This is a genomic window from Anabaena sp. EIM26 (assembly GCF_057568715.1).
The window spans coordinates 4,985,071-5,042,741 of record NZ_CM172472.1 but is presented as its reverse complement, the minus strand read 5'-3'; the positions used below and the strand labels follow the sequence as shown (position 1 = coordinate 5,042,741).

Below are 57,671 nucleotides of genomic sequence, written 5' to 3'. Positions count from 1 at the left end.
GTTGTAAAATAAAGTTTATTAAATTAAAAATTTCTTCACTACTCACCTTCTCCAAAATCCAACCATTCTCACCAGCTATAACCACTTCACCACAGCAACGGGAAGCAATAATAGGTAATTTCCATGCTTGTGCTTCCAGTTGGGTTAATCCAAATCCATCAGAAAGAGTCGGGAACAGAAACACATCTGCCATCTGATAATATTGTGCTGTTTCACTTCTATTAACATGGCCTACCCAACGAATTTGTGGGTGGGTTTGCAAATGTGGTGGAATCTCTATTTGTTGAGAACCAACAATCCAAAATTCAACAGGATATCCTTCAAGTAACTGCACTGCATCCAATACAGGCGCAATTCCTTTTCGCAAAATCACCTGTCCTAAAAATAATACCCTTAAAGGGCGCTCTTGAGAAAATGATTCTGGATAAGTGCGGACAAAGTTACTAGCGCCTCCTGGTGGAGTGTGTACCAAGGGAATAATATGAATCTTTTCAGAATCAACACCTGTTTTTTCCAAAAGTTGACGTGACCAATCAGAATTTACAACAATAGCATCAGCGATATTCAATTCTTCTCGCCAATTTTGCCAATATTCTACAGGTGCAGGTTGCCAATTACCACGATATTGGGGATATTGGTCATACTGTTGAGAGACAATAATTTCCTCTTGAATTCCTGGATCAATTTGTCCTAGAACAATGTACCATCCCTGTTGTTTGGCAAATTTAAATAATTCTAATGCTGCATAGCTGTAGGAAAATAGGATAGGAGGATTTGTAAATTTGTCAGTTAGTGAAGTTAAAGTCTTGACTGCTTGCTGTTGAAACCATTGATTTCTAGCAATAACTCTTTCCCACCCTGTCTTTTTTTGCAGACGTTGAGCTAGTTCAAACTGAATTAGAGAACTATTGAAAGCATGAACAGATGCGTGTTCTAAATCTGATTGGTATCTTTCCCGTAAATTAGCTAAGATATTTTTAGGTAAAAAATTCAGTGCAGACTGAGGTGATACCCAAGCATCTGTAATTAAGTGAGCAAGCTGTCCTTCTTGGTGTAAAGCTCTGGGTATAGAGTAGTTTTCTCGCGCTCCGATTTGACAAGATATCCAACGATAAGGTGCTTTAGGCATTGATCAGCAATTTATTTATAAAATTAAATCCCTGACTTCTGCCAGAAGCCAGGGATCTAAGTAAGTGAATATCAACGTTTTGTTTTGAAAGATGATTACCTGTAGATAAGCAGTGACAATTAAACGATAGTAAAGTCTGCTGCTGTTAAAACGGGGTTTCCATTCAAGGTTGCAAAGAAACCACCAGCACCAGCACCAGCAGTACTGCCATTTTCATTGTAATACAACGCACCAGTATCCAAGTTATAAACAATGCGTTCGCTTCTAGCACCCATGCCAGAATTACTTGCACCAAAATTACCTGCGAAGAAATCAGTAGCAATAGTTCCTATTGAGCCGAAAGAATTTGTCTTATCAAGTTGAATCTTATCTGTTCCTGCGGTAAAGTCGGTAATTGTATCTTGTCTAATAGAAGTAGACGTAGATCCTGTTGCACTTAAACCAACGCCACCAAAGGCAAAAGTGTCAGCACCAGCGCCACCTGTGAGACTATCAATGCCAGCACCTCCGTTCAGAGTGTCAGCACCGATGCCACCTACGAGTGAATTGCTAGCAGCATTTCCAGTAACAACAGTACCAACAGTGTTAGTTAGGGTGATGTTGGTAGCATTAGTTCCAGTGATATTAATGAATTCAACTTCTGCACTAGTAGCCCAAGTACCACTAACGTTAACTGTATCACTGCCTTCTCCAGCGAGTTCTACTACTGTGTCATTGGAGTCGATAAAGTAAGTATCATCACCAACGCCACCTGTCAAGGTATCTGTGCCGGTACCAGCAATTAAAGTATCGTTTCCATCTTCACCAAATAAGCTATCATTACCAGTTCCGCCGTCAATAGTATCGTCGCCTATGGAAGCATAAATGGTATCGTCACCAGCCAATCCATTGAGGGTATTATTTTGGCGGTTGCCAATAATGACATTATTAAGACCATTACCTTCACCAAAAATCGGACCAGCTACCAAATTGGAAGCAGCTCCGGGCGCAGCAAGAGTCAAGTTCTCAATCTGAGTGCCACCTGAAAAGGTTACTCCAGCTTGAGTGGTCAAAGAAAAGTCTACTGTAGTGAAAACAGTATCTGTTCCACTAGCACCGTCGCTGAATTCATCAATAAATAAGCTGCCACTGGTAGAACTCACCACATAGGTGTCATCTCCAGCACCACCTATCAACCTGCCATTACCTGAACTACCAGTAATTTCTAAATAGTCATTACCTGCGCCCCCCCTGACTATTGAACCATCTCCGCCTTTCAATACATCAGCGCCATTACCAGCTATTATGATGGTATTATCCGCAGAACTGACTATTACATCGTCTCCTGATGAGCCGGTTCCGGTAATACCATTAGCCTGTAGATTTAGTGTTAAATCTGTTGCTCCTCCACCGACATTAGACAAATTAAAACTAATCGAGGTATTGATGACTGCTTTATCTGGATCAATAACTACGTCACCTGGGTTATCAACAACATAAAAATCGTTACCAGTACCACCACTCATGGTGTCTGCACCAGTACCACCATCAAGTTGTTCGTTACCAGTTGTACCATTGAGAGTATCATTACCAGCTAAACCCCTTAGTATATCGCCAGGATTTAACGCATTTAACGTATCATTACCTGAAGTGCCTGTGATGACTGCCATAGTTACCTACTCCTCGTGTATTTATCATTCGTATATAACTTAACTCAACTTTTGTCATTTGAGATCAGGCTATAAAAAAATCCTTACCCAAGCGTTAAATTTTGAGCTAATATTGCCTGATTATAATTGACATTTTCGCACGGTGAGAAAAAAGATGTAACGGTTTTATCACAAACTTAATACCCATGCAATTTCCTTAACCATAAATTTATTATTTATGCAGACAAACTATTATTTTTATAAAAACTAATTTCATCAGGCAAAATTTAGGTTGCATAATAAATGCCTGATGATAGTTTTAACTATAAATTAACTTAAAACGTAATCTGTAATGGAATTTGTTTGCTATGTCTTAATATATGATGAAAACTCTTTCCAAATCAGAAAAGTCAATTTAGCCAATTTTAAGATTTATTAGTATCTGGATAAATTTTTATATCTTGCCTCAAGGCAAAACAGTTGCATTCATTAAAGGAAAAGCTGTATTTCTACGTAATTTAAGGTAGGATATTAAGGATTTAGCCGAAACTACTTGTCGTTCTTGATGATGATTTTTAATCAATTCAGGAATAATAAATATACCTTCTTTAATTCCATTTGTTCTGCCATGCCTGAATAACCAAAAAATCCGATTGATACACTTTCCAATTCCTAACCACCAAAAGATGATAGGATACCTCAAATAAGCTAGGAGAATCTGATTGGCGATGCTTGCAGCTGTAATGCGTGGGTTGGTATGGTGTTCTAATTTAGTGTTATGAAAGACTCTGAGCCATGAAGTTTCCAGAATACTCCAACCCATGTGATGAAGGCGTAAGGACAAATCAACTTCTTCCATGCCATAGGCTACTGGTAAATTAACATAACCACTGGTTTGTTGAAAAACTTCTTTCCGATAAGCACACCCACAGCCAATAAAATTGGATACCCATGTTGCCGCTAATTGATCAGATTCAATGATTTCATTAATGTGATATATCTTGGCTGCTATAACAGCGGCTTGAGGAAAATTATTGAAGAGTAGTTGTAAGCGTTCAAAGTAGTCTGTATCTATAGGATAGGAATCATCATCGAAACTGGCAACGATGGGGTTTATTGCCTGGTTAATCGCTATATTTCTCCCACCACCTGGGCCTACTTGAAGAGGGTTTTTAATAATTTTAATATCTTGAAAATTGCTGTTTATAAGTCCTTGTTCCGTTGTAGAATCGTTGCCATCAATATGAACAATGATTTCATTTGGTTGGGGATTGCATTGTGATATTTTTTCCAGTGTTTCTAAAAGTTGACTTAATCGGTTATACGTTGGGATAACCGCAGTAATGTTGCAAGTATTCATTTCTTAAAATTTTCTAGTACCACCGTGAAGTCAATAGTCAACAAGTTTATTTTTATGGTTAAATTCGCTCTTTAATTACTTTAGCAGGTACTCCCACAGCGATCGCACCAGAGGGAATATCTTTTGTCACCACACTTCCCGCACCTATAATAGCGCGATCGCCTATTGTGACACCTTTTAAAATTGTAACATTAGCTCCAATCCATACATATTCTCCAATTCTAGTAGGTTTAGAAATCATGGGTTGTCCTAACGGTGGTAAACTCGGATCGCATCCATGATCATGATCCGTAATGTAGCAACCTGGTCCAATAGCGCAATCTTTACCAATAATTATGGATTCGGTTGCATCAATAAAGGTGTGACGATTAATATAAGAATTTGCACCGATAATGATTTTAGCATGAGGAAGAGATTCACCACTGCACACAAGAGTAACTCCCCTGTCAAGCGCACAATTAGCTTCAATTTTTATATCGCTATGGTTGCGTGGAATATCAACTTCCTTCATCCAGACATAACCGTGCAGTTTGACTCCTAAAGTACGATAATAAAAATTACGCCAACGACTTTCTAATCCATCAATTAACCACTTACCTTTGAGGAAACAAAATTGTATGATATTCATTTTTAAACTTTATTTATTAATATTATTAATAATTTGTTAAAAAAAATCGTTCAAAAAGCTTTATGTCTCAATAAAAAGCATTAAAATATATGCGTTGAGAAGAGTGTACTTTTATAAAAATTAGGCTGATACTATTTTGGTAACTGCCCGTATCTTTCCTGTCAATACCTTTGGTAAATCAATCCAACCCTGCAATTTTGTTAGTGAAGCTATCAGTCCAAATAATTGCAGTACAGCTAACTTTATATAATACTGCCATTGCTTTCGACCAAGGATTTGAGTCATCACATAATGACGGTTCACTAAATCCATTTCTGCTAAAACACCAGGATCATTTTTATGATCACCCGGTTGGCTATCATGAAAAATGCGAGATGTACGAGCATTGACTAACTTCCAAAGCTTACCAACCGTCAAGGATAAGGTAACATCTTCCATCAGAGAATAGCCTGTAAAAATCTCTGGAAATAAGGGATGTGGTAATGCTTCTCGACGATAAAGGACACAAGTTGTATTCAACCATTCTACAGAAACTATTTCTGGTAAATCCTCCCGATCTTCTGGTAAGAGATTCATTGCAGGCCCAATACATTTACCTGCATAACTACTTTCATAACGACCGTGTAGGAATTGAAACAGCAATCTGCTAATAAGTCCAGGAGGTAAATATTTTTGATTGGTAATCATTGAATTAACCCCCCCAATGTGCGGATCACTTTGTAAAGCAGTCCACAATCTAGCTACACATTCCGGTTCAAATAAAATATCATCATCTAGTAGCCAAATAGTGTTTTGAGTTGCATAATCCATCGCTTGATTGCGTTGAATAGCAGCGCCTAATTTTATTGCTCGATAATAGTGAATTTTGGCGATTAATCCTGGAATAAAACTTGTACAAATTTCTTTGGTGCTATCATCATCTGAACCATCCACGACAATTATTTCTACAGGTTGTGCCGATTGTTGAGCTAGACTTGCAAGTGTCCTGCTTAAAGGCTCTGAACGATTTCGTGTTGGAATTAAAGCACTAACAGGCAGTTCTATTTTCATCTATCATGTATATAGTATTGAACCATTATTAATTTTGCATGAATTATGGAATTAGTTTTGTTATAAGCCACCTAATTATAACCATGCTAAAATTTTTTTAATTGTTTCAACATAAAATGTCTAGCTAAATTGTAGGTACGTCCAAAAGGTTGATACAACTGATTTATGAGTTTTTGCCTTTCTAAATTTTGGTAAAAATCATTTTTTGATTCAGCAATTTTGTGTTCAAACTGTTGTTGAGCATAGTCATATAATGCCAAATCTAAAGAATTTTTATCTTTAATTATGTCTATGATATTGTTATCAATATTATTTTGAATATGTTGATGTTGAGGAGTTATATTTTGTTGTATATACAGCGGAATTCGCCAGTTAAACGTTTTTTTGAGCAGAACCAGGGTTTCATCAAATCGCTCAACTAACCCGACTACAGAAAAGTGAGTTTCCAAGTTTTGCTTAACGGTTGTGAGTGTTTCTTCATCACTATATGTAGGAACATTGCTAAGACCAAATAACATTTTTGTTTGGAGGTTATTATTACTCAAGTCACTGAGTATATAATCCTTAAGACTCATTTTTTTAACTTTTTCATGATTAGGTAAACTGGAACTACGACAAAGATAGTTATAGTGAGAAATTGTTCGACTCACTGGATTTCTGAGGAGAGTAAAATACTTAGCTGAACAAGATAAAAACTCATGTAAACCAAAAGCAAAATGTCCACGAATTAGTTTTAATTTACTACGTTGATATTGTTCTAATTCAGCCAATTTATAGCGATTTTCAATCCCGTCAAATCGAAAAGTACAATCGTTTCTGTATTGCTGGTTTATAATTCCATTAATTGTTGTGCCTCCAGCCTTAGGAATATGGAGAAATATTATTATTTGTTCATCATGACTACGTTGTCCTAGATCGATAATTTCTGAGTTACTCAAGGAGAAAGAAGCAGGTGTTTCCATTATTTTCAGTAGCCTATAATTTTCATAATTAATCTGACAATTGTTTTAGGTCAAGCCAATCCCAAGGATTTATAAATACCAATCTGAGAATTTCAACCCAGTCAATGCTCGTAATTGAGTAATATCCTCAGATAATACTGATTTAAGATACATTAAAATCTGCTCATCAACAACTGGGTATTGAACCTTTTCTTCAAAGAAAGAAGGAAAAAGATTACACAAACGTAGTCCAGATGGTAACTTAGAAATGGTATGACCTAAGTTTGTTAATCTTCGCTTTTCTGAAGAAAGATGATAATTTTGTAAAAATGCTGGATGTTCAAAGGAGGAGTCAACACCCAAAAAATCAAATACTTTTTGGAGTGTTTGATTACGATTTTTTTCTAACTCTTCCAGAGTTAAAATAAGGATTTGATCAAGTTTGTAAATAGATAAAAAATCTTTTAATTGCCAGTAATATCTACTACTATTAATATAGTTGTTGTTATTAGCTTGCACAGCATCAATCAGTGAACGCATTTCTTGACGATCTACAAATTGATGAAAATAGTGAGATAAAATTCTTTTAATTGGATCTCGAAGAATATAAATTAGTTTAGCATCTGGTAGCACAGAAGCCATGCGTTGCGGAACATCAGCAAAAATATGACTTTTTGTATAGTTAGGTGAGGATTCACCAAATATTTTAGCTTCTTTATTCATAGGAAATTGATTACTATACCAATCTAAACCTTGATTCCAGTTTTTTTCTAGAATAAAGAAATCCAATTCCTTCAAACTTGACATTTGAATCTCTGGATGCAAATTAAGATAGTTATGTAAACTGCTTGTACCACTTTTCATGGCACCAATAATAATTAAATTCGGTAAAATGTTATTCATACTTCTTATTGGTTTATTTATTTAAAGTAAGTAATTGTCTTTTGAATTTTGCCGTGATTTCAGCAGCTTCAAATCCTAAAGAATGATATATTATTTGATAAAATAAAGGCGCTGTAGAGATTGGTGGTTTAAAACCATGATCTGAATCATATATTTTTCTGATGATACTTTTAGCCCAACTCGTATTAAACAACCAAATCATCCTAGCACAATCAAACCTGGATTTATTGATAGCATAAAGACGCTCATTGTTGAGTTCATTAATTAACTTCAGATGTGATTCTAGTTTGTCTAGAATTTCCAAACGATGTTGATAGGTTAATGTTTTATCTTTTTTGCAAACTGTTGATTCACTCCATTGTCTATAAACTGAACCAGAGTCATGACAATACTCAAATCTTTTCCCGGCTTTCAGAAGTCGTAAATATAATTCATGTTCTTGACAGCAAGGTTGATCAGCTTTCCAACCTCCTACATCTAAAAGAGCCTGTTTTTTCCAAAGCGGACTTCCTGTTTGTGGTAAGTACCAAAGAGCTAATAAAATCCAGGGATCATGAGGTTCAGTAATAGCCAAAATTTCTTGTTTCACATTTTCTGCTTGCCAATACTCAAATATGCTAGGACTGTAGATTATATCAGCACTAGAAGTCTGAGCTAGAAAATTGATTTGGTTTTCAATTTTGGTAGGTAGTAAATAATCATCTGCATCTAAGTATTGTAACCAATTACCTGTACTTATTTCTAGTAACCGATTCCGTGCAACATTACCACCACGATTTTTACCTGTTTCCCAACGAATAGAATCACCAAAACTTTTAATTACTTCTAAACTTCCATCTGTAGAACCATCATCGACAACAATGACTTCTTTGTTAGGGTAGGTTTGATTTAAGGCACTTTCTATAGATTTTGCAATCCATTGTTCTGAGTTATAGCAGGGTATAAGAATGCTGACTTTTGGATCCATACTTAAGTTTATAAAAAGGAAATTTTGACCTATCTTTTTTTGCTATCAATAGTCTACATTCTTTACACCGTCTCATTCTCAGCTTTGTTTTTCGCCCCGTGTCAGAATTACAACGTCATTAATTCTTACTATGGCGATAGTAGATTAGATGTAGTGTTACAAAAATGGAAATATTACAGGACTTACGCATTGACAGGATAAACCAGATATGGTGTATGGGTTTCGGGGATTTAAATGTGATTTTTTGCTTAGTTTTGAGCGATCGCTATGTATCGAAACTTAATCGCCAAAAGCATGAAACAACGGAATTTCGTCCCTACACTATAGTGGAAAATTTGTACAGTGTGTGAGTCCTATATTATATTTTCCTCAAAAAATCTTGCGTATAAGAATAACAACAGAGTATATGGTTTTCAGTAGATTAAACTACCTTTAATATACCAAACTTGGACAAATAAATGCTTTTATATCTTGCCCAACATCATAATTTCAGCAAGCATATCAAAACTAATTTTTGGCCGCCATGCAAGTGACATAATAGTTTTGGGATCTGAAACTAATCGTGAATAGTCAGAACTCAAACTAGGATCAAACTTAACATAAGGATTCCAATCTTTACCAATTAACCTGAAGCATAAATCTAACCAGTCACGGATTGAATAAGCAAGCCCAGAGCCAATTACAGCTTCATATACAACATCTTGATTAACTAAGGTTAAGATTGCTTCGCTTACATCTTTAGCAAATAACCACTCCTTTTGAATATCAATATTGCCCAACTCTATGATTCTTTCCTCACCTGCTCCAATCGCTTTAGCTGCTTGAACAATTTTTTGACTCACATAGTAAGGCTTACGAAGAGAGCTTTCATGATGAAATAAGTAACCAACGTAAGCTTTCAATCCAATCGAGCGAAAATATCGAGCGGCATATACAGACTGAATACGTGCCATACTGTACGCAGTATTACACCTAAAATTTGCTGTTTCTGATATGGGGATATTTTCATTCTCAAATTGAAGTCCACTACCTGCAATGAATACTCTACAATCGTTATTCAACTTATATGCTGCTTCTAAAATAGCGACTGAACCACCAGAAATCGTTAAATAATTTTCAATCAAGTGGTCATGTATTGTGCTGGAATTTGCTGCAAGGTGGAAAATATAATTTGGACAATATGCACTAATGAGTTCTGAAGTCTTTGAACTGTCACGCACATCACCTTTAACCCAGTTTTCGGTTATTCCTTGGGAACGAGAAACTGAAATAAAATCAATACCATCCTTCGCTAAAAGTTGAGAAAGATAATAACCATCCTGACCAGAAGCTCCAAAAATTATCGCCTTCATACCAATCATCTAAATAATATTTATTATCTAATTAATGGGTATTTGAGAGTTTGATCCTACTATCTCAATATTTGGCAAAGGAAAGATAAATTTAACTCCTTGTTCCAGGATTTTCTTCTCACGAGTCATAAATTCGGACTTGAAGTGCCACGGCAACACAAGATAGAAGTCTGGATTCATTGCTCTAGACTCTTCTTCACTTATGATTGGAATTTCCGTACCTAGCGTATATGCCCCATACTTATCAGGATTTCTTTCCGCTGCATAATCAATAATCCGATTGTCTATCCCACACCACTGTAAAATTGTGTTACCTTTGGTTGAAGCCCCATAAATATGGATCTTTTTGTTTTCCTTTTTTAATCTTTTTAATAATGAAATAAGATTATTTTTATGGACATTAATCCTGTCTTGAAAATCTTTGTATGGTCTGTCAGTATCAAGTCCCATCTCAAACTCTTTCATTCTAAGTTGTCTTATATTTTTGCTGTAAGTTTCAGACTTATAGTCAAAATTGTTATTGTGTGTAGCGTAACATCTGATGCTCCCCCCATTAATATCATTGAGTACTACATTGAATATTTTCATATCAGCAGTTCTGAGAATGTATTCAATTACTGAAAGACTATAATACTCTAAGTGTTCATGGCAAATCGTATCGTAGGAATTCATTTCCAACATACTAGGCATATATGACATTTCAAATACCCATATTCCATGAGGAGCAAGAATTTTTTTAACTTCTTGCACGAATTTGACTGGGTCTTCCAGATCATAAAACATAGCTATCGAGGTTATAGCATCACATTTTTTTCCTCCCAGTCTAGATGCTAATTCGGCAGAGGGAAAAATATCTTGGACAATACAAATATTTTCTTCTAGTTCATCTTTCTGTATGTGTGTTGCAACATCAGAAGGATCAACACCATATTTATAGAAAGAATCAGGATACGACCTTAACAAGGTGCCATCATTACAACCAATATCAAGAACTGTACAGTCTTGAGTATTAGGTAGAATGCAGGATATTTCTTCAGCAATTTCTTTTAAATGATTTAACATAGTATTATTCGTACCAGAACGATACCAGTACACTGAATACAATATTTCTGGTGGTACACTATGTTCCATTTGCAATAACCCACAAGCTTTTTCATCCTTTGTGGGGTTGCATCTAACTAATGATGTAGGAATTTTACGTAAAGGAGGATCGTCTCTATCAGACTTTATAAACGAACCTTGTAAATATTGCTCTCCCAAATTAATTACAGGTGTGAGTGATGAAGATCCACAGACTCTGCAAGTCTTTCTATGAATTAAGTGCATACTAGTACCTTCCTTTTAGCTTAAAATGGTAGATAAATATAATTCTTTTGTGCTTCTAGCGGTTTGAAGCCACGACAGTTTAGCACAACTTTTATCAATTTGCAAACTTAGATCAACCAAGTCCACTGTTGCAGATAGATTTAGAGAATTCATAAGTCCATTAGGGTCAGTATGATCATACAGTAGTGATGATGCTGTTTCTCCAAGTAACTCCTGAATGGCTCCTATTTTAGGAGCTATTACAGGTACTGAAAATGACATAGCTAGAATCAGACTACTTGGAGATGTTATTTGAGTAAAGGGCAAGACAACAACATCAGCAGCACTATAGTAATATGCGATAAGATGATCCGGAATAAACTCAGGAATGAAAATTATGCTTGTTGTTAGATCAATATCTTTTTTCAGTTTCTCGGCATAGTCATCATTTAAAGGCTTTCCAACAATAATAAGAATACTATCCTCAGCACTTTTTTCCCATTGCCTCCAAGTAGTAATAAGTTGCTCTGTACCCTTATAGGGTCTTAAGTTCCCTTGGTGGAGAAATACCCGTTTAAATTTGTCAATTTGTAGATAATTACGTGACACATCTTTGCTGATTTTAGAATCATAGATTTCTTGAAAATTTCCATAGCCAATGATTGAAAATTTTTCCTCTGACATCTTTAAATCGGCAGCAATTTCGGAAAGGTAAGACTTATTATGGATAATCATCCTGTGAACTATTCTTGATAGTGCTTGTCTCACCCATACTTCAATCTTGATAAACTTGGATTCATGAGACACTCTATTATGAATTGTCCAAATAATTTTCACTCCCAACATTCTTGCAATTAGTATATCAAGCAAAAACTTTAATGAATAAACACTAAATACAAAAAGATTTTCCCCCTTTAGGTAAGGGTTGATCCAATGTATGTGCAGAATATTTATTTTTATGCTTTGACTTAATATTGAGCGAGAAATTGGCAGTACGCGTCTATATCCTTTGGGGAAATGAACCATCACTTGTTCATCTTCCAACGCTCGCTTTAAAAGAGCCTGATAAGGATTATCCTTTGAATAATCCGGCATCATTAATACATGAATTTCAGTAGGTTCATTAGACATCATTTTATTAACCCGCTCTGTTTTACCAACTGTCTAATTCCTTCTAAGTACATTAAGTGACGAATTTTTCCTACATAGTGTCTACTAGGACATTCTTTTATTCCCCTATCTAAACGAACATCATATTCTAGTGGTAATAGCTCCACACCAAATCTTGAACTACATAATGCAAAGAGAGTTTGCTCAATTCGCCAAAAATGACCAATAATATTGGGCAAACCCAAGAACTCTTCCATCCAATCTAGATTGAGAGAGTCTTTGTGAATTAGCCCCAACCCGGAATTAAAGCGTTCAATGGGAGTAAAACCACAATGTTTTTCTACAACCGCTGTATCAACTGTGTAGGCACTAGCAACATCTCTATTAACCGTATTCAGAGTATAGGCGGGGTCTTCAATCCTTTGGAGCAAAACACTGGGTTCTTGAAAGAAAAGCACATCGCTGTCGAGCAACAACATGCGATCGCTCTCTAAATATAAAGCAAAGTCAAATACTTTCGGTGACAAGTGATTTGTCTTACGAAACTCCAAACAACGAGGATAGGATGACAGCAATGATAAAACCTTTTCATCAGCTTGTGTTCTGTCAATAATCCGTGCGTCTGGAAAATGATATTGTAAAGTTGCGATATTTTCTTGAGTTAGAGTTCCATCATCATGAATACATAAAGCATATTGACGCTGAGAAAAATGATAAAAAGATTTTAACGTCCAAACTAAATTTAGCCAGTCATTTGCAGAAGTCAGTACGTGAATTTCACAATCTTTGCTATTCGTATCTTTGATAGGTAAGGAACTAAGAATTTTATTTCTAACCACATCACGATAATAAGCAGTTCTCAGACCATGCTGATAATTTTGTCTGAGTTTGAGGATTAAAGAACCAATAGACATAATTAGTTAATGTTTTGTATTTTTTAAAGTTTCTGTTAAATTTTGGAATAAAGAATCTTTGTCAAACATATAATAGATTAGGATCTACACAAAAAAAATGTCTAATTGAGTTAAAAAATAGATTCCGGTATTTTAAATTACTGAAAAATTTGATTTCATTCAATTAAATTATCTAAAACCCATGAATAAAGGTCATTTTCATTAAGTAACCTGGTTTTTAATTCAGTTTCTATAAGTTCATCCTGAAAAAGTAATTTAAGCAACTTAGCTTCATCTTGATAAGATCTATTATCAATTTTATTCATGTGTTCAACATGAAATTGCCTTTGCAAATGAGCAGATAGTTTATTAGTAAATAGATTTATGTGTTTAACTACACCCACAACATCAAAACTCTCTAAAGTGGATTTAGCTTCTTGATAACTACCTCTACCAAACATATTGGCATAAAGACTTAGTTGAAAACGACCTTCTTTGGAATCATAAAATTTAAGAAGTTCCTTTCTTTGATGAATAATAAACTTTTCTTCTCCCTGATTCTCCAAATTTGGAGCAGTTTCATATTTCAACATCCAAAGCCGAACTTTACGATAGATGTAATTGCTTTGAAGACGAGAATATGGTTCTCGCAGAAGGGTAATACAAAAGAATGGATTGAGGCTCTTGAGATATTTAAGAGCATTCTCATTTATAGGAAAATGTCCACTTAAGTAAGTTGAACCTTGTTGAGCAGCGTAAAGTAATAAAAGAGTTGCAGATTCTCCAAAATCCGCAATACTACCTTGACCTGTAAGGGCTATATTAGCGCGACGCAACATTTCAAAATCAGGTCGAGTCCCTCGAATACGAAAATTATCACGAAAAGCTTTATCAATTGATGTACCTGCACATTTAGGTACGTGCGTAAAAAGAATTGGAACAGGAAGAGTTGGCTTTAGATACTCTACTTGTTTTCTGTAAAAAGTCTGTATAGTGCGTTGAATCATATTGCATGAACGTAATTAAATTAAAATCATAAATTAGGACTGACTGAATCAAACGATAAACATATTTTTTATGTTTAAATTTGGATTGCTATAGCTTTGAAATAATTTATGAATTTAATCGGTTGAACCAGTTCTTGAATCTTGCTTGGAAGGATGAAACTAGCAATATTTTGGGATATTGTGCAATTAATGTGAAAGTTTTAACCCAACGTATTAATTTCCCTTCGCTATTGCTAACAGACTTTTCAATCATATCTAAAAATTTGACTTGATATAACCATTTCCCCTGAAGAATTAGCCGCTGCTTGAAAGAAATATTTAAATTTTTATCCCAAAGAATAGGACGTACTAAATCTAGTAACTCATGAGCTACTTTTTGACTTTGATTCGACTTTTGATCAGCAGTCAATCGAAAGCAAGATAATTCAGAATCAATTCTTTTGACAATACCACCTGCTCGGATTATTCTACACCAATAATCATAATCCATTACAAAGTAAAGCTCTTCTTTGAAAAGACCAATTTTTTCTGTAATACGTCTTGTCCAAAACACTTCTGGCTGAACAAATTGACGTTTTTTCCACCATATATCCCATAAATCTAAAATTTCTTCTAACTTTTGGATATTGCCAAATTGCTCACCAATTTTTTCACCTTCTTGATTTATATAACGACACCTTCCATGCAACAAGTCAGTATCAGGAAATTGGCGAAAATGATCAGCGACTTTAAATAGTGTTCCTGGTAAATAATAGTCATCACTATTGAGATAAGCGATAATATCACCTGTCGCTTTAGCTAGACCCTTATTAATAGCATGAGTTTGACCACGATCTGCTTCACTTACCCAATATGAGATCCAAGGTTCATATCGCTTGATAATTTCAACAGTATTATCAGTGCTACCACCATCAATAATTATATATTCTAGATTCGGATAGCCTTGGAGTAATATTGAACGGATAGTTTCTTCAATAAAATGCCCTTGATTGTAGCTGGGTGTAATAATACTAATTTTAGGAAATTCTGATCCATCCTGAGTAGATTCTGCAAATTGAATTTCTTTGTTCCCTAAGCTATTATTTAGCTCTGTTTCTGGTTGATGCAAAGATGTTAAAGGATAAACCGATTGATCATTTTTCATCATTATTTAACTTTTGCAGGAATTTCCCAATAATGTTCTACAGCTATAGGCGTTCTATTCTGATCAGGAGATACAAGAGAATTATAGACATCTTTTTCTTTCACCTCTAACGTGGCTATACCTTCTTCCCAACACAACCACTTACTCCTGGGGATAGATAACCCTACACTCAGTCTATAATTACCAGATGCTAGTGGAAGACAAGGTATGATGCAATCAGTGTATGAATCTCCTTCTGGGAGCGACATATCTAACCCGCTTAATGGTTTAGTTGAATAATGAATTAGCTTATTTCCAGAAAATGTATGAATACATAAATCTACGCCACCTTGAGGGATATGTTCAGGACAAAAAAAACGAATTCTGATCCGCAAGTAATCCCATGTTCTGACGACTGCTTTACTACATTCTTTTTCATCTAAAAGAGTAATTTTTAGGATAGAAAATTTATTTGAATTCTCTCTATTTTCTAATTTAAAAATTGTGCCAGGTTGGTAAACAGCACTATTCTCTAAGCTTTGCCAATAGGAGTTTAAACAATTTTCTATTTTTCCGTTGCAGTTAATCTGCCCTGATTTTAGATAAATTCCTCTATTACATAGTTTTTCAATCGTTCCCATATTATGACTTACAAACAAAACGGTTCTTCCTTCTTGTCCTACTTCTTCCATTTTTCCTAAACATTTTTGCTGGAAAGCGGAATCCCCTACAGCTAGAACTTCATCTACAATTAAAATCTCTGGTTCTAAATGTGCGGCTACGGCAAAGGCAAGCCTTACATACATTCCAGATGAATAACGCTTTACTGGTGTATCTAAAAATTTCTCTACTTCTGAAAAGTCCACAATTTCATCAAACTTGCGTTTAATTTCTGCCTTGCTCATCCCTAAAATTGCACCATTCAGAAATATATTTTCTCTCCCAGTTAATTCACCATGAAAGCCAGTCCCAACCTCCAATAAACTAGCAACTCTTCCTTTAATTTTAATGCACCCCTTGGTTGGTTCAGTAATTCTACTTAAAATCTTCAATAGGGTTGATTTTCCCGCACCATTACGGCCAATAATCCCAACCCTATCCCCCTGCTTAATTTCAAAAGATATATCCTTTAAAGCCCAAAATTCTTCAAAGGCAGGATTTTCAGTTTTAGCTTTGGGATTGATTAAACTACCAAGAGATTTAATTTGATTAGTTATTACATCGCGCAGCGCAGTATACCGTTCCTGTTTTTGGTGTCCAATAATATATTTCTTACTGAGGTTTTCAATGCGAATAACTGTGTCTGACATAGGTACAAATTTTGTAGAGACAAACATTAACTATGAGCAAAGTTAATGGTTCTCATATTATTACAGATAATTTAAATGAGAGAATTATAAACAAGCAGAAGAAGTAGAGATATTACTACATAAGATATCGTATTTCTCTATTACTTTGGCCACGCTTTGTCCAATATCTTCTTGTTCTGTCAAACACTCAACTTCTGGGTTTAAAGGTGGTTCATAGGGGTCATCAATACCGGTGAAAAACTTTATTTCCCCTTGACGGGCTCGTTTATACAAACCTTTAACGTCACGATCTTCGCAAGTTTTCAAGGATGCATTGACATAAACTTCAATAAAGTTATTGCCAATTTTCTGGCGTACCTCTTGCCGCACATCACGATATGGTGAAATAGCAGAAATCAATACTACTACACCATTTCTAGTTAATAAATCAGCAACAAAACCAATTCGTCTAATATTTTCGTCTCGATCTGCTCTGCTAAATCCTAAATCTTTGGTGAGATTTTGTCGAACTATATCACCATCTAAAACTTCAACTTTGATTCCACGATTTCTTAATTGCTTTGCAACTTCACTGCTAATAGTGGTTTTGCCAGCACCACTCAATCCTGTAAACCAAATTGTGGCTCCAATATCTTTCATTTCTAACTCCTTGGTATCATTGGTATATCGAAGTTTATATTTGCAACTTTTCTGCGGGTTTAACTTCAATTGTTAGTTAGTTTTGGATGCAGAAATGCTGAATGGCGTAACAAGACTTTATATGGTGACATATAAGTGTCATTTTTATCATAGTTTATATGTCGCTGAGTCCCAATAATATGATTAATATTGTTTCTGAAAGTGAGTGTATCTAAATCACGTCTGCAAATTTCCTTTCCATCTTGCGAAAATACCAAATCCCACTAAACAATAGTGAAAATACGAGGAGCAAAGACAGAATAAAACCTGGTAAATATAAATTTGATTCACCACCTAAAATTGCCCAACGAAAACCATCAATTACTCCTACCATTGGGTTTAATGAGTATATAAACCGCCACTGCTCAGGAACAATGCTGCTACTGAATCCTACTGGTGATATGTACAGACCAAACTGCACAATAAAAGGTACTATATAACGGAAATCCCGATATTGAACATTTAATGAAGCAAACCATAATCCTGCTCCCATTGAAGCAGCAAAGGCTATACTAATGAATAAGGGTAGGGTCAAAATCCTCCAACTGGGTACAAAGTTGTACCATGCCATTAATGCTAATAAAATCATTCCCGAAATCATGAAATCTACAAAGCTCACTACTACAGCACTTGTAGGTACTACTAATCTGGGAAAATAGACTTTGGAAATTAGGTTAGAATTGGTAGTTAGACTGGTGCTGCATTCTGAGAGTGAATTGGCGAAAAACTGCCAAGGCAACATTGCAGAAAAAACAAGGATGGGATAAGGCACACCCTGAGATGGCAATTTTGCTAATCGCCCAAACACGACTGTAAACACTACCATTGTTAAAAAAGGACGAATTAAAGCCCAAGCGATACCAATGCTTGTTTGCTTGTATCGAACTAAAATATCTCGCCATGCCAGGAAATAAAATAATTCCCGATAGCGCCAGAGGTCTTTCCAGTATTGTCCTTCGCTTCTTCCGGCTTCAATTATTAATTCTGGCTGGGAAATTGTGTCTTTCATATCAGAAATTTTCTTGCTGCCAAGCTCAATACAATGGTGTAAATTATCATAATTTTTAGTTAATCACCCAAAAATCTTTTATGGTGTTACCACCAATAATCTGTGATTGCCTGAAGGTAAATTCGCCTACGGAGGGATTTCTATGGGGATTAATAACTCCTGTTGCTTGCTGCCAAAGTTCGGCTGGTGCTAATGACAAGTGATATACAGATTCACGTTTACGGATGTGATACCATTTAGTTGCTTGGCAATGTTCACACCAAAATGCTTCTAACCACTCCCCTTCTAGAGAAACTGTAGTTTTTGCAGCTACTAACATTAGAGCCTCTTTTCGTCTCATTCCTCTCTGCTGTAGTTGTCCTGCGTGTTCAGCAAACAAGCCGTATTTTTGACTTACACTATCCATGTAACAGCTATGCACCGGACAATAAATGGCTCGACGTTTTGAACGATTCCGATTTCGGTCACACCTTCTCTGCACTTCGGCCTCCTCTTGATAAAGATAGATCACAAGAAGGTTGCGTTGGCAGGACTGAGATCAAAAAGACCATCAAAGCCCAACTCCTAATTTTAAAGTTTAGTTATTCGGTTTTTGAACCTAAGTTTTGTAAACCCGTTGGATATGTTAGCAGGTTTGTGATCATTGGTATAGTGCAACCAATATACTACAAATGGGACTTTTGCAGAACTCTAAGATATTGTTCAGCTATGATTTGCGGCGTAAAATTTGACTGCAAATACTGGCGAGAGGCTTTGCCCATAAGTTCTGCTAATTTGCGATCGCTATTCAGCAGACGAATAAATTCAGCTAAAGCAGTACTGTCTCCATTCTCCACACTCACTCCACACTTGCCATCAGTGATTAACTGTCGTAAATAAGAATACTTTGAGCAAATCACTGCTACTGGTCGTCCGGTGGCTAAGGCTGGGTAAAGCTTACTAGGAGCAACAAGACTTTCCATACCAGCTTCTACACTTACTAGAGACAGATCACAAGCTGTCAATGAGTAAGGAAGTACTTGCTTATCTTGGTAAGGGAGAAATAGAAAATTGGTTAATCCTAGTTTATTCACTGCCTCAATAAAACGCTCTCTTTTTGCTCCACTGCCAATGCAAACAAACTGAATAGGCTCATCTTGTAGTTGTTTGGCAGTTTCTAAAATAGTTTCTATATCATGGCACCTGCCCATATTACCAGAATAGAGGACAGTGAATTTATTAACTAAATTATGTTTTTTTGCAAACCAATTATTTTCTTTGGTAATTGGCACAATCAAGTTAGGGTCTCCCCAACTATGAATTACTGATACCTTATCGGCTATCTCTGGACAGATGGCGATGATTCTCTTTTTCATATCAGGACTAAGCACTACTAGTCCTTGAGACCTCCGCCAAATCATTTTGTTCAGTTCTCGCCACAACCCTGACAGCCAATGATTTTTGGAGACTACTCCTAGTGCGATCGCAATATCTGGATAAAGGTCATAGATTAAGCAAACGTAAGAGACTCGAAAACACAGATGCGCTAAATATGCTGCTATGGGCAAAAAAGGAGGAGCAGAAGTTACCAAAAATACATTGTGACGACGGAAATTTCTGATAATATGTAGAAAGGCACGCAATGTAAATAGGACACCATTTACGGCTTTACCTCGAATCCGTCCTGACCAAGCTTGAGTAGAGCGCGATCGCTGAATACGAATACCACCTAATTGTTCAACGGCTGGTGCATTTGCGGTTGAGTATGCGTATGCTGGCTGTCCTGTAAATACTTCAATATTTACTCCTTGTTTCTCCAAGTGTTTTACCAGTTCTTCAATCAACTGTCCTGTAGCAGCATAGTCTGGTGGGAAAAATTCCGTGAGTATAGATACTTTTAATAAGTTCTCATACAAATTATCATTGGCTTGAAAAGTATCCGCTAAGTCTATGGAAGATAGTGCTGGTGTGGTAAAATTTGTATTTTTATAAAATGGCTTACTCTCCGTACTTGATTGATTCGATATATTCAGTACGTCTGTATTTTTTTTAAAATCCTGATTCTGAAATGCTGTTGGATTAGAAGTGGTTGACTTTTTCGGCCAGAATGCCATGAGTATAGTTCCCTGTAGAAAAATTTGAGGATTACAGGCAAGATACATAGCGATTATGCGGTAAATATTTTTCTTAATCGCTAGTTGTTCTTGATTTAGTTGGTAGTAAGTGTTGTCAGATGTTCATACTTTACAAGACAACAGAGTTAATACCAGTTCCGGAAAAAAAAAATTGGCTATTAAAAACTAAGCAAAATCACTATCTTAAATTAAAGCGCAAATTTTTAAGCACAATGGAATAGGATACCTTAAAAGTGGTTATTTGGTGCATTTATTTTAGTAGGCAAGATAAAAAACATGATCAAAAAATATCCTGTGTAATCGAAATAACATAGTAAACCACCTCATTCAATTTTCATGATTTCATAAATTTGTTATCCATATATAACAGAACTAATGCTGTTTGTGAAAGTTCCCGTGTGATTTTTGTAGAGTATTGGATGTTAATGCGAAATAACTCGTAATTTTCTTGCTACTTGTCAGTACAAATAGATAAAGTAACCCTTTAAACAAATAGCATTGCCATAAATCACAATTAATTCAAAACTAACGCATTAATAAACTGCGCCGCAAATTATCTAAAGCCGTGCATATACTCAGATGACGAATAAAAGATCGATCCCGTATCGTCCCAAATTTACACTCATAACTTTTTACCTCATCTCCTGGTCCGGCTAATCCAATATATACTAACCCTACTGGTTTTGTATCAGTTCCTCCAGAGGGACCGGCAATCCCTGTCACGCTTAATCCCCAAGTAGTTGCCAGACGAGTTTTCACACCAAAAGCCATTTGTTCGGCTACAGTAGCACTCACAGCCCCACATTGATTTAAATCTTCTGGGTTAACCCCTAACAATCCGATTTTTACCGAATTGTCATAAGAAATTATTCCGCCCCAAAAATAACTAGAACTGCCAGCAATTTCTGTCAACATTTGCCCCAGTCCACCACCTGTACAAGATTCGGCAACTGAAAGCGTTTCTCCTGAAAACTGCAATAACTTACCAACAACAGAAGCTAAAGTATCATCATTAGCACCGTAATAATCTAAACCAGCAATTTCCCTCAGTTGTTTTTCAATAGGTGCAATTAAATCCTCTGCTGCTGTTGCATTAAATGCTTTAGCAGAAATTCGTAGCCGGACTTCTCCCTTGCCAGCGTATGGTGCTACTGTCGGGTTAGGTAAATTCAAATAAGCAGATATTTTTTCTGCTAAAGCAGATTCACCAATACCCCAAAATTTTAAACTCCGACTGTAAATAATTTCCTTGCCCCAACCTTGACTTTTGAGAAAAGGTACTGCTGTTTCTGACCACATTCGGTGCATTTCGCTAGGAACACCTGGAAAAGTAAAAATTGTTAACCCAGGACGGGGTTGCCAAATAATACCTGGTGCTGTTCCTGTAGGGTTAGGTAAAATTTCGGCCCCTTGGGGAATCAAGGCTTGTTTGCGGTTGCTGGGAGACATCACCCGACCGCGTTGGGCCAACTTCTGAGTGATGTCTTCAATAATATCGGCACTTTCTACCAAGGGAACGTCAAAAAAATCAGCAATGGTTTCACAGGTGAGGTCATCTGGTGTGGGACCAAGCCCACCAGTGAAAATGAGAATTTGCACTCTGGAAGCAGCAATTTCTATAACTTGCTTCAGTCTTTCTGGATTATCTCCCACGACAGTTTGATAGTAATGGGGAATGCCTAGCTGCGCTAACTGCTGGGCTAAAAATTGAGCGTTGCTATTGAGGATATCTCCTAGTAGCAATTCAGTACCAACACAAATAATTTCTGCACTCATGAAGTTTTAGATTTTAGATTTGAGATTGCATCCAGAATCCTTAAGATTGCCGAGAAAGTTTCCAAACTCGCCAAATAGCATAACTCAATAAAGATGTAGATGCACAGGCATAAGTCATCCCACTAGGAATACCAACAATAGCTAAGGCTAAACTACCCACCCATAGAGTTAAAGAATAAATGAACAAAACTGTTAATCTGTGGGATAAACCAGCATTTAATAGACGGTGATGTAAATGGCGTTTATCGGCTAAAAAAGGTGATTTACCGTGTCGTAGTCGCGCTAAAATTACTGCTGACATATCAACTATTGGTACTGCCAAAATCAAATAAGGCAATAATACAGCGGTAAAAACGGGAATTTTTACTAACCCGATGACACCAACGGCTGCTATGGTGAATCCCATAAAATAAGATCCACCATCACCCATAAATATTTGCGCTGGGTTGAAGTTATAACGAAGAAATCCCAATGCGGCACCAGCTAAGGCTGCGGCTATTAAGGCTGCTGCTGGTTGGTGCATAAATAGAGATACTAACAGCATGACTACGGCAGCAATTCCTGTGACACCAGCAGCTAGTCCGTCTAAACCATCAATCCAGTTAATTGCATTTACCATTCCTACCAACCAAATAACTGTAATTGGAAAACTTAACCAATCTAGATTAACTATGCCAATTGTGGGAATGGTAATGAAATCTATACTGACACCAACTTTCCATGCAGCAGCAGCGACTATTATTTGTATTAACAGGCGTACTAAAGGGGATAGGTTGAATAAATCGTCTGCTAAACCGATGAGAAAAAAGCCTAGACCGCCTAAAGTGACACCCCAAATTTGCCATTCTTTTTCCGGTGGTAGATTTGCAAATCCGCCTAACCACCAGACAATTAATAGGGAGATAATAGTACCTGCGAAGATAGAAACTCCTCCCAGGCGTACCATAGGATGTTGATGAATTTTTCGACTACCTGGTTTATCTAAGCGTCCACTTTTGATGCCAATATTTTTGACATCTGGTGTAGTCCAGAGAACGACTACTGCGGCGATTAGAAAGGCAATCAGATGATAAATCTGAGCAGGCATCAGTATTTTTTAAGAAGTGGTTGGGATGACCAAAATTGTGTGAGGGTTTTGTCCGCAATTTTCACTATGCTTGGGGGATTGATTAAATATGAGATTTTAGATTTGAGTAGGTGATCCCAAATCTAAAATCTAGAATCCCTTAGGCTAGAACTGGCAAGGGAATTTCTAGGTGAGGATATAAGGGGAAGCGATCGCACAATGCTGCTACTCGTCGCAGACAATCTGCGGCTACTGTCTCAGAATCTGGAGAAAGTAAGCGATCGCTAATAATATCAGCAATTTCCGTAAATTCTGCCACACCCAAGCCCCTTGTGGTCATTGCTGGCGAACCCAATCTCAAACCACTAGTAACAAAAGGTGATTCTGGATCAAATGGTACTGTATTCTTATTAGCAGTAATATTTACGCCACTAACAAGCTGATCGCCTTTCTTCCCTGTCATGCCAATGGAACGTAAATCTACTAGCATTAAATGATTATCTGTACCATTTGAGACTAATTTCAATCCCCGTTTTTGCAATTGGGTAGCTAAAGCACGAGCATTTTCAATCACTTGAGCAGAATAAGTAGCAAATTCTGGCTTCAGTGCTTCACCAAAAGCCACAGCCTTACCAGCAATTACGTGTTCTAGAGGGCCACCTTGAGTCCCAGGGAACACTGATTTATCTAGCTTTTTACCAAGTTCAGCATTGCGGGTTAAAATCAAGCCACCTCTTGGTCCGCGTAAGGTTTTATGCGTTGTTGTCGTCACCACATCACAATAAGGAAGCGGATTGGGATGATGGCCAGTAGCGACTAACCCAGCGATGTGAGCAATATCCGCCAATAAGTAAGCACCAATTTCATCAGCAATGCTGCGGAACTTTTCAAAATCAATTATCCGGGGATAAGCGGAATAACCACAAATCAGCAGTTTAGGACGTTCTTTCAAAGCCAACTCGCGGATTTGGTCATAGTCAAGTTGTTCTGTTTCTTTACTTACACCATAGTGACGCACTTGGAACCACTTACCCGACACATTCACTGGTGAACCGTGGGTGAGGTGTCCTCCGTGAGACAAATCCATCCCCATAATTGTGTCCCCTGGTTCTAATAGGGTCAGGAACACTGCAAAATTAGCTTGTGCGCCTGAATGGGGTTGAACGTTCGCATGGGCAGCACCAAATAACTGTTTGGCGCGGTCAATCGCTATTTGCTCGATTTTGTCAACAAACTCACAACCGCCATAGTAGCGTTTACCTGGTAATCCTTCCGCATATTTATTAGTCAGTACGGAACCTTGAGCCGCCAATACAGACGCAGAAGTAAAGTTTTCACTCGCAATTAACTCTAAGTGATCACGTTGACGCTGTAATTCTTGGTTAATTAACTCGCTAATAGCAGGATCGGCAGATTTAAGCAAGTCTGAGTTAGTCTTATTCACGTTTACTATCCTTTTGAAAATTGGTAGAATCTAAGCTTTTGTTTTCAGTACAGCACAGTATTAATAGTGTTATAGCTGTTCATTTAATATGTTTTGAGTGTTGACTTCTTTATTATTCAATGTCCAGACAATAAATGCTTTCGCATATTAGCTTTGATCTACTGCCTGTAATTCACTAACCATGAAAATATATGTATTATTTTTTACTTATAAAAATAAATCTCTAAAATATATAACATACAATGAATTAAGGCGCAGTTACCAAAAATTTGTTATTTTCTGAATTTATGCCTTGATGCCAAAAGGAGCGATGGAGGTATTTGTGATGTTAGTCATTTTAACGGATGATCAAATCTTTGCCCCTGAACAGGTTTGCCAATCTTGTTGGCTTGCTAATAGTAGCGGACAACCACGCTGGGGTGGGGGTAAACTTGGCTGTGGTCAAGCACTTCGCGCATTTACTGAGCAGCAGCCTGAACAGTATGAGTGCGTGATGGGCTTTCGCATTGTCCATATAAAATAATCTAATTTTCTAGCAATATCAAGCAACTGCGTTATCCTAAGCTCAAATAGCTCTTAAAATTTCATTCACAGGAGAACGCAATATGTCTTTGCGCGGGTCTACGACGGTTCCCGACCGAATTTTCGCTTCTTTACCTTATTTGCTGCCTTTGATTGAGGTATTTGCCTTTGGTCAGTTTTTGCTGAATGATTTTCCATTTTTAGGAATTATCTTTTTACCTCTACTGCCGTTATTAAGGATTTACTATGGTGTCCGCTATGCCGGGCTGATTATTTTCTTTGCTTTATGGTTGTTAGTAGTGAGAAATGACAAAATTAGCCATTTTATTCGTTTCAACACTATGCAAGCAATCATTTTGGATATTGTTATATTTTTATGCAGCATCTTGACTGATATTGTGAAATTAGTTCCTGGTAGTGGATTTGCTATGCAAACACTGTATACAACTATTTTTATGGGAATAGTTGCCACAGTTGTTTATTCTGTTGTCCAGTCTTTGATGGGTCGCTATGCAGAAATACCAGCAATTTCGGATGCTGTTTATATGCAAGTGCGCTAGGCATAATAGCGACTTGGGTTTTTTGCTCAACAGTTTTGACAATAAGCGATCGCTCAAGATTTAAAAGATAGTAACTATTCCCATCTGGTGCTAACGGGCGATAACGGTATTTTCAAGGCGACCAATACCTTCAATTTCTATGCGGATGCGATCGCCTAAATTTAAGCTACCTACCCCCATAGGTGTACCTGTTAGCACTATATCCCCAGGTAAAAGTGTCATCACTTGACTAATGTAAGACACCAAAAAATCCGGGGGAAAGACCATCTGATCAATACAAGCAGATTGGACTGGGTGGGGATCATCATTCAAAAAGGTCTGCAATCTCGCCCCTGGATTCAATTCTCGGACAATCCAAGGGCCTAAAGGGCAGAATGTATCAAAGCCTTTGGCTCGTGTCCATTGAGCATCTTTTTTTTGTAAATCCCTAGCAGTGACATCATTGGCAATGGTATAACCCCAAATTTTGCTTTGGGCTTGTTCTGGGGTACAGTCACAGGTGCGATCGCCTATCACTAATGCCAATTCGCCTTCATAGTCTACCCGCTTTGACTGTGGAGGATACTTAATTTGTCTTTCCGAAGCGATTACAGATGTAGACGGTTTAAAGAAAATCAGCGGTTCATCTGGTACGGGAGTTCCCATTTCTGCGGCATGATCCGCATAATTTTTACCTACAGCTACAATTTTAGAAGGAGAACAAGGAGCCAAAATTTCGTATTTGTCTGATTCCAAAATTAAATCGGTGGGTTGTCCATCTAACCAAGGTGGAGCATCCAAAACCTCTACATTGAGGGATAGTTGCAGCAACCCATAGTAAATTTGTCCTTCTTGACTTTTAACTCGCACATAGCGTTGCGCCATAACCTTGATTAATATCCTTAGAGATCCAAATTTCGGCAGATTTGGCTAATGATTTATAGCAGTCAGCAGCCATCTGGTGAGAACGCTTGTATTATCAGGAGTCGAGAATTTGGGCTTTTCCTCATTACCCTGATCAATGCTATAAATTGAAAACTGGTAAGATTATAGGATAAATGCTGAAAATGCCGTGACTTTGCTCCGGAAATTACCACCAGCATCAAAGCTGATCTTGCTCTATGTTGTGTTATTATTGGGATTCCTTGTTGCTTCAGATGTTGATTTGTATCAGCAACGTTGAAATTTACTAGTATAAATTAACAGCAGCAGCCGATTTGTCCATAAGGTAACTAAAGATAAATGACCACAGTTTACGAGACAATGTACATCCTGCGTCCTGACTTGGGAGATGAGCAGGTAGAGCAAGCCGTTGCCAAATATCAGAATTTGTTCATTGAACAAGGTGCTGAGAATATCGAAATTCAAAATCGTGGTAAGCGCCGTCTTGCTTATGAAATCAATAGGCATCGTGATGGCATCTACATTCAATTAAACTACACAGCACCTCCAACTGCGATCGCACCAGTAGAACGCGCCATGAGATTGAGTGAAGAAGTGATTCGCTACATGACCATTAAGCAGCAGATCCGTAAAGAAAAACCAGAACCAGAGGCTGTAACTGCCTAAAAACATGACTCATTGAGGAATTTTCCAGGAATTCCTCCAAAAGATTCCTAGTAATATTTTCTGTAAGGCAAGCTATATGCTTAACCTACAGAAAATTTTTTTATTGAATTACTTATGAAATCAGAACTTTTAGATAAAATTGCGTATTTTAACAGTTGCAAAATTCTCTTAAATGCGATATGTTTTTCATGAAATCATGCCACACCTTTTTTCCATAACATAATTAAGGTATAGGAAAAACATAATAGGCAAGAATGCCGTCTTTTTTTAAACATGACTTCAAGGATGGTGAAAAATAAAATTTTATCCAAAAAAGCTTAAACACCTAGTTTTATCGTATTAAAATCGCACTTCCCATCAAACAAGGCTATAAAAAGAGGCATACAAACTCTCAAATATATCCTTTGTGATTTGTATTTTTCCTCGACATAAGATAACAACATTCAGTATGTGATTACTTCCCCAAGTACTTACCAAAGGTAGTATCATCGCAGTTATACCTAAGAGATGTAAGCCACTGTGAGCCAATCAGACACCCCCGACATCCAAACTCTTTCTACTGAAGTATCGCAGTTGCATCAAGAATTGCAACTTCGAGATCAATTAGTGCAACAGCTATCACAAGAACTGTTCCGGCTTGTCAAGGGTAATACTAGTTTTATCCCTCAACGGTCTGAACCTGAGTGCGATTTAAGTCAATTAGAGGCTTTAAGAGAACAACTTCAAGCTGTCGAACAGCAAGTAACGTTCTACCAAGAGCAAATTACATCTCGTGATCAAGAAATCCACCAATTGCGACAATCAGTCCAAGAACTTACTGATCGTAGTCGGATGTTAGAGCAGGTAGTACAAGAATTGCCCCAAATTTATCGTCGTAAATTTGAGGAAAGAATGACTCCTGTCAGAGATAAGGTCGCAATGCTACAACGAGAAAATCGCCAATTACAAGCAGAGCTACAAAGTGTAAGTTATCGGTTAGCACTAAAAACTCGCCACGCAAGTCATAGCGGTATTGATTTACCAAATTTTTCTAGTCCCATATCTGGACAAAGTAATATATCCACTCCTCAAAATGCCTAATATTTATTATTAAGCTATGACTTGGAAGGGATCTATGAAAGAGGGGCAATAACACTTAGAAAAAGATATTGACAGTTTGTAATTTTATAGACAAATTTGCAAAGGTGTCAACCTGAATGAGATGGCTACTAACCCCTCTATCCCCTCATTTTGCTATTTTTCCCCTGAGCAAAATCGAGATTTAGGCTGCTGTCGCTAGATTTTTTTCATTGACACTAGAAAATATATCTTCGTAATTATTAACTATTTCAAACACTGAATCCAACTTAGTAAGTTCCAAAATTAACCTTACAGGCGCTTTTACGTTGCAAAGAACCAAGCGACAACCACTCTGACGTACAGCTTTCAGACCTTGTACTAGAGGGACTAAACCAGAACTATCCATAAAGTCAACTTCTGCTAGATCGATAACCCAGAGTTGTTCAGGTAAGGGAGTTACTCCAGCCATCTGTTCGCTCAAGTCAGTACCAACCTCTAAGTCTATGCTTCCTTGGGGTTTGAACAAAATTACTTGGCGTTCTTGTGTAAGAGTCATGAATTTAACCGGGTAGTTGAACTGGGCATTTGAAACTTTGATAATGCGGTTTTTATATCAAAAGGGATTAATTCTCAACAGTGGAATTACTGTTTTTAACCGATTTTTCGAGACTTATATACAATTATAGCTCATAAGAGTTGGTACAGTAACAAGATAGTATAATTTTTGATACGTGAATCTAGTATAAGCATAAATGCTTGAGATTTCCGTAGCGAACTTAACAGTTACAAAATTCTTATAAGCTGTATGTACTTTTATAACTTTTTGATAATTAAATATAAATTTAAGTAAATATTAATCATTTATACAGAAAGCGATTGATTTCTGGTCGCGTCTTGATTGACACCCTCACTAAAAACAAGCCAAGATATATTAAAGGTAAAAATTTGTAAAGTCGGCGGTGCTGGATGTCTCTTGAGCTAATTTCACTAGAAAACATCCAAGAATTTGCTCAATCTTACGGTTATTGGGCAATTTTTTTAGGAATTTTGCTAGAGAATTTGGGTCTTCCTCTTCCCGGTGAAACCGTAACTCTAGTAGGTGGTTTCTTAGCTGGCAGTGATGAGCTAAATTACTGGCTAGTTCTGGGTGATGCAGTTGCAGGTGCTGTCATTGGCGGTAATTGTGGCTATTGGATTGGTAGGGTTGGTGGTTGGCCGTTCCTGCTACAAGTGGGCAAGATATTCCGCATATCTGAAGTGCGATTGCTAAGTATTAAAGAGCAATTTAGTGAAAATGCGGCTAAAGCTGTGTTTTTTGGTCGCTTTTTCGCCTTATTGAGAATTTTTGCTGCGCCACTTGCTGGTATTGCCGAAATGCCTTTTGGTAAATTCTTGGTATACAACTTGGCTGGGGCAACTGCCTGGGCTAGTGCAATGGTGACTTTAGCTTTTTTTGCAGGCAAAATTGTTTCCCTAGAGCAATTAGTCGCTTGGGTAAGTCAGTTTGCAATTTTGGCATTACTGATTTTAGTGGCTGTGATTGTTGTGCCTATTTGGTGGGAATCTCGTCAAGTTAAACATCAGACTGGGGATTAGGTAATGGGTAATGGGTAATTACGTTTTATTACCTATTACCTATCACCCATAACCTGCGTTATCTGTTGTTCTGCGCCCAAATGCGAGTTGGGAGTCCCCAGACATAGATAAACCCTTCTGCTGCTTTATGATCAAACTTGTCATCAGCACCGTAGGTTGCTAAGTCTGGAGTGTAGAGAGAGTTATCACTCCAACGACCAACTATAGTGGCATTACCTTTGAACAGTTTTAACCGCACAACACCAGAAACTCGTTCTTGTGTTTGTTGAATAAAAGCATCTAATGCGGCTTTAAGTGGGCTGTACCACAAGCCGTTGTATACCAATTTGGTGTAGGTTTCTTCAATACCCCGTTTGTATTGACTAACATCGGCTGTTAAAGTGAGGCTTTCTAAATCACGATGGGCGTTAATTAAAACTATCATCGCTGGTGATTCATATATTTCCCGCGATTTGATGCCTACTAAGCGGTTTTCGATCATATCAATCCGCCCAATACCGTGATTTCCTACTATCTGATTGAGTTGTTCGATTAACTCAACTGGGTTTTTAGATGTGCCGTTGATTGTGGTAGGAAGCCCTTTTTGGAAACCAATTTCTAGATATTCTGGCTCGTTAGGAGTGTCTACTATGGCTTTGGTCATTTCATAGATTTCTTCTGGTGGTTCAACGGTTGGATCTTCCAACGTACCAGCTTCAATACTGCGACCCAGCAAATTTTTGTCAATACTGTAGGGAGAAGATTTTTTTACTGGTGTAGGAATGCCAAATTGCTCACCATAGGCGATGGTTTGCTCACGGCTCATTCCCCATTCTCTCGCTGGTGCGAGTATCTTTAAATTGGGATTTAGGGCTGTACAGGAGACATCAAAACGTACTTGGTCGTTACCTTTGCCAGTACAACCATGAGCGATCGCATCAGCACCATATTTTGCAGCCGCTTCTACTAAGATTTTAGCAATCAGTGGACGAGCGAGGGCTGTTCCCAGAGGATAGCGATTTTCATAGAGGGCGTTGGCTTGAATAGCGGGAAATGCGTACTCTTTCACGAAGCTATCTTTGACATCCGCTACAAGGGATTCACTTGCACCCGATTTCAGCGCTTTTTCTCGAACTGGCTCTAATTCATCTCCCTGGCCTAAATCTGCTGCTAGGGTAATTACCTCTTCCACTCCCCACTCTTGCTTCAGGTAGGGAATGCAAACAGAAGTATCTACTCCACCAGAATATGCCAGAACAACCTTTTTAGCGCGACCCATTAGTTTCTCCATTTAGGAAAACAAACAATGAGTCATTATTATAAGATATGTAGGTTAAAAACCCTCTTTAAAAATTACTCCTCAAAAACACGGTAAATATATTCTCATTTATTTTCAATTCATTACCAGTCAGATCTCTGCCATAGTCATACTCATTATTTCTCCAGGATAGGTTGAGTGTAGGACTATTCTGATTTGTACCAAGTCTCAATCGCGCTCCAGCACCATAGACAGAACGAGCAGCATTTTCATTTACAGGATTATAATATGCAGATAATGAAAAATTATTACTAAATTGAATACCAGCACTTGTTACCAAAGTATTTTTAAGTGAATCGGGCAAAACATCCCCAAAATAGTTAGTTAAACCAAACCAAACATTACCTAAATTCACCCTAGCTCTAACTGTAATTGAATTTACAAAGTCATTGGGGCGAGTTTCTCTATCAAAAGCATAATTAACTCCAGTGGATAGAACTAAATTACTATTCCGACTGAAGGCTATACGTTTACCAACACTACTTGTTACTTGACTGTAGTAATCAACATCCGGATTAATATAACCAATCACACCCCCAGAAAAATTCCATCCATTTGCAGTATTTTTAGTAAAATCCACTCCACCATAAGCCTTAATTTCGTCTTCTGCACCTATTACACCTGTATAATATCTCAACGCTTCCTGTGACCCTGTGATATTTCCTGTGAAACTCAGATGTGGAGCATATTTTGTTTCTTCTCTATATCTGTTAGATGTGACATTATTAACTTCTTGATTGAGAACTGTGACATAAACTTGAGTATGGAAATCTTGTAAGTCGAGTGTAGAAAAAACTTGATTGTTAATATTAGAAACAAAACTCGCATTAGAACCATATCCCCCTTCTCCACCACCAGAAGCTAAAACTGTCTGAGTTCCAGTTTGTTCAAGACGAGTAAAAATATCAGATCTGCGTTTGATAATAGGTGATGCACCTAACCAAATACCATTGAAGGTAGCAGCAGGTACTTGCCTCAAATTTGCCGCTTTTGGCGGTACACTCTGCGCTCTAGCCATTCCTCCGTGATAAGCAGTCAAACTATTAGCAGGAATCCTGACATTATTAGCAGCTAAAAACAAATTATTATTGACATTGGAATTGACTCGATTTTCTGAACCGTCAATATCAGGAACAATATCAGGCAACAAACTATATCCCAATTGCAAAGCTGTATTCAATAACGTATTATCATCATTTAAAATGAAGCTAAAACCTCTTACTGTCCGACCCATTACAGCTTCACGGTCATTAACTTTCACAATCTGTCTAACTCTAGAATAAATTGCTACAGGTGTATTATCTATTTCTTCTTTTCTAGTGATAGAAAGCTGATTTCCAGTGCTATTACCAATCAATGAACCTGTATTTGGTAAAAATAAATCTATGCCAATTTCTTGACCATTAGCACCAGATTGAAAACCTGGTTGGCGAATAGCCGCTATTGTTTCTGCTTTGACGATATCACCTACTTTTGAAGTTTGAAAAATTCTCCTGGGTGTCAGGCTTTCAGGATTAATATCAGCAGATTTCAATCCAGGAATATATGTGCATATTTGATTTGGATTACCACCAGGTAATATGCATGAACCTATCATACTGAATTGAAGATGTGTACCCAATACTGTCTGAGGTTCTCGGAAATTAACAGTAACTTCTCTGGTTTTTCTTACAGTTTGCAGTTGTAAATATTCTCCTATTTGGTCTACAGTCAAAATATTATTTTTTGTCACATTTTCTTGTATTTGTCCGTTAATTTTAACAAGTCCATTGACATCAAAAGTAGTATTTTGATTATTGCCAAAGCTAGAACCTAGATTTAGTTGGCTATCAGTTAAATGATTAATCAATTCCCCATTTAGTGGAATAGTAGTTGTCCGGGGATGAATTTTTTGCTCATTTGCAACTCTGGGGTAAATAATATATTCTTGTTCAGTTTGGGGTATTTTTTCTGTTGGTAATTTTTGTTCAATATCCAATTCATCAACTGTAGGTTGTGGATCTACCGGAGGATCTAGTAGATCTAATTGCTTGTTTCTAGATTCTACTTGACTAATTTTATTAGAAGTACAGGAATTAACTTGATAATTATTTTTGGCTAAATCCGTAACTGCGGTAAATTTTGTTGGTTCAGTATTATTAGACAAACAAAATGGAACTTGGGAATTAGTGCTTATTAAATCTGTTACTTTTGTCTGCTGACTAAAATTAGATAAAGATGCTTGTAATTGATTTTCTGAATTTGACACAATTGTCAAAGCTTCCAAATTAGCAATTAAGGCGGAAGTATTTTCAGATTCAGAGATTTCTGATAATTCTAATTTGTTATTATTATTGATACTTTCTATTTCTAGTGTATTTGTGGATATATCAGCACGAACTGTTTTAGGAAAGGATATTGTTATTGTACTAAATAATAATGCCAGGACAAGATTTAAGTTTACGCGCCACAAATTTATCATATACATGGTTAATATACCTGCAATAAACACCCGGTGTTATTAGATTTTTTTAACGGTTACGCCAAAAATTACTATTTGATAATCTATGGTTTTATCAGACTTACAATGATGGCGATTTTATTTATTGACAGGGTAAGCTAGAGACACGGATAAATCATGTCTCTAACAGATTAAGGAAGTGGTTAAATTCTAGATGAACGCACTAAACATTACTTAAATTAAGTGAGAGATCATATTCTCTATTAAGTAAATGATTTAGGAGTTGAAAAAACTAAAAACCAGTTTCAACAGATCCGATGGGAGTTTCGGTGAAGGTAGCAATAGAGTTAGCTTGGCTAGTTTCTAAAGCAGTATCTGCGCTACCTTTAAGAGTGACGTTGTTGTAAACTTCTTGTTCAGCATTTACACCATCGTCAAAGGAATAAAATCCACTATCGCTAATTAATTCGATTACGCCAGCACTTCCCAAAGCAGCCGCTGAGACAACACCAAAGTTACTGGTGGCTGTAGCAGCTGCATCATTTTTACCAACAGATCCAGCAGCAGCCATTCCAGTTACTAAACCATTAGCGTCAAGTGTAGCTGCTACCGCTCCAGCAGCACCACCTTCACCAGCAGAAGCTACAGAACCAAAGCCAAATAAACTAGTGGAAACTGTAACTAATGCGATCGCTACTTTTTTGTTCAATTTCATCGGCTTCTATTCCTTTTATTGAAAGTTTAATTTAGTCGCAATCTACGCATCTTACATCTGTGCTGTGGGAAATTTCACTATTTAAATTACTGTTAAAGCAAGCGATTTTATCAACATAAACTGTTGAATTTAAGGTGTGATTACTGTTCAGCATCTAAGGTGAAAAACATTATATTTCAACACAATTTAAGTTAAATTTTGATTAACCTTTGCAGTGCGTAGATCTTGCAACAGAGTTATATTACTTTTAAGTAATTATTTAGTCAAGCCGTAAAAAAATATTTTAATTAATTATTGATAGCAATAAAATAACCGAACAAAACTTTATTTATTTTTTCAAAACATTAGATTAAATCAAGGCTAAGAAAAGATAAAACTTGAGTTTTATTTTCATAACATTCCTATTTTCGATGCAGCAAATTTCACGAATAAATAAATCAGGGTACATTTTTATAAATGCACCCTCATCAAGTAACTTATTTTACGGTGATTTTCGGGTAAATGAACCACATTTTTATATCTCACTCAAAGGCGCAAAAATGCAAAGAAAGAAATAGAAAAATTAGTGTGTGGTACAAATACATGAAACCCGCTGTAAGCTCTGTTCTTTAATTGAGTCTCAATTACTAATTAGTCAATCAAAACATCTAGGTGAAGCTCGTAATAGGTAATTCATATAGCGTTTCCCACTAAGCGTGATATACAAAATTACCCCTCCCCAACCCTCGCCTTACCAAGGGGAGGGTGCGCGATAGCGCGGCTGGGGTGTATTTCATGAGCTTGGGAATTGCTATAGTACAGTTCCTATTTTTATCCTGTTCATCCTTTAATCGGTGGATATCCTGATTCTGACCAAGAATTAAGTACCAATGATGCCACCGTCATTTTTTGTGATTACCACTGTCGCAGAACGGGGACGACCTTGTGGTCCATAACCTTGACTGTTTGGCCAATTGCTATGAGTTGTAGGATTAGCAACAGTTCCGCTATCGCCTGGGTGCTGAATATTAATGAACATAGTTCTGTGATCAGGTGTAGTAGTTATACCAGTCACTTCACAATCTGTAGGAGCAGTTAAGAATCGTTTAATCTCTCTTGGGTTATTAGGGTTGGCACAAACCATCGAGTTACCACCGATGTTAGTATAAGCACCTGTCCCATCACCTGCTTGATCAGTTTGAATCCACAGACGACCGTAGGAATCGAACCAAAGACCATCTGGTGAGCCAAAGTCGTCACCATTAATGTTACCTTGACGAATTGGATCGGGGTCTTTTTTGTCGCCAGCCAAAACGTAAATATCCCAATTGAACGTGGTAGCGGTAACACTACGTCCAGATTCGCGCCAACGGATAACATGACCGTAAGAGTTATTAGGACGCGGGTTAGCGGTATCAACAGGGGGGCGTGCAGTACCTCCTGGGGTTGTGCCGTCTGGGTTGTTTACGGAGACAGGTTCTGTTCCGCGACGAGAGTTGTTGGTCAAAGTACAGTAAATTTCAACTTCATTGAATCCACGAATGCGGGGGCGGACACCAACCCACTCTGGACGATCCATCATGGTCGCGCCAACTCTATCCGCAGCCTGTCTGGTTTTAACCAATACTTCAGCTTGGCTGTCAAATCCATTTGCTGGTGTCAAACCACCTTGACCCCATACCAAAGGTAACCATTGACCGGTACCGTTGTCATTGAACTTAGCAACGTAAAGAGTACCGTAGTCAAGTAAATCACGGTTAGCAGTCCGAACCTTGGGATTGTATGGTCTAGAGCAAACGAACTTGTAGATATACTCATTAACGTTGTCATCACCCATGTAGAAAGCCAGAATATTGTTGTCATCAACAACATATTGGGCGCTCTCATGTCTAAAACGACCCATAGATGTGCGTTTAACTGGTTTGCTTTCGGGATCGTAAGGATCAATTTCGACCATCCAACCAAACAAATGAGGTTCGAGGGGATTGTTGTAAGCATCAAAACGTGGATCAACCACAGGCCAACGATAACTAGACGCGGAAGGAATACCGTGCCTTCTTTGTCCGTTGAGAATATCAGCCTTTTTACTGGTTAGACCGACAGTTGCTAGTGCATCGTTATTGACATCGGCAGTTTGTCCAGAAGCAAATGTCTGGTTAGCAAAATAGCCTTGGAAGTTTTCTTCCGCAGTCAGGTAAGTACCCCAGGGAGTTACACCGTTAGCGCAGTTGTTGACTGTACCATAAGCGGTGTAGCCATCGTTGATGCCAATTTCAAATGATCCATTAGGTTGAATGGAAAATTTCTTGGATTTCATCAAGGCATCACCCGCAGCAGGCCCAGAAACTCGCATCTCTGTGTTACCTGTAATGCGGCGACCATAACGGGAATTGCGGTCAACACTCCAGTTATTACCAAATCTGTTTTTGGATATTTCTACAACAGATACACCATGAGCAGCTTGAGACTTTCTTGCTTTCTCAATGGTCATGGTTTCGTTGCTTGCATTACCACCGACATGAAGGAATTGCTCTTGGGTATATTCGTGGTTAACGCACAGTAACCCGCTGTTATTGTAAGCATTACCTTCAACAGCTACTGGCAAACCTGCTGTCCGGTTGAGAAAGCTTCGTCCGGGTAAGGGGAAAAAGTGCATACCATCATGGTTTTCCCCCATTTGCTTTTCCTGTGCCGCAGCATTTTGGGAAGCATCTGGTAACCAGTTTGGCGCACCGGGCATAATGGGATCACCCCATGCAACTAAAACTTTGGCTGTGTAACCTTTAGGAACAGTGACGAGATCCTTTTCTAATAGTCCTGTTGCTGGGTTGCGGAGATTTGGCTTGATGCTCTCGAAGCCAATACCAGCAAATCCAAGTCCCGCAGGAATTGTGGCTGCTTCTACGGTTTGGAGAAAACCACCAAGGGTCATATCACCTAGTACAGTCATTACTGAAGCACCTACAGCCGTTGTGATAAATCGTCTGCGTTTTATGCTGACACGATCAATTACGTCCAGGATTGACTCGTTACCGGATGGGTTGATGGTTATATCGTTCTTAGGATGAAATTGACCTTTCATTCTTGGTTCTCTACTTTAATGTTTACAAGGTTGCGATCGCAATCCAAATCGAAACGTGAGAAAATACGGTGATAAAAAGTGTGTATTTACAAGACTTTCAGCCATTTTCTTGCTCACAAATGATTGAGGATTGCTATGATTTAGCTCATTTCTCACTAGCAGGATTCAGTCTAGTAAAGAAAAACCTACAGATTTACAGAAAATTTGCTGATATTTTTTTGACTTTTAACAGCCATGAACCTTTAGTTAATAACAGGTTAAAACTGAGAGTGAGCTTTAGTTAATAACAGGTTAAAATTGATTTTTGCTGCTCATACACGCAAGACTTATCAAGTCCATCTCAAATTTAAGTAGCAAGCATTAATATCAGGTTATATATTGATTAATTCTAATTTATCAATCAGTATTTTTTCAGTTAAAATACCGTTTATCGTTCAACATATTATTTCTACTACACTTATATTTTGCTATATAACGATTAGACAAAATCTCTCTAACACAACTTTAGAGAATGTTTGAACACTTTGTTGTGTGGGTTCTCAATCAATTCTGATACTTTTCAAACATCCTCCTATTAATATTCTCAGTCTGAATCTTTCTACTTAAGACTTATTAGCAATAAAAATAATTTTCAATAATAAGGTTGTTCAATAATTCTTAAATTCTTAGAAGATTGTATATAGGAGTCCTATTTGATTTTTGAACACACTCAGTACACCTTGTTGTAGCAACTGACGCGATAGGTATAAATAGGTATTTGAGCAGTTTTTCACGTAAGTCCTAATTCCAGTTACATTTCAAACCAGAGTATTTCATACTATTTTGTTACAAATCCCCCTGCTCCCTATCACCAAATTTAGATCAGGAACAGTGAAAAGTACTCTGTTGTCCTATCCTGGAAATGGATAATTTTGTTGTGGGTGAAACTGTGTTTTTCAGCGTTATTATACCGACTTACAATCGTCTCCCTATTTTAGAAAAGTGCCTCCGCGCTTTGGAGGTGCAAGATTTGAGTACATCAAGTTCTGTTACGGATTATGAAATTGTCTTAGTAGATGATGGTTCTACTGACGGCACTTTAGAATGGTTAGCAGCACACGAAGAAGAATTTCCTCATGTACAATGTTTTCAACAAAACCACGCTGGGCCTGCTGCTGCTCGTAATTTGGGGGTAGAGAAAGCGCTGGGAGATACAATTATCTTTATTGATAGTGATTTGGTAGTGCTGAAGAATTTCCTACCAGCTCATGCAGATGCCTTAGTGCAGGGAAGGGAGAAATTAGGAAACGACAGCTTTTTTACTTACGGTGCTGTAATTAACACTTGCAACTTTGAGAACCCTACCGCAGAACCTTATAAAATTACAGATTTTTCTGCTGCTTTTTTCGCTACGGGTAATGTCGCTATTCCTAAACATTGGTTAGAAAAAGCTGGTTTATTTGATACTGGCTTTCAACTTTATGGGTGGGAAGATTTAGAGTTAGGGGTAAGGTTGAAAAATTTAGGTTTACAATTAATTAAATGTCCTGAAGCCGTTGGTTATCATTGGCATCCACCTTTTAGTTTAAAGCAAATTCCTAAATTAATTGATCAGGAAATTCAACGCGGACGCATGGGAGTTTTATTTTATCAAAAACATCCTACATGGGAAGTAAAAATGATGATTCAAATGACTTGGTTTCATCGTTTGTTGTGGGGAATACTTTCTTTAAATGGGGCATTAAATGAAAGAACGATGGCTCCATTTTTGCAATGGTTGATTGATTTGGGTAAACCGCAGTTGGCTTTGGAAATTGCGCGGATTTTCTTGAATTGGTATAATGTGAAGGGGGTTTATGCTGCTTACAAGGAGAGTAAAAAAGCAGGATAAAGATTTATTTCACGCAGAGACGCTGAGGCGCGGAGAGAGAAATGCAAGAGAATATAATGAGAATGTTGAGATGATCAACTAAAATTATGAGGGTGAAATTATGAATCAGTCTAATTCTAAGAATGGTAATGAAAAGGAAAGTTTAAAAGGAATTACCAGAATTTCTGTCAATGGCTATAAGTCGCTTTATGATGAGTGCAGTATTGAAGTACGTCCGTTAACAATTTTGGCTGGTGCTAATAGTTCGGGAAAGTCAAGCATCATGCAGCCTTTATTGTTGATGAAACAAACTCTAGAAGCAACTTATGATCCTGGTGCTTTATTACTTAATGGATCTCATGTTCAGTTTACTTTGGCGGCACAGTTATTTTCTACTGTGCCTACTAGAAAAGTTAATAATCAATTTTCAATTAAGGTTGAAATAGAAAATAATCAATCTATTACTAATCTATTTAAAAAACATCCAAGTAAAGCAATAGAATTAATTAAAATGATATATGATGACGGTATAAATGAATTTATTCTTTCCCATGATATGTCGTCAGAAGATATCGTAAAAATTTTACCTCAAGCATATATAGATATATCTAAAGCACTTCAAAAAAGAGTAAATAAAATTAATAATGAGAATAATTTCATATGGAGCGTTAGCCGTCAACGTTGTTTTTTTGGAGTTGGTTTTAAAGGGGCAAAAAAAATAATGTTCCCATTTCTGGATGTTTTTACTCCGGGTCTTTCTAATTTATGGGAAAAACATATTAGCCAAATAATACACTTACCTGGACTACGAGGCAATCCTGAACGTAACTACAAAACCACAGCTATAGGTAGTGAATTTACTGGTACATTTGATAATTATGTTGCTAGTGTTATTAATCACTGGCAGAACACTAGAAATAATAAACGTCTTCAAGACTTAGGTAATGCACTGGAAACTCTTGGTCTAACTTGTAAAGTTCAGGCTAAACAAGTTAATGATACACAAGTCGAGCTTCGAGTTGGTCGTCTACCACGAAACTCTGATGCTAAAGATGATATGGTCAATATTGCTGATGTTGGTTTTGGTGTTTCCCAAACTTTACCAGTTTTAGTTGCTTTGCTAGTCGCTGAACCAGGACAATTAGTTTACATTGAACAACCGGAAATTCACCTTCACCCCCGCGCTCAAGTTGCTATGGCGGAAATATTAGCAAATGCTGCAAAAAGGGGTGTAAAAGTAGTTGTCGAAACTCATAGTGATAGATTAATTTTAGCAATTCAGTCTTTAGTTGCTGAAGGTAATTTATCGCCAGATTTAGTGAAACTTCATTGGTTCACACGCCAAGAAGATGGTACAACAAGAGTCAATAGTGCTGATTTAGATGAAACTGGGGCTTTTGGAGATTGGCCAGAGGATTTTGGTGATATATCTCTACAACTAGAAAACCGTTATTTAAGTGCTGCGGAAGCTCGTTTAATGCAAGGGATACATGGGGGATAAAGTAGATTTTAAGCGTTTGGTAATTGATGCTTCTGTTGCACGTTCATGTGGTACTAATGAAGCAACTTATCCAACTTCAGTAAACTGCCGTAATTTTCTGATGGCAGTTTTGCAAATTTGTCACCAAATTGTGATGACACCAGATATTAAAAAAGAGTGGGATAAACATCAATCACCATTTGCTCGAAAATGGCTTACTCAAATGGTGGCTAAGAAAAAATTTAAATATTTAGATATTTCGATTGATAGTGATTTATGGACTCAAGTAGAAAGTCTTGCTGCCAATGTGAGTAATAAAAGAATTGGGGAAATGACAAAAGATTTATGTTTAATAGAAGCAGCACTGGCAACAGATAAAATTGTTATATCATTAGATGATAATACTGCTAGAAAGTTTTTTAGTGAAGCTTCTATAAAAATAGAGGAACTAAAGGATATTGTTTGGGTAAATCCAGATAAAATAGAAGCAGAACAGCCGATTGAATGGCTAAGAAATGGGGCTGAAGCAGAAAGCTATCGCTTACTAATCAACTATAACCACGATTAGTAAGGTGCGTCAGTTGTGTAGATTATGATAGCAAAATCGAGGCATCCCTTCAACATAGGCAACGATTGTGCTACCCTAGTAAGTAGGTTGATTTGAGGTAACGTTCGCGGAGCGTGGCGTTAGCCATAACCCAACATTTTATATCATTGGCTTTTCTTATTCATCTCTATAAAATTCGTCTAAAATAGAATTAATATCATGATCAGTAATATCTTGTTGTTCAGATTTACTGTAAATTGTTAACAATAAAATGCTGGTTTCAGATTCCAGTAAATAAATTACCCGATAACCAGCACTTTTACCTTTTTGAATATTACTATTTTTGACTCTAGCTTTATAAATATAAACATCTTCATCAAAACCAGTTAACCTATCTCCTAATAAATTGCCTTTTTGCAATTCTGTAATGAAAGACTGAGTATCAGAACGAATATTCCGGTATTTTTTAGCTAAAGATTTTAAATTTCTCTGATATTCAGGAGTTAAATCAATCTTAATTAAGAAAGAATCATTCTGCATCAATTCCTTCCCACATTTTTTCTAAAGGTATTCTTTTTCCTGCTTTTGCTTCTTGTAATGCTGTTTTTAAACTTGCTTTAATTTCCACAATGGGAGTATCATCAGGATCAAATTCAGTTTCATCTGATACAAGGATAATTACTCTGACTTGACTAGATGTATGAATTTCTAAAGGTTTATCTAATAATAATTGACCTTTTTCATCAACTTTTCCCATGACTTCAAAAGCTTTCATTACTTGACCTCAAATAGGTGTGGTAAAATTATAGCAAGATAAATAAATATTAAAAACCTTAATTAAATTGCTGCTTTTTTCATTTCCATTTACTGTTAATTGTGTAGATTATGATATAAAAATCGAGGCATCCCTTCACATACGCCACGATTGTGCTACCCTAGTAAAGTTAATTAAAAATTCCGCACATCCGGGGATTCGGGTGTTTCCGTTATGGAAATGCGCCTGGGTGGAGGTTTAACCCGAATAGGAGTTACAAAAATGCCTGTTGTTTCATTGGCTCAAATGATGGAGTCAGGGGTTCACTTTGGACACCAAACCCGACGTTGGAACCCAAAGATGTCTCCCTACATCTACACTTCTCGCAATGGTGTACATATCATTGACTTGGTACAAACTGCCCAGTTGATGGATAATGCCTACAACTATATGCGATCGCAGTCTGAGCAAGGGAAGAAATTTCTGTTTGTGGGTACAAAGCGCCAAGCAGCAGGAATTATTGCTCAAGAAGCTGCTCGTTGCGGTTCTCACTACATTAACCAACGTTGGTTAGGTGGAATGCTCACCAACTGGGCGACAATCAAAACCAGAGCAGATAGGCTCAAAGATTTAGAACGTCGAGAAGAAAATGGCGCACTAGATTTATTACCCAAGAAAGAAGCTTCAATGCTGCGTCGGGAAATGACTAAGCTGCAAAAGTACTTGGGTGGTATTAAAAATATGCGGAAAGTACCCGATGTTGTGATCATTGTTGACCAACGACGGGAGTATAACGCAGTTCAAGAATGTGAAAAATTGGGTATTCCTATTGTGTCCATGTTGGATACAAACTGTGACCCAGATGTAGTAGACATTCCTATCCCCGCTAATGATGACGCGATTAGATCAATTAAGTTGATTGTCGGTAAATTAGCAGATGCTATCTATGAAGGTCGTCACGGTCAGCTAGAAGCGGAAGGTGATTATGACGATTATGAAGGTGCTGAGGGAGATTACGACTATGACGAAAGCGATTACGCTGACGCAGTAATTCCCGACGAAGAAGAGGAAGAATAAGCTAATGAAGGATGAAAACTAAAAATAGGAATTGAGGCAACATGGCGGAAATATCTGCAAAACTCGTCCAAGAGCTACGCCAAAAAACCGGCGCTGGCATGATGGACTGCAAAAAAGCTTTGAAAGAAACTGAAGGCAATATAGAAGAAGCCGTAGACTGGCTGCGTAAAAAAGGTATTGCGTCAGCGGGTAAAAAAAGCGATCGCATTGCTGCTGAAGGTCTAGTAGACACCTATATTCAGTCCGGTGGTCAGGTTGGTGTACTTATAGAAGTCAACTGCCAAACAGACTTTGTTGCCCGTAACGATGCTTTTAAATCTTTAGTTAAGAACCTGGCACAACAAGCAGCAACTGCTGATAGTGTGGAGTCCTTGCTGGCTCAACCCTATCTGGAAAAATCCAGCGTTAGCGTTGACGAATTCATTAAAGAAACAATGGCTACCTTGGGTGAAAATATCCAAGTACGGCGCTTTGTCAATTTTGCCCTACCAGCAGGCACGCCAGGGGTAGTAGACAGCTACATTCACACTGGAGGCCGAGTTGGGGTGTTGCTGGAACTGAACGCCCAAACTGAGTCAGGAGCTGGTAATGAAGATTTCCAAGACTTGGCTAGGAATGCGGCAATGCAAGTTGCGGCTTGTCCTAATGTCGAGTATGTCACCATAGACCAAATCCCTGCCGAATTTGTCCAAAAAGAAAAAGACATCGAAATGGGCAAAGATGATTTGGGGAACAAACCAGAGAACATCAAAGAAAAGATTGTTCAAGGACGGATTGACAAACGCCTAAAAGAAATCACTTTGCTAGATCAACCTTACATCCGAGACCAAAGTATCTCGGTGGAAGAATTGGTGAAGCAAGTTAAATCTAAAGTAGGTGAAGACATTAAAATCAATCGCTTTGTCCGCTATGTTCTAGGTGAAGGTATCGACAAGCAAGAAATGAGCTTTGCTGACGAAGTAGCGGCTCAAATGGGCGCTAAGTAACTTAGTCATTAGTTAGTTGTTTAGTTGCCTAATAACTACTGAAAATACAGGTCTAGCAAGCTTTGCTGGCCTGTATTTTATTGGAATTCAGTACACTAGAGGTAGTAGAAAATTTCAAATCCTGTGTTTGTGAATTTTTTAGAAAATGGAAAGTAACGAGAAGATATGGCCAGAGCAATTGAGCGAATAGAACAAGATATAACAATGCTAAAAGAGGCGATTAGAGCGATCGCTACAGAACTCCATAGCAGTTATGTTAGCTATTTAACTATTTTGGGGGCAGCTTTACAAAAACAGTTAATTTTGGCTGTTTATCACCTTTGCACCCAGGGATATTCTGACAACTTTCTCCAATTGTCCCTAAATCAGCGGCAACAATTGCAACAAGGCATCCGCAAATTGGGTCAAAAAGCAGCTGTGCAGCTACTAGATTATCTTAAAGCTGAAGAAGTTGAAGAATCTGAAGAAGTTGAGGAAGTTGAGGAAGTTGAGGAAGTTGACGACAATCGAAAATCCGAACTCGAAAATCCAAAATATTTAGACCCTTCTAACCCGATAGAACTAGTTCAATGGCATGAGGATATAGAGGAAGCGATTCAGGATACACTGAAAAAAGTCTCTCATGATGCTAACTTTTTGATTCAGAAAGCTGGGATCTTACCCAAAAAACTACCAGAACCGATTTTAGCTGCCGCTGCGGCAGCGTCAGAAGCATCTGCTGAAGTTATACCTGGGCCACCCAACCTCTTAAATTTAGTAATTGAAATAGGTAATGAGGAAGAACCAGATGATTCTAGTGTGACGCAGCTGATAACTATTAACTTGCGACTAGGAGAAATTGAATTTGCGGATACCACACTGTTGTCAGGGCGCAAACAAATTCGTAATATTTTAGTACAGCTAAATAAGGCGGGGCGAGAGTATCAAAAAAAGCAACGGGAACTCAAAATTTCTGAAGCTGAAGCTGCATGGCGTGCTAGTTGGTTTGAATAGAGTACCGAGTAATGAGTACCGAGTAATGAGTCATGAGTGTAGATAGAAATCAATTAATTTCAATGCCCAATGCCCAATGCCCCATGCCCCATGCCCAATCCCCAATGACCAATGACTAATGACATACCCGATTGGATAAGATTGCATAAAGCCTTGGCAGTAGAGGCCGAACATGGTTTCACGGATTTGGTGGGTAAGCAATACCGCTTCAGTGAATTTCTCAGTTTGACTTTTGGGAAATTTCCCCAGGCTTTACCACCAAAAGAGCGATCGCGCTGGCATCAAATAGCCATGCAATTTGCTGAATATCCAACTTGGGGTGTACAAGTCAGACAGCATTTAGTCGCAGAAGTTAGAAGATACCTCTACCAATTACAGCAAGAACTGGAAGAGGGGGAGCAGGGGAAAATATATCCAAACAAAACCCTCAATCCTACAACCCCAATTGTGGCCGAAGTCAGTCGGGGATTAGCACCAAAAATTGACCAAAAACTCAGCGAATTGCCAGAAATTGGCTTGAGAAAAGCTGAAAATTTGGCGCGTTTAGATTTGTATACTGTGCGTGATTTGCTGTTTTATTATCCCCGTGATCATATTGATTATGCACGGCAAGTCAATATTCAAGAATTGCAAGGTGGTGAAACTGTAACGATAATAGCGACTGTGAAGCGTTGTAATTGTTTTACTAGCCCTAAAAATAAGAAATTATCAATTTTAGAATTGCTGCTCAAAGATAATACAGGGCAAATTAAAGTTGGGCGCTTTTATGCTGGGGCGCGTTTTAGTAGTCGTGCTTGGCAGGAAACTTTAAAACGCCGTTATGCTGTAGGTAGTGTGCTGGCAGCTTGTGGGTTGGTAAAAGCTGGTAAATATGGTGTAACGCTGGATAACCCAGAACTGGAAGTTTTAGCAAATCCCGGAGATGCGATTGATTCGCTGACTATTGGCAGGGTTGTTCCTATTTATGCTTTGACTGAGGGAGTGGTAGCGAATACGGTACGTCAAGCGGTAATTACGGCCTTACCTGCGACGGTGAATTTGAAAGACCCCTTACCTAGTGGTTTGCGGCAAAAATATGGTTTGATGGAATTGAAAGATGCGATCGCAAATATTCATTTCCCTGAAGATAGCGATACTTTAAAAATAGCCCGTCGCCGTCTAGTATTTGATGAATTTTTCTATCTCCAATTAGGCTTACTGCAACGTCAGAAAAAAGCCAAAGAAATTCAAACTAGCGCCATTCTTGCACCCAAAGGACAACTATTAGAAAATTTCCACAAAATTCTCCCTTTTCAACTCACCGGCGCACAGCAAAGAGTTATTAACGATATTCTCAACGACTTGCAAAAATCTACACCCATGAATCGGTTAGTTCAGGGTGATGTCGGTTCAGGTAAAACAGTTGTTGCCGTTGTGGCTATTGTGGCAGCAATTCAATCAGGTTATCAAGCGGCTTTGATGGCTCCCACTGAAGTATTAGCAGAACAACATTATCGCAAATTAGTTAGTTGGTTTAACTTGCTACATTTGCCAGTTGAATTATTAACAGGTTCGACAAAAACAGCCAAAAGACGAGAAATTCACTCTCAATTAGAAACAGGTGAATTACCTTTGTTAGTTGGAACTCATGCCTTAATTCAAGATAAAGTCAATTTTCAACGTTTGGGTTTAGTTGTAATTGATGAACAGCATCGTTTTGGGGTAGAACAACGAGCGAGATTACAGCAAAAAGGCGAACAACCTCATGTTTTAACCATGACAGCGACTCCCATTCCCCGGACTTTGGCGTTAACAGTACATGGTGATTTAGATGTTAGTCAAATTGACGAATTACCACCAGGAAGACAACAAATTAAAACCACAATGTTAAGTGGTCAACAACGACAACAAGCTTATGATTTGATGCGTCGAGAAGTTGCCCAAGGTAGGCAAATATATGTAGTTTTACCTTTGGTGGAAGAATCAGAAAAATTAGATTTGCGTTCAGCAGTTGATGAACATAAAAAGTTACAAGAAAGCATTTTTCCTGATTTTCAAGTTGGCTTATTGCATGGTCGCATGACTTCAGCAGAAAAAGACGAAGCTATTACCAAATTCCGCGATAATGAAACGCAAATTTTAGTTTCTACTACTGTAGTTGAAGTCGGTGTAGACTTGCCAAACGCAACTGTGATGCTCATTGAACACGCGGAAAGATTTGGTTTATCGCAACTACACCAATTACGAGGACGTGTGGGACGAGGTGCAGCGCAATCTTATTGTTTATTAATGAGCAGTTCAAGAAGTCCTGATGCTCAACAACGGTTGAAGGTATTGGAACAGTCACAGGATGGGTTTTTTATCTCGGAAATGGATATGCGTTTTCGAGGCCCTGGGGAAGTGATGGGAACTCGTCAATCAGGTGTAGCAGATTTTACTTTAGCTAGTTTGGTGGAAGATGAGGAAGTTTTGCTGTTAGCGCGACAAGCAGCAGAGAAAGTAATTGATATGGATGTGGATTTAGAGCGTTGGCCGTTAATGAAGGATGAGTTGAAGTATAGGTATGCGCGGTTAATGGGTGGAGCGATTTTGACGTAAAATAACTGAGTAAAATCTTATTTACCTGGAATAATAATAGCTTAATGGCAATACCTTTCACAGACAGAGAAATGGAAAGAGCATGGCGTGGAAATTTTTCTGCTTATCAAAAAACACTCCCACCCTGTACTAATGCCCATAGGTTACTATTATTTTATGCTGTTGAATGTGGACTTAAGGCAATGTTCATGAAGCAAAAAAAGCGTAAACGCACTGATTTATGCCCAGAAATTGCTGAATGCCAACATAATATAAATAAATTGCTAGATTGTCTAAATGCAGAAGGGAATTTAAGACTACCTGAAGTACGTATGGAGGATATCCCAGATAGGAGAAATAATAAAAAGAATAAACAAGAGAAGAGGAAATTAGATAGTGGACAGATTAACCAAATGTGGAGATATGGAGGAAACGTCATTTATACCATTACTAAAAAAAATGAAAAACAAGCAAGCGATGAAGATATAGAGAATAAACTGTTAGTAATAGCAAAATGGATTGCAGGAGAAATCGAAAAAATATGAATGGACTCAAATTATTCACTTGGCTAGATGTTAGAAGAATTATTTGGGACAAAACTAACTATGGTACTAATCTACCAAAAGGAGTGTTAAAAATTCGCTCTTACTCAGATAGTTTAGAAATATATCTTCTTAATGAAGAAAATCGAGACAATGCTGTTATTGCTTTAAAGGAATGGTTTAAAGATTGGTATCAGCAAGAAGATTCTGTTATTCAATTTGACCTTGGTGATGCTACATTACCAGTAGAATTTATCATTGGAGAAGAAACTTATATAACTGATATTGTGGTACGTCCATTTTGGGAGGAAATTGCTTATCTACAGAGTGATTTAGGAACAGAAGAAGTAAGAAGAAATAAAGTTAAGCTTCCAGAACCATATACTGAAAAACCTGGTTTAATAGCTTTTTATTCTTTTAAAGGTGGTGTAGGTAGAACATTAAATTTAGCAGCCCATCTTTTCGCTTTGCTAGATAGAGCTAAAGAGTTAAATGAATCCATAACTATCTTGGTGATTGATGCTGATTTAGAAGCTCCTGGTCTTACTTATTGGAATGCTTTTGAAAAACAACAGCCTGAAGTTTCTTTTATTGATTTCTTAGAAGTTTACCACTATCCAACTATTGAAAGAGAAGAAGCACTTTCATTATTTGCAGGTGAAGTGAAAAAATCAGCTAAAAATGGCGATAAATCAACAATTTATTTCTTACCCGCTTGTCTTAAGGATGAACAGCTACTAGATACACCTATCCTACCTGAACATTTGGTTAGAAGTCCAGATGGAACTTGGGAATATGGCAATGCTATCTATAAATTAGGTCAAGTTGTTAATGCAGATTATGTTTTTATTGATTTGAGAGCAGGCTTAAGTGAAATATCCAGTCCAATAATTTTTGATCCAAGAGTTCAGCGGTTTCTAGTTACAACAATCAATGATCAATCTATTAAAGGCACAAGTCTTGTTTTGAAACAAATTGGTAAAGTAGCACCGTTGGAAGCAAGCGTAAAAGATAAAACATACTATGATCCATCAATATTGATTAGTATGTTAAAAGAAGAATTTAAAAAATTACCAGCATTTGATGATGCCTTAGTAGAATTGATATCTGCTTATGTCCAATCACAAGAAGATACGTTAAATGAGCCAAGATTGGAGATAAAAGAAGCTTATTTTGCGGAAGAATTACTTTATGTAAATAACTGGGAAGATGCACGCTCAAAATTAAATTCAACTTCAGTAATGAGAATTGCTAGAGAGTGGGCTAAGGGACAGTTAATACATACGTCCAGTGAAGAATCAAGGTTAAGTTATACAGAAGAAGCGGATATACTAGCAGAAGTTCGCCAACTTAGGAATGTGAGTCAGCTTTATGAATATGCTGAAAATGGAGAAGGGGAAGATTTATTAGTAACAGAACCATTGAAAAACTTAGCGACTAATTACAAAGAGCAATTACCTTGTGTAGTATCGATTGGAGCTAAAGGAGCAGGCAAAACTTTTAATTATGTTCAGTTGTCACGTTTTAAATATTGGGAATCATTTTTGAATAAAATTGACACTACATCGACAAAATCAGAATTAAAAACATATATATTTCCTCTGCTTCAATCAGGCAACCTTCTCCCTAAAGCTCAGAATATAACTAATGCAGCTAGAAGCAATGTTAGAGCAGCTTTAAGCGAAAATGTACCTGAATTTTCACCTGATGGCTTCAAAACTAAAATTCAAAAAGCTTTATCGAATACAGACTGGGCAGAACCAGAATGGACAGAATTTTGGATTAGTCAAATATCAATAGCTATAGGTATTAACAGTGACGAGGGAAGCGTTAATAATCTGAGCAGAATAAATCGTGAATTAAAAAATCAAGATTTACGAATAATCTTTCTTTTTGATGGACTAGAAAACATTTTATCTGAGATTTCTTCTAAACCAGAACAAAGAAAAGCTTTAAGAGCTTTGATTCAGAATGTACCAGAGCAGTTATCTGAAATACGGCAATCTAATCTTGGTTTAATCATATTTCTCCGCCGTGATTTTCTGCGTTATACAATTAATCAAGACTTGAAACAGTTTGAAAACCGTTACCGTCCTTACGATTTATCCTGGGATCAAGAATCTTTTTTGAGGCTAGTTTATTGGATCTGTAGTAAAGCAAATGTAATAAATGCAAACAAAAATATTGACAGTTTAAGCAAAAGCAAGCTTACAGAAGAATTACAGAAATTATGGGGCAAAAAACTCGGTACAGATAAATCTAATGAAGCCTACACTGATTCTTGGATATTTGCGGCGTTGACAGATTTTAATAACAGACTTCAAGCCAGAGATGTTGTACGTCTTTTATATCATGCGGCTGCTATAACGGTAGAGAGTCCTCAGGAATTAAAATTTGTAAAGTGGTCTTCTGAAAACCGACTCTTACCTCCTCAAGCTATCCGTCGAGCAATTGAGCCGTGTAGTAGGAAGAAAGTAGACGAAGCAAAAGAGGAATATCCAATATTTAGAACATGGGTTAATGAAACTCTTCGTACCTTTACTCCTGAACAAAAGAAAATTCCTTTTGCTGTCGAAGAGTTAGGTATGGATCAGCAAACTGTGAGAATGTTAGAAGAGATGGGGGTCATTTACGAAGATAAAGAAAAGGAAGATACAGCGCGTTTTTATATGCCAGAAATCTTCCGTGAAGGTCTAGGATTTTCATTAGCTAGTAGAGCGCGTCCTCGTGTACTAGTACTAAAACGGAAGGCATTAGGAAAAGTAATTTTGTAATTATTTTTTATTATTAGGAGGTGCGATCGCATGGTTATTGCTCAAACCAACCTGCCAAATTCCCCAGAAGCGACAATAACTCATTTTACTCCAGATGAGTATAGAGCAATGGAGGAAGCCGCCACAGAGCGACACGAATACCGCAATGGAGAGATTATTGCTATCCCTGGAGGTTCAGAAGTTCATAGTGCGATAGCTAGTAATATATTAATTTACTTGGGATTTTTACTCAGAGATACTGATTTTCGCTTTTACAACAGTGATTTGCGGGTTTGGATTCCTGATTTTCATCATGGAACTTATGCAGATGTTCTAGTGATTAATGGTGAACCGGAATTTAACGGTAATCGCACCGATGAAATTCTCAATCCTTTATTGATTATTGAAGTTCTTTCACCTTCTACAGAAGGTTATGATAGAGGAGATAAATTCAGAAAATACCGCTCTCTTTCTAGCTTTTGTGAATATGTGCTTGTTAGTCAAACTGAACCTTATATTGAGCATTATTATAAACAGGAAGAGCAAAATAATAATCTTTGGCAATTGCAAGCTTATGATCAGATTGAAAAGTCAGTTTTTCTGCACAGTTTAAATGTAGAACTTCCGATGAATGAAATTTATCGCCGGATTAAATTTTAAGACAATCTTCTTACAATTGCTCGTTTGAATAATGAACATCTGTATAATAGCTAGGCATAGACTTTAATATAGAAAAATTCTGCATAAATAATATTCTTGACCATGCTGCAACGATTAATTATCAACGGTTTCAAGTCCATTAAAACAATGGATATTGAATTGCGTCCTTTAAACATCTTGATTGGAGCTAACGGAGCAGGTAAAAGTAATCTTATTTCGTTTTTTAAGATGTTAAATGAGATGATGGCCGGAAGATTGCAACAATATATTGGCATATCCGGTTACGCTCAATCTCTGTTACATTTTGGAGCTAAAATAACACCGCAAATAAAAGCACAATTAGAATTCAAAGTTGACAATGGAAGCCTTGATATCATATATACCATGCTTCTAGTTCATGCAGCGGGGGATAAGCTGATATTCGAGGAAGAAAAATTAACGCGAAACGGCTTAAACCTATCCCAAGCTTCAAACACTTACTCGTTAGGTGCAGGATATCAGGAGACAAAAATTAACGAAGCATCGGTTCAAGGTACACCAACAATAGCCAACACTATCAAAAACTTGCTCAACCAATGCCGTGTTTACCATTTTCATGATACATCTTCTACAGCCGCAGTTCATCAATCCTGTTATGTTGGTGATAATCGCTGGTTAATGCCTGATGCGGGAAATTTAGCTGCATTACTTCTGAGATTCCGCGAAGATCATAGTACAGCCTATCAGCGTATTATTAAAACCATCCGTTTAATTGCCCCATTTTTTGATGATTTTGTGCTTGAACCTAGAGGTAATAATGTTATTTTGAATTGGCGGGAAAAAGGATCAGATCAAGTTTTTGGATCACACCAATTTTCTGACGGCACTTTGCGTGCTATTTGTTTAATTACTTTGCTTTTGCAACCAGAAGATGAACTTCCAGCATTAATTATTGTTGATGAACCGGAATTGGGTTTGCATCCTTATGCTTTGAATATTGTAGCGGCTATTTTTGGTAAAGCTTCCTATTATACACAAATTCTGATTAGTACTCAATCTACTTCTTTTTTAGATAACTTTAATCCTGAAGATGTAATTACAGTAGATAGAGTGGGTAAGGAGTCGCAATTTAAGCGATTAAATCCTGAAGAATTAGAAACTTGGTTAGAAGAATATAGTTTGGGAGAAATTTGGGAGAAAAATATCATTGGTGGAGGTCCACACTAATGATAAGACTCTATTTATTTGCAGAAGGGCAAACTGAACAGACATTTGCTGATAATATTCTGCAACCACACCTTGCTCAATACGATATTTTTCTAGACAAGATTATACTGATAGCTCATGCAAGAAATAAGGGTAAGGTTCATCGTGGTGGCGGTCGAAAATACGAGCCAATGAAGGACGACATTTTGCGTTTTCTCAAACAAGAAAAAGGCTCTAATGTGTTCTTTACAACGATGATTGATTTATATGCAATCGCTCCTGAATTTCCGGGATTAAATGAGTCTGAAAAATTTCGCCAAAATCCTGCACAACGGGTAGATTTTTTAGAAAAAAGCTTCGTCAAGGACATTGGTGATCGGCGATTTATACCCTACATTCAATTGCACGAATACGAAGCTTACCTGTTTTCTAATCCAACTTGTTTTGAGTTTATTTATGATAACTGTTTAGATCAGGTTGCGATTCTCAAGGCCATTGCTGATGGCTATGAAACACCTGAGTTAATTAATGACGGGATGGAAACAGCCCCTAGTAAACGTATTATTGCCCAGTTTCCTGCTTATGAAAGGGCAAAAGTCGCTGATGGTTCACAATTAGCTGAATTGATTGGATTGGAAACAATTAGGAGTAAGTGTCCTCACTTTAATTCATGGCTATCACGACTCGAATTATTAAACGAAGAAGTAAGAATAGTTAATTGATTAAAATTATTGTTTTAATATTCCTATAACCAATCACCAATCACCAATGATTAATCACCAATCACCAATTACCAATCATCAATTACCAATCACTAATTACCAATCACCAATTATAGATGTATCCATAGTTGTACCAATTAAAGATGAAGTCGAAAGTTTACCTTTGTTACTAGAGGCGATCGCATCAACTCTGGAGAAAAGTGAGGTGAGTTATGAAATCATCTGTGTGGATGATGGTTCCACTGATGGTTCGGCGGAATTTCTCAAGGAACAAGCCCAATTACGCCCGGATTTAAAAGCGGTAATTTTGCGGCGTAACTACGGACAAACTGCGGCTATGGCGGCTGGCTTTAATTATGCCACAGGGAAAGCGATTGTCACTTTAGATGCTGATTTGCAAAATGACCCGGCTGATATACCAATGTTATTGGCCAAGTTGGATGAAGGTTATGATTTGGTGAGCGGTTGGCGAAAAAATCGCCAAGATGGGGCGGTAAATCGGTTGCTGCCTTCTAAAATTGCTAATTGGTTAATTCGCCGTAGTACTAGCGTGTATATTCACGACTATGGTTGTTCTCTGAAAGCCTATCGTAGCGAATTAGTTGCAGATATGAACCTTTATGGGGAACTACACCGGTTTTTACCTGCTTTGGCTTACATTGAAGGGGCGAGAATTACAGAATTGCCTGTGCGTCATCATGCACGACGCTTTGGTCAAAGTAAGTATGGTATTTCCCGGACTTTTCGGGTGTTGATGGATTTGTTGACTATTTTGTTTATGAAAAAATTCCTCACCAGGCCAATGCACGTTTTTGGGCTGTTGGGTTTAATTTCCATAGTTTCTGGGATGGGAATCGGCATTTACCTGACTTTCGTTAAATTGGCTTTTCATACGGATATCGGTAATCGTCCTTTGCTAATTTTGGCGGTTTTATTGTTAGTAGCAGGAGTGCAGTTATTCTGCTTCGGCCTTTTGGCAGAGTTATTAATGCGTACCTATCATGAATCTCAAGGAAGACCGATATATCGGGTGCGGGAAGTAGTGGCAAAAAATGTTAAGTAACGTAACAATAGAAAGACAAAATACTCAGCATTAAATTGCATCTATTGTGAAAGCTTTTGATACTTTTGACCCTGGTCTGCGGCGAAACTTGCTGATATTATTTGCGGCTGGTTTATTTTTCTGGTCAAGTCTAGCTTCGTTGTTGCCGACTTTACCTTTGTATATTGAGTCTATTGGGGCTACAAAACAAGAAATTGGGATTGTGATGGGTAGCTTTGCGATTGGGATGTTGGTATTTCGTCCTCAAGTGGGAGTACTAGCAGATCGTCGGGGCAGAAAGATTGTGTTGCTGATTGGGATGGCAGTGGCTGCGATCGCACCTTTGGGTTATTTGGTAGTAAAATCACTCCTGCCCTTAATGCTCATTCGTGCCTTTCATGGCATCAGTATTGCCGCCTTTGCCACAGGTTACATCGCCTTAGTTGGAGACTTAGCACCAGAACACCGTCGTGGTGAAGTCATCGGTTATATGAGTTTGGTTAATCCTATAGGTGTGGCACTTGGCCCTGCTTTGGGTGGATATTTACAAGCAACAGCAGGTTATACACCATTATTTATTTCCTCTGCTGTTTTAGGATTTTTGGGTTTACTTTGTATCTTGCCTATTGTTAATCCACCTATTTTTGCACAACCTCCAAAAACTAATGATGATCGATTTTGGCAATTGCTAATTAGTCCTCGTGTGCGTGTACCTGCGATCGTACTTTTACTCGTTGGTTTGGCTTTAGGTACTGTACATACATTTATAGCTTTGTACATCAAATCAACGGGAGTCGATTTAAATGCCGGATTATTTTTTACAGCCGCTGCTATATCCAGTTTTACTATTAGATTAGTCTCAGGTCGGGCTTCTGATAAATATGGACGCGGTTTATTTGTAACTTTCAGCTTGGTTGCATACACTCTGGCAATGATATTTATTTGGCAAGCCAACAGTGCCTTAACTTTCTTATTAGGAGCATTTATTGAAGGTGCTGCTTCTGGTACTGCTATTCCCATGATTTCTGCCATGATGACAGATAGAGCCTTACCCCATGAACGGGGGCGCATATTTGGCGTATCTTTAATGGGATTTGATGTTGGTCTAGTTATAGCAGGCCCAGTTGTGGGTTTTGTTGCTGGACAAATCGGCTACCGCAGTACATTTGGTTTTGCTACTGGTTTAACTGTCCTTGCTATCTTGATTTTCATCACCCAGTCCAGTCGTAACTTACCAAACTCTTTGCGCTTTGCCCTTGGTCAAGGTGAAGATTTTTATGCCCTGAAAAAATAAATTGCACAAACCCCATGATGACAGTCTGTGCAATTATTTTTATTTAACGGGCGAGGAGGGATTCGAACCCCCGACACCGTGGTCCGTAGCCACGTGCTCTAGTCCACTGAGCTACACGCCCTTAACCAACGAATCTGATATTAACATGAACTTTGCCAATCATGCAAGATAATTTTTTAAATTCTTCTCAACTCACCCATCTTAACCCCCAGGGAGAAGCTCAAATGGTTGATGTATCGGGAAAAATTGCCACTGTGAGGGAAGCTATCGCTAGGGGTCAGGTGCGGATGCTGCCAGCCACGTTTGCAGCCATTGAAGCAGGAAACACTCCCAAAGGTGATGTTTTGGCAACTGCCAAATTAGCGGGGATTATGGCTGCTAAACAGACATCAAATTTAATTCCCCTCTGTCACCCCTTACCTTTGCAAAAAATTACTGTTGAAGTCACACCAGATACCGAACTACCTGGTTATCAAATTTATGCCACAGTCAAAACTAAAGCTGAGACTGGTGTAGAGATGGAAGCTTTAACTGCCGTTTCTATTGCGGCACTAACTTTGTACGATATGGCAAAAGCCTTAGAAAAGTCGATTCAAATTGAATCAATTAGTTTGGTCAGTAAGACTGGTGGAAAATCAGGAGATTATACTAATTTGGAATTTTAGATTTTAGTTTGGGTAATTGGTGATTAGAAAATCCATTACCCATTACCCATTACCTAAGCTACTGAACCTCACCTATAGCTTTGTTCAGTTCTGTGGGACTTTCATACTCCTCATCTTCTGGCAATTGTTCCAGTAATGAGAGGATTTTTTTATCGGCTCCTTGCTCTCTAGCGTGTTCAATCAATTCATCTTTACCAGCAGGATAATCAACGCCTTTCAAATGTTTTTGGAGTTCAACTGGATTTGCTTTAGCCATTTTTATCCACCACTTCAGGTTTTTTACATCTTCACAAGTGAATTGATTAACTCCCTCTATCAAAAAGATGAATAAATGTTAATAGAAAAAATAAAAATTCATCCAGTGGATTCATCCACTTGGTTGATGTAAAAATTGGTAGATAAAACTCAAATTTCATCTATTTAAATTTGATTTCTAGGCGGTATGTTTAAAAATATCACTCATCAACTAGAATTGTCATAGATGTGAAGGCATGAAGCAAATAATTGAGAATACTTTATAATATAAGAACTAAAAAATAACAAAATTTACTCACCAAGAGTATTTGTCTTGACAGAGTGTAGGGCTTGGTGAAAAGATTGGGAAGAGCTAAAAGGAGGTTTGAAAAGTGGTGGCTAATATATTAAAAACTTTTACTTTATTTATCTTCACATACACACAATTGCCTACACCCTACCAAAACCATTGATTTTTGCTCTCTGTAAGTTCTAAGTAATATTTTTCAAATCAATGATGTGAAAGCTATGTCCCATAAGGGAAATAATGCGGTAGAAGCAGGACATATATATACAGCAACGGGCAGAATTTGTGCTGAGATGTTGCGTTCGGAAATCTATCGAGCTTGGGAAAGATCGCATTTGCAAGGGGCTAATAACCATGCTCTTCAAGCAGAGAAACTATCCAGCTTAGAGACTGAACGTTTAGTATCGCAACATAGTGATCTAATTAATTTAGCT

General features: G+C 37.6%; 53 protein-coding genes and 1 tRNA gene (2 of these 54 only partly in view). 22 read left to right on the top strand and 32 right to left on the bottom strand.

The genetic code is table 11. The annotated features are described in order from the left end of the window. The 8 genes from AC012T_RS21985 to AC012T_RS21950 all read right to left on the bottom strand — a co-directional run. Window positions 1–1,129 carry the 5' portion of a glycosyltransferase family 4 protein gene (locus tag AC012T_RS21985; protein WP_487060807.1) on the bottom strand. It extends 101 nt beyond the left edge of the window, so only the first 1,129 of its 1,230 coding nucleotides appear in the window; the start codon lies at window positions 1,127–1,129; its stop codon lies beyond the left edge, outside the window. Between the two features lie 119 nt (window positions 1,130–1,248). Next, window positions 1,249–2,778 (bottom strand): beta strand repeat-containing protein, encoded by a 1,530-nt coding sequence (locus AC012T_RS21980; RefSeq protein ID WP_487060806.1) that lies wholly within the window; start codon window positions 2,776–2,778, stop codon window positions 1,249–1,251. Window positions 2,779–3,223: 445 nt separating this feature from the next. Then, window positions 3,224–4,117: a glycosyltransferase family 2 protein gene (locus tag AC012T_RS21975; RefSeq protein ID WP_487060805.1), complete on the bottom strand. Its 894-nt coding sequence runs from the start codon at window positions 4,115–4,117 to the stop codon at window positions 3,224–3,226. A 58-nt stretch (window positions 4,118–4,175) separates the two neighbouring features. Continuing rightward, on the bottom strand, window positions 4,176–4,745 hold the full coding sequence (locus AC012T_RS21970) for an acyltransferase (protein ID WP_487060804.1): 570 nt from the start codon (window positions 4,743–4,745) through the stop codon (window positions 4,176–4,178). Window positions 4,746–4,865: 120 nt separating this feature from the next. Then, window positions 4,866–5,795, bottom strand: coding sequence for a glycosyltransferase family 2 protein (locus AC012T_RS21965; protein ID WP_487060803.1), 930 nt, complete (start codon window positions 5,793–5,795; stop codon window positions 4,866–4,868). A gap of 86 nt (window positions 5,796–5,881) precedes the next feature. Then, window positions 5,882–6,757: a sulfotransferase family 2 domain-containing protein gene (locus AC012T_RS21960; RefSeq protein WP_487060802.1), complete on the bottom strand. Its 876-nt coding sequence runs from the start codon at window positions 6,755–6,757 to the stop codon at window positions 5,882–5,884. Between the two features lie 69 nt (window positions 6,758–6,826). Beyond that, on the bottom strand, window positions 6,827–7,639 hold the full coding sequence (locus AC012T_RS21955) for a sulfotransferase family protein (RefSeq protein ID WP_487060801.1): 813 nt from the start codon (window positions 7,637–7,639) through the stop codon (window positions 6,827–6,829). A 13-nt stretch (window positions 7,640–7,652) separates the two neighbouring features. Then, on the bottom strand, window positions 7,653–8,606 hold the full coding sequence (locus tag AC012T_RS21950; protein ID WP_487060800.1) for a glycosyltransferase family 2 protein: 954 nt from the start codon (window positions 8,604–8,606) through the stop codon (window positions 7,653–7,655). A gap of 164 nt (window positions 8,607–8,770) precedes the next feature. On the opposite strand from AC012T_RS21950, the gene AC012T_RS21945 reads away from it, so the two are divergent. After that, window positions 8,771–8,956 carry a hypothetical protein gene (locus AC012T_RS21945; protein WP_487060799.1) on the top strand — a complete coding sequence of 62 codons (186 nt, stop codon included), beginning with the start codon at window positions 8,771–8,773 and terminating at the stop codon, window positions 8,954–8,956. Between the two features lie 114 nt (window positions 8,957–9,070). Here AC012T_RS21945 and AC012T_RS21940 read toward each other — a convergent pair whose 3' ends face one another. The 14 genes from AC012T_RS21940 to glyA form a co-directional block, all read right to left on the bottom strand. Next, on the bottom strand, window positions 9,071–9,958 hold the full coding sequence (locus tag AC012T_RS21940) for a GDP-mannose 4,6-dehydratase (RefSeq protein WP_487060798.1): 888 nt from the start codon (window positions 9,956–9,958) through the stop codon (window positions 9,071–9,073). A gap of 27 nt (window positions 9,959–9,985) precedes the next feature. Then, on the bottom strand, window positions 9,986–11,284 hold the full coding sequence (locus AC012T_RS21935; protein ID WP_487060797.1) for a class I SAM-dependent methyltransferase: 1,299 nt from the start codon (window positions 11,282–11,284) through the stop codon (window positions 9,986–9,988). Window positions 11,285–11,299: 15 nt separating this feature from the next. After that, window positions 11,300–12,397, bottom strand: a complete 1,098-nt coding sequence (locus AC012T_RS21930) for a glycosyltransferase family 4 protein (RefSeq protein ID WP_487060796.1) — start codon at window positions 12,395–12,397, stop codon at window positions 11,300–11,302. Beyond that, window positions 12,394–13,287 (bottom strand): hypothetical protein, encoded by an 894-nt coding sequence (locus AC012T_RS21925; protein ID WP_487060795.1) that lies wholly within the window; start codon window positions 13,285–13,287, stop codon window positions 12,394–12,396. Before AC012T_RS21925 ends, AC012T_RS21930 begins: the two co-directional genes overlap by 4 nt. 155 nt (window positions 13,288–13,442) lie before the next feature. Continuing rightward, the gene (locus AC012T_RS21920; RefSeq protein ID WP_487060794.1) at window positions 13,443–14,273 is read right to left on the bottom strand and encodes a hypothetical protein; all 831 of its coding nucleotides are present in this window, start codon (window positions 14,271–14,273) and stop codon (window positions 13,443–13,445) included. 106 nt (window positions 14,274–14,379) lie between these two features. Beyond that, a complete protein-coding gene (locus tag AC012T_RS21915; RefSeq protein WP_487060793.1) occupies window positions 14,380–15,420 on the bottom strand; it encodes a glycosyltransferase family 2 protein in 1,041 nt (346 codons plus the stop codon). Next, a complete protein-coding gene (locus tag AC012T_RS21910; protein WP_487060792.1) occupies window positions 15,420–16,706 on the bottom strand; it encodes an ABC transporter ATP-binding protein in 1,287 nt (428 codons plus the stop codon). The genes AC012T_RS21915 and AC012T_RS21910 overlap by 1 nt, the downstream gene beginning before the upstream one ends. An 84-nt stretch (window positions 16,707–16,790) precedes the next feature. Continuing rightward, window positions 16,791–17,345: an adenylyl-sulfate kinase gene (gene cysC, locus AC012T_RS21905; RefSeq protein ID WP_487060791.1), complete on the bottom strand. Its 555-nt coding sequence runs from the start codon at window positions 17,343–17,345 to the stop codon at window positions 16,791–16,793. A 211-nt stretch (window positions 17,346–17,556) separates the two neighbouring features. Next, entirely contained in the window at window positions 17,557–18,393 is an 837-nt protein-coding gene (locus AC012T_RS21900) for an ABC transporter permease (RefSeq protein ID WP_487060790.1), read from the bottom strand. Between the two features lie 55 nt (window positions 18,394–18,448). Beyond that, entirely contained in the window at window positions 18,449–18,874 is a 426-nt protein-coding gene (locus AC012T_RS21895; RefSeq protein WP_487060789.1) for a hypothetical protein, read from the bottom strand. A gap of 184 nt (window positions 18,875–19,058) precedes the next feature. After that, on the bottom strand, window positions 19,059–20,486 hold the full coding sequence (locus AC012T_RS21890) for a glycosyltransferase family 4 protein (RefSeq protein ID WP_487060788.1): 1,428 nt from the start codon (window positions 20,484–20,486) through the stop codon (window positions 19,059–19,061). 546 nt (window positions 20,487–21,032) lie between these two features. Next, window positions 21,033–22,283 carry a competence/damage-inducible protein A gene (locus AC012T_RS21885; RefSeq protein WP_487060787.1) on the bottom strand — a complete coding sequence of 417 codons (1,251 nt, stop codon included), beginning with the start codon at window positions 22,281–22,283 and terminating at the stop codon, window positions 21,033–21,035. Window positions 22,284–22,323: 40 nt separating this feature from the next. Next, entirely contained in the window at window positions 22,324–23,370 is a 1,047-nt protein-coding gene (locus AC012T_RS21880; protein ID WP_487060786.1) for a glycosyltransferase family 4 protein, read from the bottom strand. Window positions 23,371–23,509: 139 nt separating this feature from the next. Then, window positions 23,510–24,793 carry a serine hydroxymethyltransferase gene (gene glyA / locus AC012T_RS21875; protein ID WP_487060785.1) on the bottom strand — a complete coding sequence of 428 codons (1,284 nt, stop codon included), beginning with the start codon at window positions 24,791–24,793 and terminating at the stop codon, window positions 23,510–23,512. A gap of 325 nt (window positions 24,794–25,118) precedes the next feature. Between glyA and AC012T_RS21870 the strand changes: the two genes are divergently transcribed. Together AC012T_RS21870 and AC012T_RS21865 are read left to right on the top strand one after the other, a co-directional pair. Continuing rightward, window positions 25,119–25,316: a hypothetical protein gene (locus tag AC012T_RS21870; RefSeq protein ID WP_487060784.1), complete on the top strand. Its 198-nt coding sequence runs from the start codon at window positions 25,119–25,121 to the stop codon at window positions 25,314–25,316. Between the two features lie 82 nt (window positions 25,317–25,398). Beyond that, on the top strand, window positions 25,399–25,875 hold the full coding sequence (locus tag AC012T_RS21865; protein ID WP_487060783.1) for a Tic20 family protein: 477 nt from the start codon (window positions 25,399–25,401) through the stop codon (window positions 25,873–25,875). Window positions 25,876–25,965: 90 nt separating this feature from the next. Here AC012T_RS21865 and AC012T_RS21860 read toward each other — a convergent pair whose 3' ends face one another. Next, window positions 25,966–26,739 carry a fumarylacetoacetate hydrolase family protein gene (locus AC012T_RS21860; RefSeq protein WP_487060782.1) on the bottom strand — a complete coding sequence of 258 codons (774 nt, stop codon included), beginning with the start codon at window positions 26,737–26,739 and terminating at the stop codon, window positions 25,966–25,968. Between the two features lie 357 nt (window positions 26,740–27,096). Between AC012T_RS21860 and rpsF the strand changes: the two genes are divergently transcribed. Beyond that, window positions 27,097–27,423, top strand: coding sequence for a 30S ribosomal protein S6 (gene rpsF, locus AC012T_RS21855; protein WP_487060781.1), 327 nt, complete (start codon window positions 27,097–27,099; stop codon window positions 27,421–27,423). 519 nt (window positions 27,424–27,942) lie between these two features. Next, window positions 27,943–28,503 (top strand): Npun_F5560 family protein, encoded by a 561-nt coding sequence (locus tag AC012T_RS21850; protein WP_438892726.1) that lies wholly within the window; start codon window positions 27,943–27,945, stop codon window positions 28,501–28,503. A 181-nt stretch (window positions 28,504–28,684) separates the two neighbouring features. On the opposite strand, the gene AC012T_RS21845 is transcribed toward AC012T_RS21850, so the two are convergent. Next, complete coding sequence (locus AC012T_RS21845; RefSeq protein WP_487060780.1) at window positions 28,685–29,038, bottom strand: STAS domain-containing protein; 354 nt, start codon at window positions 29,036–29,038, stop codon at window positions 28,685–28,687. 410 nt (window positions 29,039–29,448) lie between these two features. Here AC012T_RS21845 and AC012T_RS21840 point away from each other — a divergent pair, with 410 nt between their 5' ends. Next, on the top strand, window positions 29,449–30,078 hold the full coding sequence (locus AC012T_RS21840) for a DedA family protein (protein WP_487060779.1): 630 nt from the start codon (window positions 29,449–29,451) through the stop codon (window positions 30,076–30,078). A 58-nt stretch (window positions 30,079–30,136) separates the two neighbouring features. Here the strand turns inward: AC012T_RS21840 and AC012T_RS21835 are convergent, their stop codons facing one another. The 4 genes from AC012T_RS21835 to AC012T_RS21820 all read right to left on the bottom strand — a co-directional run bounded on the left by AC012T_RS21835 (window position 30,137) and on the right by AC012T_RS21820 (window position 37,591). Continuing rightward, window positions 30,137–31,336: an argininosuccinate synthase gene (locus AC012T_RS21835; RefSeq protein WP_487060778.1), complete on the bottom strand. Its 1,200-nt coding sequence runs from the start codon at window positions 31,334–31,336 to the stop codon at window positions 30,137–30,139. Window positions 31,337–31,403: 67 nt separating this feature from the next. Continuing rightward, entirely contained in the window at window positions 31,404–33,842 is a 2,439-nt protein-coding gene (locus tag AC012T_RS21830) for a hypothetical protein (protein WP_487060777.1), read from the bottom strand. A 265-nt stretch (window positions 33,843–34,107) separates the two neighbouring features. Continuing rightward, window positions 34,108–34,530 carry a hypothetical protein gene (locus tag AC012T_RS21825; RefSeq protein ID WP_487060776.1) on the bottom strand — a complete coding sequence of 141 codons (423 nt, stop codon included), beginning with the start codon at window positions 34,528–34,530 and terminating at the stop codon, window positions 34,108–34,110. Between the two features lie 859 nt (window positions 34,531–35,389). Further along, window positions 35,390–37,591: a PhoX family protein gene (locus tag AC012T_RS21820; protein ID WP_487060775.1), complete on the bottom strand. Its 2,202-nt coding sequence runs from the start codon at window positions 37,589–37,591 to the stop codon at window positions 35,390–35,392. 901 nt (window positions 37,592–38,492) lie between these two features. On the opposite strand from AC012T_RS21820, the gene AC012T_RS21815 reads away from it, so the two are divergent. The 3 genes from AC012T_RS21815 (at window position 38,493) to AC012T_RS21805 (ending at window position 41,488) form a co-directional block, all read left to right on the top strand. Beyond that, on the top strand, window positions 38,493–39,461 hold the full coding sequence (locus tag AC012T_RS21815; RefSeq protein WP_487060774.1) for a glycosyltransferase family 2 protein: 969 nt from the start codon (window positions 38,493–38,495) through the stop codon (window positions 39,459–39,461). Window positions 39,462–39,561: 100 nt separating this feature from the next. After that, window positions 39,562–40,941: an AAA family ATPase gene (locus AC012T_RS21810; RefSeq protein WP_487060773.1), complete on the top strand. Its 1,380-nt coding sequence runs from the start codon at window positions 39,562–39,564 to the stop codon at window positions 40,939–40,941. Next, complete coding sequence (locus tag AC012T_RS21805; RefSeq protein ID WP_487060772.1) at window positions 40,931–41,488, top strand: hypothetical protein; 558 nt, start codon at window positions 40,931–40,933, stop codon at window positions 41,486–41,488. Before AC012T_RS21810 ends, AC012T_RS21805 begins: the two co-directional genes overlap by 11 nt. Before the next feature lie 156 nt (window positions 41,489–41,644). Here AC012T_RS21805 and AC012T_RS21800 read toward each other — a convergent pair whose 3' ends face one another. Beyond that, window positions 41,645–42,007, bottom strand: a complete 363-nt coding sequence (locus AC012T_RS21800; RefSeq protein WP_487060771.1) for a type II toxin-antitoxin system RelE/ParE family toxin — start codon at window positions 42,005–42,007, stop codon at window positions 41,645–41,647. Further along, the gene (locus AC012T_RS21795) at window positions 41,997–42,242 is read right to left on the bottom strand and encodes a type II toxin-antitoxin system RelN family antitoxin (protein ID WP_487060770.1); all 246 of its coding nucleotides are present in this window, start codon (window positions 42,240–42,242) and stop codon (window positions 41,997–41,999) included. The genes AC012T_RS21800 and AC012T_RS21795 overlap by 11 nt, the downstream gene beginning before the upstream one ends. A 261-nt stretch (window positions 42,243–42,503) precedes the next feature. Between AC012T_RS21795 and rpsB the strand changes: the two genes are divergently transcribed. The 11 genes from rpsB (at window position 42,504) to AC012T_RS21740 (ending at window position 56,031) form a co-directional block, all read left to right on the top strand. Then, window positions 42,504–43,298 (top strand): 30S ribosomal protein S2, encoded by a 795-nt coding sequence (rpsB, locus tag AC012T_RS21790; RefSeq protein ID WP_487060769.1) that lies wholly within the window; start codon window positions 42,504–42,506, stop codon window positions 43,296–43,298. A 41-nt stretch (window positions 43,299–43,339) separates the two neighbouring features. Next, window positions 43,340–44,284 (top strand): translation elongation factor Ts, encoded by a 945-nt coding sequence (gene tsf / locus AC012T_RS21785; RefSeq protein WP_487060768.1) that lies wholly within the window; start codon window positions 43,340–43,342, stop codon window positions 44,282–44,284. 165 nt (window positions 44,285–44,449) lie between these two features. Beyond that, window positions 44,450–45,277, top strand: coding sequence for a hypothetical protein (locus tag AC012T_RS21780; protein WP_487060767.1), 828 nt, complete (start codon window positions 44,450–44,452; stop codon window positions 45,275–45,277). A 111-nt stretch (window positions 45,278–45,388) separates the two neighbouring features. Next, window positions 45,389–47,854 carry an ATP-dependent DNA helicase RecG gene (recG, locus tag AC012T_RS21775; RefSeq protein WP_487060766.1) on the top strand — a complete coding sequence of 822 codons (2,466 nt, stop codon included), beginning with the start codon at window positions 45,389–45,391 and terminating at the stop codon, window positions 47,852–47,854. A gap of 44 nt (window positions 47,855–47,898) precedes the next feature. After that, on the top strand, window positions 47,899–48,378 hold the full coding sequence (locus AC012T_RS21770) for a hypothetical protein (protein ID WP_487060765.1): 480 nt from the start codon (window positions 47,899–47,901) through the stop codon (window positions 48,376–48,378). After that, window positions 48,375–51,149 (top strand): KGGVGR-motif variant AAA ATPase, encoded by a 2,775-nt coding sequence (locus AC012T_RS21765; RefSeq protein ID WP_487060764.1) that lies wholly within the window; start codon window positions 48,375–48,377, stop codon window positions 51,147–51,149. Before AC012T_RS21770 ends, AC012T_RS21765 begins: the two co-directional genes overlap by 4 nt. 30 nt (window positions 51,150–51,179) lie before the next feature. Beyond that, window positions 51,180–51,788 carry a Uma2 family endonuclease gene (locus tag AC012T_RS21760; protein WP_487060763.1) on the top strand — a complete coding sequence of 203 codons (609 nt, stop codon included), beginning with the start codon at window positions 51,180–51,182 and terminating at the stop codon, window positions 51,786–51,788. A 102-nt stretch (window positions 51,789–51,890) separates the two neighbouring features. Beyond that, on the top strand, window positions 51,891–52,994 hold the full coding sequence (locus AC012T_RS21755) for an AAA family ATPase (protein WP_487060762.1): 1,104 nt from the start codon (window positions 51,891–51,893) through the stop codon (window positions 52,992–52,994). Then, the gene (locus AC012T_RS21750) at window positions 52,994–53,695 is read left to right on the top strand and encodes a DUF4276 family protein (RefSeq protein ID WP_487060761.1); all 702 of its coding nucleotides are present in this window, start codon (window positions 52,994–52,996) and stop codon (window positions 53,693–53,695) included. Before AC012T_RS21755 ends, AC012T_RS21750 begins: the two co-directional genes overlap by 1 nt. Before the next feature lie 46 nt (window positions 53,696–53,741). Next, on the top strand, window positions 53,742–54,758 hold the full coding sequence (locus AC012T_RS21745) for a glycosyltransferase family 2 protein (protein ID WP_487060760.1): 1,017 nt from the start codon (window positions 53,742–53,744) through the stop codon (window positions 54,756–54,758). A gap of 46 nt (window positions 54,759–54,804) precedes the next feature. Then, window positions 54,805–56,031, top strand: coding sequence for an MFS transporter (locus AC012T_RS21740; RefSeq protein WP_487060759.1), 1,227 nt, complete (start codon window positions 54,805–54,807; stop codon window positions 56,029–56,031). A gap of 47 nt (window positions 56,032–56,078) precedes the next feature. Here AC012T_RS21740 and AC012T_RS21735 read toward each other — a convergent pair. Next, a tRNA-Arg gene (locus AC012T_RS21735) sits at window positions 56,079–56,152 on the bottom strand. 40 nt (window positions 56,153–56,192) lie between these two features. On the opposite strand from AC012T_RS21735, the gene moaC reads away from it, so the two are divergent. Next, on the top strand, window positions 56,193–56,696 hold the full coding sequence (gene moaC, locus AC012T_RS21730) for a cyclic pyranopterin monophosphate synthase MoaC (protein WP_487060758.1): 504 nt from the start codon (window positions 56,193–56,195) through the stop codon (window positions 56,694–56,696). 58 nt (window positions 56,697–56,754) lie between these two features. Here the strand turns inward: moaC and AC012T_RS21725 are convergent, their stop codons facing one another. After that, window positions 56,755–56,952, bottom strand: coding sequence for a DUF2795 domain-containing protein (locus AC012T_RS21725; RefSeq protein WP_487060757.1), 198 nt, complete (start codon window positions 56,950–56,952; stop codon window positions 56,755–56,757). 506 nt (window positions 56,953–57,458) lie between these two features. Between AC012T_RS21725 and AC012T_RS21720 the strand changes: the two genes are divergently transcribed. Continuing rightward, window positions 57,459–57,671, top strand: partial view of a GAF domain-containing protein gene (locus tag AC012T_RS21720; protein WP_487060756.1) — the beginning only. 984 nt of this gene lie beyond the right edge of the window; 213 of the gene's 1,197 nt are visible here — the first part of the coding sequence; the start codon lies at window positions 57,459–57,461; the stop codon falls past the right edge of the window.

Bases quoted from the DNA above. Each gene is read 5' to 3' on its own strand.
- AC012T_RS21980 (WP_487060806.1), bottom strand. From the start codon at position 2,778: ATGGCAGTCATCACAGGCACTTCAGGTAATGATACGTTAAATGCGTTA.
- AC012T_RS21975 (WP_487060805.1), bottom strand. From the start codon at position 4,117: ATGAATACTTGCAACATTACTGCGGTTATCCCAACGTATAACCGATTA.
- AC012T_RS21970 (WP_487060804.1), bottom strand. From the start codon at position 4,745: ATGAATATCATACAATTTTGTTTCCTCAAAGGTAAGTGGTTAATTGAT.
- AC012T_RS21965 (WP_487060803.1), bottom strand. From the start codon at position 5,795: ATGAAAATAGAACTGCCTGTTAGTGCTTTAATTCCAACACGAAATCGT.
- AC012T_RS21960 (WP_487060802.1), bottom strand. From the start codon at position 6,757: ATGGAAACACCTGCTTCTTTCTCCTTGAGTAACTCAGAAATTATCGAT.
- AC012T_RS21955 (WP_487060801.1), bottom strand. From the start codon at position 7,639: ATGAATAACATTTTACCGAATTTAATTATTATTGGTGCCATGAAAAGT.
- AC012T_RS21950 (WP_487060800.1), bottom strand. From the start codon at position 8,606: ATGGATCCAAAAGTCAGCATTCTTATACCCTGCTATAACTCAGAACAA.
- AC012T_RS21945 (WP_487060799.1), top strand. From the start codon at position 8,771: ATGGAAATATTACAGGACTTACGCATTGACAGGATAAACCAGATATGG.
- AC012T_RS21940 (WP_487060798.1), bottom strand. From the start codon at position 9,958: ATGAAGGCGATAATTTTTGGAGCTTCTGGTCAGGATGGTTATTATCTT.
- AC012T_RS21935 (WP_487060797.1), bottom strand. From the start codon at position 11,284: ATGCACTTAATTCATAGAAAGACTTGCAGAGTCTGTGGATCTTCATCA.
- AC012T_RS21930 (WP_487060796.1), bottom strand. From the start codon at position 12,397: ATGATGTCTAATGAACCTACTGAAATTCATGTATTAATGATGCCGGAT.
- AC012T_RS21925 (WP_487060795.1), bottom strand. From the start codon at position 13,287: ATGTCTATTGGTTCTTTAATCCTCAAACTCAGACAAAATTATCAGCAT.
- AC012T_RS21920 (WP_487060794.1), bottom strand. From the start codon at position 14,273: ATGATTCAACGCACTATACAGACTTTTTACAGAAAACAAGTAGAGTAT.
- AC012T_RS21915 (WP_487060793.1), bottom strand. From the start codon at position 15,420: ATGATGAAAAATGATCAATCGGTTTATCCTTTAACATCTTTGCATCAA.
- AC012T_RS21910 (WP_487060792.1), bottom strand. From the start codon at position 16,706: ATGTCAGACACAGTTATTCGCATTGAAAACCTCAGTAAGAAATATATT.
- cysC (WP_487060791.1), bottom strand. From the start codon at position 17,345: ATGAAAGATATTGGAGCCACAATTTGGTTTACAGGATTGAGTGGTGCT.
- AC012T_RS21900 (WP_487060790.1), bottom strand. From the start codon at position 18,393: ATGAAAGACACAATTTCCCAGCCAGAATTAATAATTGAAGCCGGAAGA.
- AC012T_RS21890 (WP_487060788.1), bottom strand. From the start codon at position 20,486: ATGGCATTCTGGCCGAAAAAGTCAACCACTTCTAATCCAACAGCATTT.
- AC012T_RS21885 (WP_487060787.1), bottom strand. From the start codon at position 22,283: ATGAGTGCAGAAATTATTTGTGTTGGTACTGAATTGCTACTAGGAGAT.
- AC012T_RS21880 (WP_487060786.1), bottom strand. From the start codon at position 23,370: ATGCCTGCTCAGATTTATCATCTGATTGCCTTTCTAATCGCCGCAGTA.
- AC012T_RS21870 (WP_487060784.1), top strand. From the start codon at position 25,119: ATGTTAGTCATTTTAACGGATGATCAAATCTTTGCCCCTGAACAGGTT.
- AC012T_RS21865 (WP_487060783.1), top strand. From the start codon at position 25,399: ATGTCTTTGCGCGGGTCTACGACGGTTCCCGACCGAATTTTCGCTTCT.
- AC012T_RS21860 (WP_487060782.1), bottom strand. From the start codon at position 26,739: ATGGCGCAACGCTATGTGCGAGTTAAAAGTCAAGAAGGACAAATTTAC.
- rpsF (WP_487060781.1), top strand. From the start codon at position 27,097: ATGACCACAGTTTACGAGACAATGTACATCCTGCGTCCTGACTTGGGA.
- AC012T_RS21845 (WP_487060780.1), bottom strand. From the start codon at position 29,038: ATGACTCTTACACAAGAACGCCAAGTAATTTTGTTCAAACCCCAAGGA.
- AC012T_RS21840 (WP_487060779.1), top strand. From the start codon at position 29,449: ATGTCTCTTGAGCTAATTTCACTAGAAAACATCCAAGAATTTGCTCAA.
- AC012T_RS21835 (WP_487060778.1), bottom strand. From the start codon at position 31,336: ATGGGTCGCGCTAAAAAGGTTGTTCTGGCATATTCTGGTGGAGTAGAT.
- AC012T_RS21830 (WP_487060777.1), bottom strand. From the start codon at position 33,842: ATGTATATGATAAATTTGTGGCGCGTAAACTTAAATCTTGTCCTGGCA.
- AC012T_RS21825 (WP_487060776.1), bottom strand. From the start codon at position 34,530: ATGAAATTGAACAAAAAAGTAGCGATCGCATTAGTTACAGTTTCCACT.
- AC012T_RS21820 (WP_487060775.1), bottom strand. From the start codon at position 37,591: ATGAAAGGTCAATTTCATCCTAAGAACGATATAACCATCAACCCATCC.
- AC012T_RS21815 (WP_487060774.1), top strand. From the start codon at position 38,493: ATGGATAATTTTGTTGTGGGTGAAACTGTGTTTTTCAGCGTTATTATA.
- AC012T_RS21810 (WP_487060773.1), top strand. From the start codon at position 39,562: ATGAATCAGTCTAATTCTAAGAATGGTAATGAAAAGGAAAGTTTAAAA.
- AC012T_RS21805 (WP_487060772.1), top strand. From the start codon at position 40,931: ATGGGGGATAAAGTAGATTTTAAGCGTTTGGTAATTGATGCTTCTGTT.
- AC012T_RS21800 (WP_487060771.1), bottom strand. From the start codon at position 42,007: ATGCAGAATGATTCTTTCTTAATTAAGATTGATTTAACTCCTGAATAT.
- AC012T_RS21795 (WP_487060770.1), bottom strand. From the start codon at position 42,242: ATGAAAGCTTTTGAAGTCATGGGAAAAGTTGATGAAAAAGGTCAATTA.
- rpsB (WP_487060769.1), top strand. From the start codon at position 42,504: ATGCCTGTTGTTTCATTGGCTCAAATGATGGAGTCAGGGGTTCACTTT.
- tsf (WP_487060768.1), top strand. From the start codon at position 43,340: ATGGCGGAAATATCTGCAAAACTCGTCCAAGAGCTACGCCAAAAAACC.
- AC012T_RS21780 (WP_487060767.1), top strand. From the start codon at position 44,450: ATGGCCAGAGCAATTGAGCGAATAGAACAAGATATAACAATGCTAAAA.
- recG (WP_487060766.1), top strand. From the start codon at position 45,389: ATGACTAATGACATACCCGATTGGATAAGATTGCATAAAGCCTTGGCA.
- AC012T_RS21770 (WP_487060765.1), top strand. From the start codon at position 47,899: ATGGCAATACCTTTCACAGACAGAGAAATGGAAAGAGCATGGCGTGGA.
- AC012T_RS21765 (WP_487060764.1), top strand. From the start codon at position 48,375: ATGAATGGACTCAAATTATTCACTTGGCTAGATGTTAGAAGAATTATT.
- AC012T_RS21760 (WP_487060763.1), top strand. From the start codon at position 51,180: ATGGTTATTGCTCAAACCAACCTGCCAAATTCCCCAGAAGCGACAATA.
- AC012T_RS21755 (WP_487060762.1), top strand. From the start codon at position 51,891: ATGCTGCAACGATTAATTATCAACGGTTTCAAGTCCATTAAAACAATG.
- AC012T_RS21750 (WP_487060761.1), top strand. From the start codon at position 52,994: ATGATAAGACTCTATTTATTTGCAGAAGGGCAAACTGAACAGACATTT.
- AC012T_RS21745 (WP_487060760.1), top strand. From the start codon at position 53,742: ATGATTAATCACCAATCACCAATTACCAATCATCAATTACCAATCACT.
- moaC (WP_487060758.1), top strand. From the start codon at position 56,193: ATGCAAGATAATTTTTTAAATTCTTCTCAACTCACCCATCTTAACCCC.
- AC012T_RS21725 (WP_487060757.1), bottom strand. From the start codon at position 56,952: ATGGCTAAAGCAAATCCAGTTGAACTCCAAAAACATTTGAAAGGCGTT.